The sequence below is a fragment of the Plantactinospora mayteni genome (assembly GCF_016862935.1).
In the GTDB taxonomy this organism is placed as follows: domain Bacteria; phylum Actinomycetota; class Actinomycetes; order Mycobacteriales; family Micromonosporaceae; genus Plantactinospora; species Plantactinospora mayteni.
Map to the genome: position 1 here is coordinate 288,358 of NZ_BONX01000002.1, position 57,671 is coordinate 346,028.

39 protein-coding genes and 2 pseudogenes (2 of these 41 only partly in view) are annotated in these 57,671 nt (G+C 72.1%); 14 read left to right on the forward strand and 27 right to left on the reverse strand.

Annotated features, from left to right (window positions below):
- The 4 genes in view from Pma05_RS01665 to Pma05_RS01680 are tightly spaced (at most 52 nt apart) and all read left to right on the forward strand, a layout consistent with a single transcriptional unit that may run on beyond the window.
- Nucleotides 1-928, forward strand: the 3' portion of a protein-coding gene (locus Pma05_RS01665; RefSeq protein WP_372441422.1) for a fibronectin type III domain-containing protein. Its footprint begins 1,703 nt before the window's first position; the window shows 928 of its 2,631 coding nt (coding positions 1,704-2,631); its start codon lies off the left edge, out of view; the stop codon is at nucleotides 926-928.
- A gap of 52 nt (nucleotides 929-980) precedes the next feature.
- A complete protein-coding gene (locus Pma05_RS01670; protein ID WP_203855425.1) occupies nucleotides 981-1,976 on the forward strand; it encodes an AAA family ATPase in 996 nt (331 codons plus the stop codon).
- Between the two features lie 10 nt (nucleotides 1,977-1,986).
- Entirely contained in the window at nucleotides 1,987-3,141 is a 1,155-nt protein-coding gene (locus Pma05_RS01675; RefSeq protein WP_203855426.1) for a DUF58 domain-containing protein, read from the forward strand.
- A gap of 41 nt (nucleotides 3,142-3,182) precedes the next feature.
- Nucleotides 3,183-5,501: a transglutaminase TgpA family protein gene (locus Pma05_RS01680; RefSeq protein WP_203855540.1), complete on the forward strand. Its 2,319-nt coding sequence runs from the start codon at nucleotides 3,183-3,185 to the stop codon at nucleotides 5,499-5,501.
- A gap of 207 nt (nucleotides 5,502-5,708) precedes the next feature.
- On the opposite strand, the gene Pma05_RS01685 is transcribed toward Pma05_RS01680, so the two are convergent.
- Nucleotides 5,709-6,689 carry an LLM class F420-dependent oxidoreductase gene (locus tag Pma05_RS01685; RefSeq protein ID WP_203855541.1) on the reverse strand — a complete coding sequence of 327 codons (981 nt, stop codon included), beginning with the start codon at nucleotides 6,687-6,689 and terminating at the stop codon, nucleotides 5,709-5,711.
- A gap of 99 nt (nucleotides 6,690-6,788) precedes the next feature.
- Here Pma05_RS01685 and Pma05_RS01690 point away from each other — a divergent pair.
- Nucleotides 6,789-7,064 (forward strand): annotated as a pseudogene (locus tag Pma05_RS01690) (DUF1028 domain-containing protein); the annotation flags it as partial.
- A gap of 122 nt (nucleotides 7,065-7,186) precedes the next feature.
- Here Pma05_RS01690 and Pma05_RS01695 read toward each other — a convergent pair.
- From Pma05_RS01695 to Pma05_RS01705, 3 genes are all read right to left on the reverse strand, one after another.
- Entirely contained in the window at nucleotides 7,187-7,867 is a 681-nt protein-coding gene (locus Pma05_RS01695; RefSeq protein WP_203855427.1) for a maleylpyruvate isomerase N-terminal domain-containing protein, read from the reverse strand.
- Nucleotides 7,868-8,038: 171 nt separating this feature from the next.
- Nucleotides 8,039-8,383: a DUF1801 domain-containing protein gene (locus Pma05_RS01700; protein WP_203855428.1), complete on the reverse strand. Its 345-nt coding sequence runs from the start codon at nucleotides 8,381-8,383 to the stop codon at nucleotides 8,039-8,041.
- A 50-nt stretch (nucleotides 8,384-8,433) separates the two neighbouring features.
- Nucleotides 8,434-9,012, reverse strand: a complete 579-nt coding sequence (locus Pma05_RS01705; RefSeq protein WP_203855429.1) for a dihydrofolate reductase family protein — start codon at nucleotides 9,010-9,012, stop codon at nucleotides 8,434-8,436.
- 137 nt (nucleotides 9,013-9,149) lie between these two features.
- On the opposite strand from Pma05_RS01705, the gene Pma05_RS43355 reads away from it, so the two are divergent.
- A complete protein-coding gene (locus Pma05_RS43355; protein WP_203855430.1) occupies nucleotides 9,150-11,894 on the forward strand; it encodes an ATP-binding protein in 2,745 nt (914 codons plus the stop codon).
- Between the two features lie 16 nt (nucleotides 11,895-11,910).
- Here Pma05_RS43355 and Pma05_RS01715 read toward each other — a convergent pair whose 3' ends face one another.
- Both Pma05_RS01715 and Pma05_RS01720 read right to left on the reverse strand, forming a co-directional pair.
- Nucleotides 11,911-12,816, reverse strand: coding sequence for a phosphatase PAP2 family protein (locus Pma05_RS01715; RefSeq protein WP_372441413.1), 906 nt, complete (start codon nucleotides 12,814-12,816; stop codon nucleotides 11,911-11,913).
- A 431-nt stretch (nucleotides 12,817-13,247) separates the two neighbouring features.
- Nucleotides 13,248-16,157: a glycoside hydrolase family 48 protein gene (locus Pma05_RS01720; RefSeq protein ID WP_203855431.1), complete on the reverse strand. Its 2,910-nt coding sequence runs from the start codon at nucleotides 16,155-16,157 to the stop codon at nucleotides 13,248-13,250.
- A 1,161-nt stretch (nucleotides 16,158-17,318) separates the two neighbouring features.
- On the opposite strand from Pma05_RS01720, the gene Pma05_RS01725 reads away from it, so the two are divergent.
- Nucleotides 17,319-18,815 carry a GH1 family beta-glucosidase gene (locus tag Pma05_RS01725; protein WP_239311501.1) on the forward strand — a complete coding sequence of 499 codons (1,497 nt, stop codon included), beginning with the start codon at nucleotides 17,319-17,321 and terminating at the stop codon, nucleotides 18,813-18,815.
- Nucleotides 18,816-18,959: 144 nt separating this feature from the next.
- Nucleotides 18,960-19,988 (forward strand): phosphotransferase family protein, encoded by a 1,029-nt coding sequence (locus tag Pma05_RS01730; protein WP_203855432.1) that lies wholly within the window; start codon nucleotides 18,960-18,962, stop codon nucleotides 19,986-19,988.
- A gap of 42 nt (nucleotides 19,989-20,030) precedes the next feature.
- Here the strand turns inward: Pma05_RS01730 and Pma05_RS01735 are convergent, their stop codons facing one another.
- From Pma05_RS01735 to Pma05_RS01745, 3 genes are all read right to left on the reverse strand, one after another.
- Entirely contained in the window at nucleotides 20,031-20,453 is a 423-nt protein-coding gene (locus Pma05_RS01735) for a roadblock/LC7 domain-containing protein (RefSeq protein WP_203855433.1), read from the reverse strand.
- Nucleotides 20,450-22,906 carry a sensor histidine kinase gene (locus Pma05_RS01740; protein ID WP_239311503.1) on the reverse strand — a complete coding sequence of 819 codons (2,457 nt, stop codon included), beginning with the start codon at nucleotides 22,904-22,906 and terminating at the stop codon, nucleotides 20,450-20,452. Before Pma05_RS01740 ends, Pma05_RS01735 begins: the two co-directional genes overlap by 4 nt.
- Before the next feature lie 215 nt (nucleotides 22,907-23,121).
- Nucleotides 23,122-24,534 (reverse strand): FGGY family carbohydrate kinase, encoded by a 1,413-nt coding sequence (locus Pma05_RS01745; RefSeq protein ID WP_203855435.1) that lies wholly within the window; start codon nucleotides 24,532-24,534, stop codon nucleotides 23,122-23,124.
- A gap of 318 nt (nucleotides 24,535-24,852) precedes the next feature.
- On the opposite strand from Pma05_RS01745, the gene Pma05_RS01750 reads away from it, so the two are divergent.
- Together Pma05_RS01750 and Pma05_RS01755 are read left to right on the forward strand one after the other, a co-directional pair.
- Complete coding sequence (locus tag Pma05_RS01750) at nucleotides 24,853-27,039, forward strand: anthranilate synthase family protein (protein WP_203855436.1); 2,187 nt, start codon at nucleotides 24,853-24,855, stop codon at nucleotides 27,037-27,039.
- Nucleotides 27,040-27,358: 319 nt separating this feature from the next.
- A complete protein-coding gene (locus Pma05_RS01755; protein WP_239311505.1) occupies nucleotides 27,359-28,627 on the forward strand; it encodes a sensor histidine kinase in 1,269 nt (422 codons plus the stop codon).
- Between the two features lie 99 nt (nucleotides 28,628-28,726).
- On the opposite strand, the gene Pma05_RS01760 is transcribed toward Pma05_RS01755, so the two are convergent.
- Complete coding sequence (locus Pma05_RS01760; protein WP_203855437.1) at nucleotides 28,727-29,839, reverse strand: TetR/AcrR family transcriptional regulator C-terminal domain-containing protein; 1,113 nt, start codon at nucleotides 29,837-29,839, stop codon at nucleotides 28,727-28,729.
- Between the two features lie 94 nt (nucleotides 29,840-29,933).
- On the opposite strand from Pma05_RS01760, the gene Pma05_RS01765 reads away from it, so the two are divergent.
- The gene (locus Pma05_RS01765) at nucleotides 29,934-30,608 is read left to right on the forward strand and encodes a GNAT family N-acetyltransferase (RefSeq protein WP_203855438.1); all 675 of its coding nucleotides are present in this window, start codon (nucleotides 29,934-29,936) and stop codon (nucleotides 30,606-30,608) included.
- On the opposite strand, the gene Pma05_RS01770 is transcribed toward Pma05_RS01765, so the two are convergent.
- The 6 genes from Pma05_RS01770 to Pma05_RS01795 form a co-directional block, all read right to left on the reverse strand.
- Entirely contained in the window at nucleotides 30,593-31,453 is an 861-nt protein-coding gene (locus tag Pma05_RS01770) for a DMT family transporter (protein ID WP_203855439.1), read from the reverse strand. The two genes, Pma05_RS01765 and Pma05_RS01770, sit on opposite strands and share 16 nt — an antisense overlap.
- A gap of 73 nt (nucleotides 31,454-31,526) precedes the next feature.
- Nucleotides 31,527-31,673 (reverse strand): hypothetical protein, encoded by a 147-nt coding sequence (locus Pma05_RS01775; RefSeq protein ID WP_203855440.1) that lies wholly within the window; start codon nucleotides 31,671-31,673, stop codon nucleotides 31,527-31,529.
- 94 nt (nucleotides 31,674-31,767) lie between these two features.
- Entirely contained in the window at nucleotides 31,768-32,976 is a 1,209-nt protein-coding gene (locus tag Pma05_RS01780; protein WP_203855441.1) for an ABC transporter ATP-binding protein, read from the reverse strand.
- A gap of 7 nt (nucleotides 32,977-32,983) precedes the next feature.
- Nucleotides 32,984-33,823 carry a carbohydrate ABC transporter permease gene (locus Pma05_RS01785; protein WP_203855442.1) on the reverse strand — a complete coding sequence of 280 codons (840 nt, stop codon included), beginning with the start codon at nucleotides 33,821-33,823 and terminating at the stop codon, nucleotides 32,984-32,986.
- Between the two features lie 114 nt (nucleotides 33,824-33,937).
- Nucleotides 33,938-34,918, reverse strand: coding sequence for a carbohydrate ABC transporter permease (locus Pma05_RS01790; protein WP_372441414.1), 981 nt, complete (start codon nucleotides 34,916-34,918; stop codon nucleotides 33,938-33,940).
- Nucleotides 34,915-36,201 carry an ABC transporter substrate-binding protein gene (locus Pma05_RS01795; RefSeq protein ID WP_203855443.1) on the reverse strand — a complete coding sequence of 429 codons (1,287 nt, stop codon included), beginning with the start codon at nucleotides 36,199-36,201 and terminating at the stop codon, nucleotides 34,915-34,917. The genes Pma05_RS01790 and Pma05_RS01795 overlap by 4 nt, the downstream gene beginning before the upstream one ends.
- A gap of 615 nt (nucleotides 36,202-36,816) precedes the next feature.
- On the opposite strand from Pma05_RS01795, the gene Pma05_RS01800 reads away from it, so the two are divergent.
- Together Pma05_RS01800 and Pma05_RS01805 are read left to right on the forward strand one after the other, a co-directional pair.
- A complete protein-coding gene (locus Pma05_RS01800) occupies nucleotides 36,817-37,248 on the forward strand; it encodes a hypothetical protein (protein ID WP_203855444.1) in 432 nt (143 codons plus the stop codon).
- A gap of 182 nt (nucleotides 37,249-37,430) precedes the next feature.
- Entirely contained in the window at nucleotides 37,431-39,458 is a 2,028-nt protein-coding gene (locus tag Pma05_RS01805) for a putative bifunctional diguanylate cyclase/phosphodiesterase (protein WP_203855445.1), read from the forward strand.
- Nucleotides 39,459-39,467: 9 nt separating this feature from the next.
- On the opposite strand, the gene Pma05_RS01810 is transcribed toward Pma05_RS01805, so the two are convergent.
- Entirely contained in the window at nucleotides 39,468-40,445 is a 978-nt protein-coding gene (locus tag Pma05_RS01810; protein ID WP_203855446.1) for an FAD-dependent oxidoreductase, read from the reverse strand.
- A gap of 68 nt (nucleotides 40,446-40,513) precedes the next feature.
- Nucleotides 40,514-41,239 carry an AMIN-like domain-containing (lipo)protein gene (locus Pma05_RS01815; RefSeq protein WP_203855447.1) on the reverse strand — a complete coding sequence of 242 codons (726 nt, stop codon included), beginning with the start codon at nucleotides 41,237-41,239 and terminating at the stop codon, nucleotides 40,514-40,516.
- Between the two features lie 244 nt (nucleotides 41,240-41,483).
- Here Pma05_RS01815 and Pma05_RS01820 point away from each other — a divergent pair, with 244 nt between their 5' ends.
- Nucleotides 41,484-41,819 (forward strand): hypothetical protein, encoded by a 336-nt coding sequence (locus Pma05_RS01820; protein ID WP_203855448.1) that lies wholly within the window; start codon nucleotides 41,484-41,486, stop codon nucleotides 41,817-41,819.
- Between the two features lie 72 nt (nucleotides 41,820-41,891).
- Here the strand turns inward: Pma05_RS01820 and Pma05_RS01825 are convergent, their stop codons facing one another.
- From Pma05_RS01825 to Pma05_RS01860, 9 genes and pseudogenes are all read right to left on the reverse strand, one after another.
- Nucleotides 41,892-42,647: a thioesterase II family protein gene (locus Pma05_RS01825; RefSeq protein WP_203855449.1), complete on the reverse strand. Its 756-nt coding sequence runs from the start codon at nucleotides 42,645-42,647 to the stop codon at nucleotides 41,892-41,894.
- A gap of 49 nt (nucleotides 42,648-42,696) precedes the next feature.
- On the reverse strand, nucleotides 42,697-44,649 hold the full coding sequence (locus Pma05_RS01830) for an AfsR/SARP family transcriptional regulator (protein ID WP_203855450.1): 1,953 nt from the start codon (nucleotides 44,647-44,649) through the stop codon (nucleotides 42,697-42,699).
- A 22-nt stretch (nucleotides 44,650-44,671) separates the two neighbouring features.
- Nucleotides 44,672-46,468, reverse strand: coding sequence for a fatty acyl-AMP ligase (locus tag Pma05_RS01835; protein ID WP_239311506.1), 1,797 nt, complete (start codon nucleotides 46,466-46,468; stop codon nucleotides 44,672-44,674).
- Between the two features lie 522 nt (nucleotides 46,469-46,990).
- A complete protein-coding gene (locus Pma05_RS01840) occupies nucleotides 46,991-47,911 on the reverse strand; it encodes a TauD/TfdA family dioxygenase (RefSeq protein WP_239311508.1) in 921 nt (306 codons plus the stop codon).
- 82 nt (nucleotides 47,912-47,993) lie between these two features.
- On the reverse strand, nucleotides 47,994-48,908 hold the full coding sequence (locus Pma05_RS01845) for a TauD/TfdA family dioxygenase (protein ID WP_239311510.1): 915 nt from the start codon (nucleotides 48,906-48,908) through the stop codon (nucleotides 47,994-47,996).
- Nucleotides 48,909-49,045: 137 nt separating this feature from the next.
- On the reverse strand, nucleotides 49,046-50,449 hold the full coding sequence (locus Pma05_RS01850) for an MFS transporter (protein WP_203855454.1): 1,404 nt from the start codon (nucleotides 50,447-50,449) through the stop codon (nucleotides 49,046-49,048).
- 140 nt (nucleotides 50,450-50,589) lie between these two features.
- On the reverse strand, nucleotides 50,590-51,537 hold the full coding sequence (locus tag Pma05_RS43715) for an ornithine carbamoyltransferase (RefSeq protein ID WP_307836832.1): 948 nt from the start codon (nucleotides 51,535-51,537) through the stop codon (nucleotides 50,590-50,592).
- 219 nt (nucleotides 51,538-51,756) lie between these two features.
- A pseudogene (locus tag Pma05_RS01855) lies at nucleotides 51,757-54,726 on the reverse strand (non-ribosomal peptide synthetase); the annotation flags it as partial.
- Between the two features lie 5 nt (nucleotides 54,727-54,731).
- Nucleotides 54,732-57,671 carry the 3' end of a non-ribosomal peptide synthetase gene (locus Pma05_RS01860; RefSeq protein ID WP_203855456.1) on the reverse strand. 8,109 nt of this gene lie beyond the right edge of the window, so the window shows 2,940 of its 11,049 coding nt (coding positions 8,110-11,049); the start codon falls outside the window, past its right edge; it ends in the stop codon at nucleotides 54,732-54,734.

The window sequence follows — 57,671 nt, forward strand, 5'->3', positions numbered from 1 at the left end:
CGGCAACCAGTACGCCTTCACCGTCGTCTCGATCAACGAGAAGGGCGCCGGTTCGGCCGCGTCGCCGGCCAGCAACAGTGTCGTCCCGTTCACCACCCCGGCGGCGCCGGTCGGCCTCCAGGCGAAGACGGTCGCCGGCTCGCGCGGCACCATCTCGATGACCTGGAGCCCGCCCGCCGACAACGGCCGGCCGATCACGAAATACGTGGTCGAGGCGGGCGGTCAGAAGAGCGAGGTGACCGACACCCAGGCCACCGTGGGAGGGCTGGGTGACGGGGCGAACGTCACCGTCCGGGTGCAGGCGGTCAACGAGGCCGGTCCGGGCGCCGCCGCCACCGACACTGCCCAAACGGTCGCGAAACCCCGGGTCACCATCACCGGCACCAGCGCGGACGCCACCTCGGTCACGGTCAACTTCACCGTGGACCAGGGCGGCGGTACGGCGGCCTGTTCGGTGACCCCGGACGGCCGGGCCAAGGTCAACGGCAACTGCTCCAGCATCCGGGTCACCGGGCTGGCCCCGGGCACCAACTACACCTTCACCGTGGCCGCGACCAACGCGGCCGGCACCGGCACCGACGAAGTCAGCAAGGCGACCGCCGCCGTCTACGGCGTGGCGACCTGCAACAATGGGTCCTCCGGCGACCAGCGGACCTACTGCAACTCGGACGGCCCGGGCCGCAACGGCAACGAGATCTTCTCGGTGACCCGGCAGGACGACAACCGCCAGGTCGGCTGGGCGAAGCCGGGCACCAGGTTGAAGGCGTTCTGCAAGGCGTCCGGCGAAGAGGTCTACGCCTTCGTCTACAACGACGACAAGCGCAGCACCTGGTGGGTCCGGGTGGAGTACTCGGGCCAGAACTACATCCCGTTCGCCTGGTTCAACCTCGAGGGGGGCGACAATATCAACGTCCTGCCGACCTGCTGACCGCGTCATCCGGTAACAGGGAGCACCTCCGGTAACAAGGAGCACCACGACCGTGAACAACCACGAGCCGCTTACCCCGCACCATGTGCAGGGCTTCGCCAGCCTGGCCGCCCGGGTCGCCGACAACATCAGTTCGGTGGTGCTGGGTAAGCCGCACGTGGTCCGGCTGGCGCTCACCGCGCTGTTCGCCCAGGGGCACGTCCTGCTCGAGGACGTGCCCGGGGTGGGCAAGACCACCCTGGCCCGGGCGATCGCGGCGACCGTGCACGGCCAGTGGCGACGGATCCAGTTCACCCCGGACCTGCTCCCCGCCGACGTCTCCGGCGTGACCATCTTCAACCAGGCCAGCCGGGGCTTCGAGTTCCACCCCGGCCCGGTCTTCGCCAACATCGTCATCGCCGACGAGATCAACCGGGCCTCCCCGAAGACCCAGTCGGCGCTGCTGGAGGTGATGGAGGAGCGCAACGTCACCGTGGACGGGGTACGGCACCCCGTGCCCCGACCGTTCCTGGTGGTCGCCACCCAGAACCCGGTCGAGATGGACGGCACCTACCGGCTGCCCGAGGCGCAGCTCGACCGGTTCCTGGTGAAGCTCTCCGTCGGCTATCCCGACGAGGCGGTCGAGATCGAGGTGCTCCGGGGCGCTCCGGGGCGCTCACCGGAGGCGCTGGAGCCGGTCACCGACACCGCCACCGTCGGCGAGATGGTCCGGATGGCCCAGCGGGTGCACATCGCCGACCCGCTCTACGCGTACGCGGTCCGGCTGGCCGCGGCGACCCGCAACCATCCGCAGGTCCGGGTCGGGGTCAGCCCCCGGGGCGTGATCGCGCTGACCCGGGCGGCCTGCGCGTACGCCCTGATCGACGGGCGCGGCTGGATCCTCCCCGAAGACCTCAAGACGCTCGCCGAGCCCGTCTTCGCACACCGGATCCTGCTCTCCCCCGACGCCCAGGTCCGGGGCGTCACCGCGACCGAGGTGCTCTCCCAGGCGGTCGCGTCGGTGCCGGTGCCACTGCCCTCGGGGCAGTTGGCCTCGGCGGGCACCTGACCCCGGCGTCATGACGATCACCTCTCGCGGCATCGGTCTGCTCGTCGGTGCCGCCCTCCTCCTCGTCGCCGGTTTCCGGTTCGGCTACCCCGAACTCGCCCTGCTCGGCAGCACCGCCGCCATCGCGGTGGCCTGCGCCGCCGGCAACGCCGCCTGGCGCCCCCGGCTCGACGTCACCCGGGTCGCCGACCCCGACCGGGTGGGCCGGGGCGAGCCGGCCACGATGACCCTGTCGGTGCGCAACAGCGCCCGGCTCCGCTCGGCCAACCTGATCGCCGAGGACCGCTGCGGCACCCGCCCGGTGCCGGTGCCGTTGCTCCGGCTGCGCCCCGGCCGGGACACCACGGTCAGCTATCCGGTACCCACCATCCGGCGCGGCGTGATCGCCGTCGGCCCGCTGCGGGTCACCGGGCGGGACGCGCTCGGGCTGATCACCGTCGCCCGCTCGCACGGCGGAACCGCGCAGGTCTGGGTGCACCCCCGGATCCACCCGCTGGCCGCGGTGCCGGCCGGGGTCGCCCGGAGCATGGACGGGCGGGTCGACAAGGTACCGCACGGGTCGATCACCTTCGACTCGCTCCGCGAATACGTCGTCGGCGACGAACTCCGCCGGGTGCACTGGCGGAGCAGCGCCAAGGTCGGCGAGCTGATGGTCAAGGAGCAGTTGGACACCAGCCTGCCCCGGATCGTCGTACTGCTGGACAACCGGGCCGGTGCCCATCCGGGGCGGGTCGACGGGATCGCCGAGACGTTCGAGTCGGCCTGCGAGGCGGCGGCCTCGGTGGTGGTCGCCGCCCGCCGGGAGGACCTGCCGGTGACGCTGCTGCTGGTCGCCGACTCCGACGGCTCCGGGGAGTTCCTGGACCGGCTCGCCGCCGCCGACCTGGTGCCCGGGGCGCAGGGCACCGAGGGCGACCCGCTGCGCACCACGACACTGCGGCTGCGGCAGGAGAAACTCGGCGACACCCTGGTCTTCCTCACCGGTCCGGGCGCCGCCGCCGACCTCGGCTATGTCGGCGCGCTCCGCCCCGGGTACCCGTCGGTGGTGGCCGGAGTGTTCGGAGCCGGCGGGCAGACCCCGGCAGGCAGCGCCGGACTGGTCGTGATCGACGCGGCGGACGGGGCCGAGTTCGCGGCCGAGTGGGACGGGGTCCGCCGGTGGTGAGATTGCTCCGGACGCTGCCGGTGCCGCTGGCCCTGGTGGCGATGATCGGCCTGGCCGGTGCGGTGCTCGGCGGGGTATACGCCGACCCGCTGCTCAGCCAGCTCGTGCTCGGCGCGGCGGTCGGCTCGGTCGGGGTCAGCCTGGCCGCCCGGCGACTGCCGTCCTGGCTGGTCGCCCCGCTCTCGGTAGTGGCCCTGCTCGGCTATGTCGCCGCCGCGCTCTGGTTCACCGCGCAGCGGGCCGACCTGCCCGGCTCGCTCGGCGACGTGGCGGCGGACGCCGCCCGAAACGGGATTCCCCGGCTGCTCACCGCACTGATCCCGGTCGAGCCGATGCCGGACACCGTGATCGTGCCGCTGGTCGCGGCCTGGATCGCCGGGCTGGCCGGTGCCGAGGTCGGCGTCCGGGCCGACCGGGTGCTGCTCGGCCTGACCGCCCCCGCCGCCCTCTACGCGGGCGCGCTCTACGTCGTCGGCCCGAACGCCGATTCGACCCCCTGGCTGACGGTCGCGTTCGCCGCCGCCGGGGCGATGGCGCTGGCCGCCGGCGGACGGCCGGCCCGGCCGGAGCGGAGCGGAGCGGCCGACCCGTCCGGCGAGCTGGCCCCCGGAGTCCGGGCCGCGCTGCGGGCCCGCACCCTCGCCAGCACCGCGCTGGGCCTGGTCGTGGTGCTCGGGCTCGCCGCAGTGGTCGCGCCCGTGGTGGCCCGGCAGGTCGGCACCACCCCGGTCGACCCGCGCCGCTACGTCCAGCCGCCCCAGGTGGACAGCCTCGACGAGAATCCGCTGATCCGGATCTCCGGCTGGGCGCTGAACCCTGACCAGAAGCTGCTCGACGTGGTCACCGCCGGATCGGGTGGGCCGCCGGCGGCGGATACTGTCGCGCCCACCCCGGCCGGGGACGACGCGGAGCCGGGTGCCGAGGAGGAGGACGGTCTCTCGTCCGGGCAGCGGATCCGGCTCGCCGTGCTGGGCGACTACGACGGGGTGACCTGGCGGGTCGGCGCGACCTACCGGAACGCCGGTCGGGTGCTGCCCGAGCCGGAGCCGCTGCCCGCTGCCCGGGTGCAGCAGGTGGTGCAGCAGATCACCGTCGACAGCCTGACCGGCCGGCTACTGCCGGCGGTACCCACCCCGCGCGAGGTGACCGGCGCCCGGGTGGCGTACGACCAGGAGAGCGGGACGCTGATCCGGCCGGAGGGGCTGACCGCGGGGCTGAGTTATTCGGTCACCTCCCGACGGGAGAATCCCGACTACAGCCTGCTGCCCTCGGCGAGCGTACCGGCCGGCGACGAGGTGGCCCGGTTCCTCCGGGTCGAGCCGGGCGCGCCGGAGCAGATGCAGCAGCTCGCCGCCCAGCTCGCCGAGGAGAACGGCGCCCCGTACGCCCGGGCGGACGCGATCGAGACGTTCCTCGCCGAGCACTATCGGGTGGTCGCCGACGCGCCCAGCGGACATGCTTATCCGAACCTCAACTTCTTCCTCTTCGGGCCGGGCAACGGTGGCGGGCAGCGGGGCACGTCGGAGCAGTTCGCCGCCGCGTTCGCCGTACTCGGCCGGATGACCGGGCTGCCCACCCGGGTGGTGGTCGGCTTCCAGTCGCCCACCGGCACCGGTCCGGTACGCGGCGCCGACGCCCTCGCCTGGCCGGAGGTGCTCTTCGACGACCTCGGCTGGGTGGCGTTCGACCCGCTGCCGAAGCCGAACACCCGACCCAAGCCGGTCGAGCAGGACTTCAAGCCGGAGCCGGAGGATCCGACCCCTCCGCCGGACGAGGCGACGCAGAGCCCGGCGGCCACGCCGAGCGGCACGCCGGACCCGCAGGCGGCCCCGGGCCGGGGTGCCGGCCTCGGCACCCCCGTCCTGGTCGGCGGCGGTACCGGCGGACTGCTGCTCCTGCTCGCCGGGCTGGCCACCCTGGTCGTCGGCCTACGCCGGTCCCAGCGTCGCCGCCGGCTCGTCGAGGGGCAGCCGGCGCAGCGGATCGCCGGGGCCTGGCGGGAGGTGACCGACGCGTTGCGCCTGGCCGGGCGGCCGGTACCGGACCATCTGGCGGCCACCGAGGTTGCCGCGCACGCCCGGTCCAGTCTGCACGGTGCGGCGGAGACCGGGCCGGATCCCGGGATCGGGCCGGGGCGGCCGGGCCGAGCCGGCGCGGTCCGCCCGGCGGCGCCCCCGGTCGACGACCTGGCCGCGCTGGTCAACCTGGCCGCGTTCGCGCCCGGCAACGCCACCGACGACCAGGCCCGGCGGGCCGGCGAGCTGGCGGTGGCGTACGCGGCGAAGCTCCGTGCCGACCGGCCGTGGTGGCGCCGGGTGCTGTGGTCGCTGCACCCCGGCCCGCTCCGCTGGCGGCGCTGACCAGCCCTCCGACTCGGGCCCTGCCCGGGTCAGAGTCAGCCCGAAATCGGGGACGCCGACCGGCTGCCCGGGTCAGAGTCAGCCCGAAGTCGGGGATGCCGACCGGCTGCCCGGGTCAGAGTCAGCCCGAAGTCGGAGATGCCGACCGGCTGCCCGGGTCAGAGTCAGCCCGAAGTCAGGGATGCCGACCGGCTGCCCGGGTCGGGGTCAGCCCAGGGTCGGGGATGCCGGGCCGAGCTGCGTGATCAGGGTGGTCAGCGCGGCGGCACCACCGGCGGCCACCTCCGGGGTGGGCAGCAGGGCCAGCACCGGGACGTCCACTCCGGCCGCCACATACCGCTCGACGCGGCCCCGGCAGGTCTCCGGGCTGCCGTGCACGATCAGCGCGTCGACCAGCTCGTCCGGTACCAGGTCCGCGGCACCCCGGCGGTCACCGGCCGCCCAGGCCCGCCACACCGGCCCCATCACCGGCTCCCGGCCGAGCCAGCGGTGGAACTCCGCGTACGCCGGAACGGTCAGGTAGGTGGCGATCAGCCGACGGGCGGACCTCCGGGCGTACCCGGCGTCCTCGGTCGGACAGACGAAGATCCGGGCGGCCACCTCGAAGCCGGGGCGGCGCTCCCCCAACGCGGCGAGCACCTTCGGTACGTCGTCGTCGGCCAGCCAGTTGAGGACCGTCCCGTCCGCCTCGGCACCGGCCAGCCGCAGCATCCCGGGGCGCAGCGCGGCCAACAGGATCGGCGGCGGTACGGCCGGCGGACGTTCCAACCGGAACCGCCGTACGGTGAAGGTGTCGTAGACCTCGTCGACCGTCTCGCCCCGCAGTGCCGCCCGCAGGAAACGCAGCATGTCGCGGCTGCGCCGGTACGGCTCCTCGAACCGGGTCGCGTTCCAGTCCTGCACCAGCACCGGTGACGAGGCGCCGATCCCGAGCGAGAACCGGCCGGGGGCGGCCTCGGCCAGCGCCGCCGCGCTCATCGCCAGCAGTCCCGGCCCTCGGGTGAAGACCGGGGCGACGGCGGTGCCCAGCCGCAGCGCCGGTTGCCAGGCGGCGGCGAGCGCCAGCGGGGTGAACGCGTCGCTGCCGGCCACCTCGGCGGACCACAGGTCGGTGAAACCCGCCTCGGCTAGCGCGGCGTAGATCGCGTCGTGCCCGTCGAGCGGTACGCCGCCGAGCGGCACCGTCATTCCCCAGCGTATGGTCACCGGTCGATGGTGCCCGCTCCCCCAGGCCCGGGCAACAGAGCGCGCGAGTTCTCGTGGCCGAGTTCTTGTAGCCTCTGCCGGGTGACCTTCTCCATCGTGGCGCGATCCGACGACGGCCGGCTGCACGGGGTCGCGGTCGCGAGCAAGTTCCTCGGGGTCGGTGCCCTGGTACCGGCCGCCGAGGCCGAGGTGGGTGCGCTGGCCACCCAGGCACACGCCAACCTGGCCTACCGGCCGCAGGGGCTGGCGTTCCTGCGTACCGGTCTGGCCGCGGCCGACGTACTCGCCGAGCTGGTCGCCGCCGACTCCGGCCGTACGCACCGGCAGCCGGATGCTCTTCGAGCGCCCGGACCCGGAGACGCTGCTCGACCTGACCGGTGACCTCGCCGACGAGGTGTCGCGGCTGCTCGCCGGGGTGCGGCACCGTGCCGGCTCGACACCGGGTGCGCCGGCCGGGAACTCGACCCGCTCGGCGCCGGTCAGCCGAAGGCGAGCCAGCGCACCCCGCGTCGGTCGATCTCGGCCCGCTCCGGATCGGTCAGCGGCTGTCGGCCGGTGGCCTTGGCGACCAGGGTCAGCCGGTCCCAGCGAAGCTGCTCGGCGAGCCCGACGGCTGCCGGGCCGGCCGCCCGGGTCAACAGCCCGGCGATCAGCTCGCCGGTTGGTCCGGTCAGCCACGGCTCCCGGTCCAGCGCGGCGGCCAGGTCCAGTCCGTGTACCCCCAGCTCCACCACCCGGGTCACCAGGAACTCCTCCAGGGTCATCGGGTCGCCGTGCCGGGTCCGGACCAGCCGGCCGGGCGGCGCCGCGAGGCTGGCCGCGTACGCGGCGCGCCAGGTCTGCGCGAAGTCCTCGGCGAGTTCCCGACCGCTGCCGAATCCGGCGCCCTCCTGGCGGGCCATGTCGACCCGGGCCGTGTCGGTCTCGGGAGTGAACTTCGCCGGCCCGAAGTATGCGGCGGCGTCGACCTCGGCGCGCGGCGGTGCCGGCTCGGCCAGCATCCCGACCAGCCGGCCGGCCCCGGTGCTCACGTGTGCGGCCAGCTCCCGCACGTTCCACGGTGGACAGCGCGTCGGTCGGGCGAACTCCGGCTCGGTGAGCCCGACCAGCACCTCGGCGAGCCGGACGGCCTCGCCCCGGAACACCTCGACCACCCGCACGCGGTCAGGTTACAAGAGCACATCGACGCCAGGTACGAGGGCGCCGGTACGCTCCTGCCCATTCCCGACCGGTTGGCCGAGGGATGGCGAGCGCCGCCCCTCGACCAACTCGACCAGCCCGTGCCGCTTCAGCGGTGCCAGGACCAGACCCTGCGCGGCACACTCCGCCGGCTACAGGGCGGTCGTGGTCTTTGTCAGGATGCTGGCAAGTGCGCCGTAGTCGACGTCCTGTCCTTCTTTGATGTCGACGGCTTTGCGTTCACCGTTGCCCAACGCCCGAAGGAGTCCCTTGACCTCGGGGATGTCCGTCGCGTTGAACACCATGAACGAGACCTTGGCCTTGGCCACCGCGATGACGGCCGCGTAGTGTCCGTTCTTGAGGTAGTGCGGCTTGCCGTACTGGAGCCGCTCCTCGACACCGGGAATGGTCTGGCCGACCATCGTACGCAGTTTCTCGCACACATCGATCTGCCACGGCTGTGCCTTGTTGATGCACTGGGTGACAATGTCACTCACGGTCTTCTCCTTCATCACCGTTCGCCAGAACTTGGGGTCTAGAGCTAGTACTAGACGGACTCCTGTCCCCACCCGACGAGGTCGTCCCGGCTGGGGGCATAGGTCAACACGACCACGCCCGAGTCGAACGCCTGCGCGCCGACCAGCCGAAGGACCGCCGGCTCGCCCGACTCTTCGAAGAGGCGCACGCCACCGCCCATCACGACGGGGTAGGTGACCAGGCGCAGTTCGTCGAGGAGTTCGTTGCGCAGCAACCACCTGACCAGCGCGACACTGCCGTAGACCAGGATGTCGCCATCCACCTCGGCCTTCAGCTTCGCGACCGTCTCGGCGACGTTCTCGCTGATGACGGTGGTGTTGTTCCACTCGCCCCGCTTCAGCGTCGTCGAGACGACGTACTTGGGCATGCTGTTCATCTTGTCGGCGAAACCGGCCTCGTCGGTCATGTTCGGCCAGGAGGCGGCGAACCCCTGGTAGGTGACCCGGCCGAGCAGCAACGCGTCGGCGGCCCGGAGCTGCTCCAGCCCGGTCCGCATGGAGTCCTCGCTGACGAACTGGAAGGTGAACCGCTGCGGGTCGTCGACGACCCCGTCGGCCGTCGTGAAGATGGACAGAACAATGCGTCCCATTGTGTACCTCCCGGATGCTTCGGTGACCTGAGATAGAGCCTCCGGCACGGGGACGGCACGGGCATCCGTGGCGACCACGTATTCCACCACCCAATGGGCCACCAATACATGATCCCGTGGTCAGGCATGATGGTGCGATGACCGTCGCGTATCCCGCCGGAGCGTCGAAGCGAGAGATCGAGGTACTCGTCATGCTCGGCGCGCGCCTGTCCAACGCCGACATCGCCGGCCGGCTCCACCTCTCCGTACGGACCGTGGAGAGCCACGTCTCCGCGCTGCTGCGCAAGTACGGTGTCGCCGATCGGAGGGCGCTCGCCGAGATCGCCGTACAGGCGCAGGCAGGGGCGCCGGTGCCAGGGCGGCTGGCCGGCCTGCAACCAGCGCTCACCACCTTCGTCGGCAGGAGCGCCGAACACGAGCACCTGATGGAGGCGCTGCGTGGCGCGCGGCTCGTGACCGTGGTGGGACCGGGCGGGGTGGGAAAGACGCGGCTGGCGGGCCGGATCGCCGAGGCGGCGGGGCCATCCTTCCCCTCCGGCGGCGCGTTCGTCGATCTCGTCCCGGCCCGCGGCGGGTACGTCGCGCAGGCGGTTGCCGCCGCGCTCGGCGTCAGCGAGCGCCCCCAGCAGTCGCTGGAGGACGCCGTGGTGGAGCGGCTCGGAGAGGGCCGATCGCTGCTGGTGCTGGACAACTGCGAGCACGTGATCGACGTGGTGGCGCGGTTCGCGGAGCGGGTGCTGACCGGCTGCCCTGGTACCCGCATCCTCGCCACCAGCAGGGAACGACTCGGCGTACCGGGCGAGCGTGCCGTACCGCTCGGCCCGCTGCCGCTGGAGTCCGACGCCGAGCGACTCTTCGTCGACCGCGCCACCGCCGCGGACCCCGGGTTCGCGGCGGACCCGGTGGTGGTCGCCAAGCTGTGCACGCGGCTGGACGGCATGCCGCTGGCGATCGAGCTGGCTGCGGCCCGCAGCGCCACCCTGGGCGAGAACGGGTTGCTGGCCGCGCTCGACGACCACCTACGGCTGGTGACCGGCGGCAGGGGTGTGGACGAGCGGCACCACTCGCTGCGCGCGGTCATCGGCTGGAGCCACGACCTGCTCGATGACGAGGAACGGGCACTGTTCCGGCGGCTCGCCGCCTTCGCCGGGGCGTTCGACCTCGACGCCGTCGCCGCGACGAGCCCCGCCGAGAGCACTCGTGGTGCGGTTGCCGACGTGCTTGGCAGGCTGGCGGAGAAGAGCCTGGTCACCGTGCACCGTCGGGAGGGCGTGGCCCGGTGGCGGCTGCTACAGACGGTACGCGCGTTCGCCGCTGAACAGTTGGACGCGTCGGGCGAGCGGCCGGAGATCCAGGACCGGCACCTGCGCTGGGCGGCGGACGTCGCCACCGAGCTGGAGACGAGACTGGACGGCGACGAGTGGTACGAGGAGTTCGACGCGGTCGCCGACGACCTGAGAGCCGCCCTCGCCGCCGCTCCCGCAGGCCCGGCCGCGCTGCCGCACCGGCTGGCCCGGACACTGGCCCACCTCGCCTACGCGCGGCGGTTCCTGATGGAATCGCTCGGCCACTACCGGGCCGCCGCCGAGCGGGCCCCCGCTCCGGGCGAGGCCGCGGCGGACCTGTACGCCGCCGCCGCCGTTTCCCATGCCGTCGGCGACGACGGTCAGCGGCCCTTCGACCTGCTGCTCGCCGCCGCGGAGCGGGCCCGTACGGCCGGGAACCACGGGGCCACCGCCATCGCGCTGGCGCAGGCGGTCACCACCGCCCGGAGGCATCCGGCCGGGTTCGCCACGGAGGTTCCGTACGAGCGCCTGCGGGACCTCCTCGACGAGGCGGCGTCCGTGGCTGGCGGGTCGAGCGACGCCGTGGTGGCGGCCCGCCTCGCCGAGGCAGCGGCGTGGGCCGCCACCTCCGACAGGTACGAGGCGGACCCGGCGCTCGCCGAGGCCGCTGCGGCAGCCGCCCGGGCCACCGGCGATCCGGTGCTGATCAGCGCGGCTCTGGACGCGGTGGCCACTGCCGGTGTCGTGGCGGGGCGCGGCGCGGAGGTGCGCCGGGTGACGGACGAACGGCTGGCCCTGCTGCCCGCGATGCCCCGGCACGACCCGAACGCCGCCCCGGAGATCGTCGACACCTACCGGATGGCCCACCTGGCCGCCCTCGGCGTCGGCGACCTGCCGGCCGCCCTGTCGATCGGGCAGCGGACCATGGACGACGACCTCGCCGGCAGTTCCTACCACTCGGCCGCCCTCCTGATCACCCCACTGGTGCTCAGCGGGCGCTTCGACGAGGCGCTGCGAATGGCGGGTACGGCGTGGGACGGTTGGCAGCGGGCCGGCCGGCCGCGCACCGGCACCATGTCGCCGCCGATGGCCGCCGTCGCCCTCGTCCACGGGCTGCGCGGCGACGACGAGGGGTACGCGCTGTGGCGTTCCCGCGCGATCGAGGTGATCGGGGAGCTACCCGCGCACTCCACCTTCGTGACGATGGTCGACGCGCGGCTCGCCGTACACGCGGGGCGGGTCGGGGACGCCGCCGCGCTCGTCAGTCTGGCGTTCAACGGCATCCGAAGCTGGTCTCCGCCCTACTCCCGGGCGGTCGGCGCCGAACTGGCCGTCGTCGCCGGGCTTCCCGACGCGCCGGACCTGCTGTCGGCCGCCGAGCGACACGAAAGCGCCTGGGCCGCCGCCTGCACCGCCCGCGCCCGGGGCCGCCATTACGGGGACGGCGCCGCCCTCACCGCCGCGGTGGCGGGGTGGGAGCGGATCGGCGCCCGGTTCGAACGCGCATCCACGCTCCTGCTGTTGCCGGACCGGGCCGCCGAAGGGCGGCGGGAACTCGCCGCCCTCGGTGTCGAGGTCCCGGCTGAACGAGGTTGAGGAGAACTCCTGATTCCTAGTCGGCCGGTCCGGTGACGCCTCGGCCGGTATATCGGGGCACCACCCGGTGCAGGGCGACCAGTACCAGGGCCGTCACCAGGGCGGCGGTGCCGGCGATCCCCGCCGCGCCGCCGCCGTACGCGATCAGGAGCTGGCGTCGGTCGAACTCGGAGATCGGCGTCGACCGTATGCCGTCGGTCCAGCCGAGGGCGATCGCGGCGACCAGCAGCAGGGCCAGGCCGACGACGGCGAGTACCGCGGTCGCCTGCCGGTTGCCGTCGGCGGCGGCGACCTGCGCGGTCTCCCGCTGGGTCAGCAGCAGCACCAGGCTGGCCGCCGAGGCCCAGGCGCCGACCACCAGCAGCGCCGCCACCGCGTCGCTGGGCCGGTGCCAGCCGGCCGACAGGGTGGCGACACCGGCCGCGGCGGCGTACCCGGCGCCGATCAGCGCGCCCCAGCCGCGGACCCGGGGCGGCAGCACCATGACCAGCGCGATCGCCACCGACGCGGCGACCGCGGTGTGTCCACTGGGCAGGCTGTTGCCGGCCGCAGCCCGGGCCTCGTCGACGGCGAAGTCGGGCCGCTCGATGACGTACTTCAGCGCCTGGGTGCTGAGGTTGGCGCCGACGATCAGCAGGACGGTCACCACCGCCAGGGTGATCCGGACCCGGATCAGCGCGATGAAGCCGATGACCCCGGTGGCGACCAGCAGCGAGAGCAGGGAGACCGCGTTCAGCACGCCGCCGACGACGCCCTCGATCCGGTGCTGCCCGATCGAGATGCCGGTCAGCGCGATCGTGTCCAGCACCTGGCCGTGTTCGGTGCCGACGGCGAACCGCCAGACCACGACGAACGCGAGTATCTGGAGTGCGGTCAACAGGACCAGCCAGGACGCTGTCAGGATGCCGCTTCGGCCACGCACGCCGGACACCGTATCGGACGCTCCCCGGCATAGCCGACACCGCACCGCTCGACGGGCGGAAAGGGGTGGGAAGACAAGAAGCGGGAGGGGCCGCCACGGGGGAAGCGGCCCCTCCCACTGAGGCCAGGATACTCCGACCTCGCCGTACTGGGCACCCCAGGCTGAGTGGAAACTCAGTGCCTTTGCCGGGGCGCGACCCGAAAATCTTCGCCATGACGGCCCTGCCGGAAGACGTCGGTCCGGGGCCCGGACACGAGGTCGGGCGGGCGACACCGGCTGGTGCCACCCGCCCGGAGGGCGCTGCTGGACGCCGCGGTGCGTCCTGGGTGGAACGGGAGTGGCGGGCCGGCCGGATCGCTGCGTTGGCCAATCCGGCCGGGCCCGCCACGGTTGGCCTGACCGTGGGAATCAGGCCCGTCTGGTGACCGGGATCAGCCGATCAGCCGGTCGTAGTCGTGCAGCGCCATCGCCACGTCGATCTGCGCCCAGAAGCGGTGGTAGTTGAACGTCGGCACCGGGCCGCCGTTCAGGTACGACTGCACCTTGCCCCAGTCCGGGTCGTCCTGGAGGAACGAGCGGATGCTCAGGAAGGTGGAGTTGGAGTTGATCGGGTCACCGTTCGGCATGGTGCCGCTGAAGCCGGGCGGGATGTAGAGACCCTGGCCGGTGCTGGCGTTGTAGGCGTCGTCGAAGCGGTTGTAGTCCGCCTTGGTCTCCGGCACCGAGACGCCCTTGCTGTCCTTGTGCTGGAGGACGGCGTCGAGCAGCGCCTTGGCCGTCGTCTTGGCCGCCGTGTGGTTGGCCTTGGCACCGTAGTAGATCAGCGTACGGGCGTAGGCACCCGCGACGCCGACGTCCTGGGTGTGGTCGACCACCGAGACCCGCAGGTTGCTGTTGTTCACCGAGGTGGTGCCGGCGGTCCAGTTGCCACCCGGCTGGCCGCTCCAGCTCAGCGTCGACGGGATCTGGTAGTTCGCACCGTTCACCGTGGTGTTGGCGAGCGCCCAGTTGACCCACTTGTCGAGCAGCGCCTTGGCCCGGGCGTCACCACTCTCGTGGTAGTACTCCGCGACCCGCTCCATGCTCCACGCCTGGAAGCCGAACCACTGGTTCGACGGCGGGTCGTGGTAGACCGGCTTGACGTCGTACGTCATGCCGTAGAAGGTCGGCACGCCGGCCGGGCGGGCGCTGTAGTCGCCGTTCCAGCTGTTGGTCGCGCCACCGGCGATGGCACCGTCGGCCGACTGGAGCCAGGTGTAGAAGTCGATCTGCCGGGTGAGGCTGGTGGCCCAGTCGGTCCGCGCGGTCGGCGACCGCGGGGTCAGCTCGGAGACCGTGGAGAGGGCGTACGCGGCGAACGGGTTCTGGTAGCCGCCGTGGTTGTGGCTGGAGCCGATCCGCCACGACCAGCTACTGCTGCCACCCTGCGAGCCGCCCCAGGCGTAGTACCAGGAGAGCAGGTAGGCGGAGCTGTTCTTGCCGGTACCGGCCGCGCAGGACGTCGAGGCGCACCCGGGCTGCTTGAAGTACTTGTCGTACATCGCGTAGCGCAGGTAGTCACCCATCTTGGCGGCGTTGGCGATGGTGGCCGAGATCTGCCCCTCGGCACCCTGCTCCTTGGCCCACTTCAGCGCCCAGTACGCGGCCTGGACGGCCCGCGCGTCGGCGTCGGGAGCGTTGGTGTAGCGCCACTGCTGGGCGTAGGAGGAGTCACCGATGAAGAGCGGCAGGTAGCCGTTCGGGCCACCGTCGGCGAAGGTCTCGCAGGAGGGGTGCGGAACGGTCTCGAAGACCGACTCCTGCGGGCCGCGCTGGTAGGTGTTGATGTACGCCGGCTTGGTGGTGCCGTCGCCGCAGCGGCCGTAGCCGTAGACGTTGTCCACGTCGAGCAGCCAGTGCATGCCGTACATCCGGCCACTGTTGTAGGTGGACTGGAGTTCGGCGGCGAGCGGGTCCTGACCCACCCGGACGTTCGCGTCGAGCTTGCCGCCCTGCTGCGGGTAGAGGTCCGGCCGGTTCGCCTCGGGCGCGTAGTCCGCCGGGTCGCTGGCGTTGTAGTTCGACTGGGTCTCGGACGGGATGATGTACCGGTCCATGATCTGCCAGGCGTTGTTGAACGGGCTCCAGTTGCCGGTGGTCCGGCCGTACATGGCCTCCAGGAAGAGCCAGTAGCTGAACGCCTCGGAGGTGGTCTCGTGACCGTGGTCCGGGGCCTCGACGAGTAGCGTCTCCACGGAGTGGTACGGCACGCCCTCGGGGCTGAAGTAGCCGTTCGCCGGCGCCTTGATCTTGTTGTAGAGCTCCAGGAACTCCTCGCCGTACTCGCCGGCCGGTCCGCCGCCCTCGTCGTCGGTGACGGTCACCTGGGTGGTCCCGGGGGTACGCCCGCTGGCGCTGGCGGTGATCGTCGCCGTGTCGTTGGTGGCGTCGGCGTCCTGCGCGGCGTTGACCTGGACGTTGACGCCGGTGTTCCAGTTCTGCGGGGTGATCGTCGCCGTGCTGGCGCCGAGCGTCACGTCCGCGTCGCCGGTCTTGCTCAGGTTGACGGTGACGTTGCTGGTCGGCGCGGCGCTGAGCCTGACGTTCAGCGGGGCACTGGCGCCCTCGGCGATGGTGAGCGTCGCCGGTACCACCACGCTCGGCTGGGTCGTGCCGCCGACGGTGAAGGAGACCTCGTCGACGCCGCTCAGCCCGGCACTGTCGTACGCCCGGGCCTGCGCGGTGTACTGCCCGGCCGGCAGCGCGCTGTTGGTGTAGCTGTACGGCGCGCTGGTGTCGGTGCCGACCAGCAGGCCGTTGCGGTAGAACTCGACACGCTGGACCGGCCCCTCGGCGTCGGTCGCGGTGGCCGAGACGGTGACGTTGGCCGGTGCGGTGAAGGTCGCGCCGTTGGCCGGGCTGGTGATGTCGACGGTCGGCGCGGTGTTCTGGGCGCCGTTGCAGGGGTTGCCGTTGATGGTGAACGCGGTCGGGTTGGCGTTGGTCCCCGAGTAGGAGCCGTTGAACCCGATGCTGGTCGAGGCGCCGGTGGCGAGGTTGCCGTTCCAGGCCACGTTGGTCGCGGTCACGTTCGCGCCGGACTGGGTCCAGTTCGCCGACCAGCCCTGGGTGATCCGCTGGTTGCCCGGGAAGGTGAACCCGAGGTTCCAACTGGTCAACGGGTCGCCGACGTTCCGGATGGTGATGGACGCGCTGAATCCGGAGCCCCAGCTGTTGGCGGTGTAGGTGACGTCGCAGCCGGGGGCCGCGTAGGCGGTGCCGGGGACGACGGCAACACCTCCGACCACCAATATGCCGGCGGCGGCCATCGCCAGTCGGCGTCTTCCTAACCTCAACTTCATGTCGTGACTTCTCCTCGCGGACCGGGCCGCGGTGCTGCCGCGGCTGGGGCGCCTCCTGCGCGTGGTGCGGGGGCGGTGCGCGTGGGTGGGCAGGCGCCGGAATGGTGGTGGTCAACCCGTCCCGGACCGGGGTCGGCGGACGCCGGAGGAGACGCCGGACGTGGCGGCTCCGAGCTGTGCGGGGGCGCCGTACCGAGAGACTCGGATGCCCTGGCGGCCCACGATCGCGTCAGCTATGGCTCCCGACCGCGATAGTTCGACAGTGTGGCATGGGAGCGCTCCCGCAGCAAGGGGAGTCGATCCCCGGCTCCACTGCGGACGGCCAGAGAAGCCCGCTGACCTGCACATAGAGTCGATCGAGCGGAGCACAACGGAGTTTCGTCGACGTTGGCCCGATGTTTCGATCTTATTTTGGGTCTTTCACAAACCCGTGACGCGGGCTACAGTCCAACCAACGTCGATGGGAGCGCTTCCATTGATGAGGATGTAAGTAGCTTGGATCGCACCACCACGGGTGCTGCGAGGATCCGGTCCGCCGGGTCGATCGCTCCCCGTTGGGCGAGCTACGGAATTGTTACGTAGCCGCCGACCGCTCAGCCACAGGGCTGAGGGCGGGCCAGCCCGGACTCCGCCGTCAGCCAGCTCACCACCGTCGGAAGGAGGTGGAACCAGAGCCACTCGCGTGGCCCGGCTCCCGCGCGGCACGCACGACCTGGACGCCAATTCCGCTCGTGCGTGTTTGTAACTCACGCTGGGGACGGGGGTTGCCCTCCCCGTCCCCACACTAACCCCCCGCCAACGACGGGAAAATCGGTCATCGGTACAGCGCCTCGACGCCGAACCGTCGATCGGCTGCGTCATCGGCACCTCGAACGGCGACCGACCTCGTCGCGACGCGACGAACGGTCGCCGTGGTCATGGTGCACAGTGAACCTTTCTCAACCTCCCCTTGCGCTTCGAGGGACCACAAGGTCGGACGCGGCACCTGAGCGCCGCGCGGTTCAGGTTGAAAAAGGTTCAGTGGGGACGGGCAATGGACGAGGCCCAGACCCGCCATTGCCATCCGAACAACCCATACGCAATCGCCCGGTAGATCGCTACGCTCTTGCATGGGAGCGCTCCCGGGCGTCGCGCGGAGGGCCCCACTCACGAGGAGACAGCATGTCCGTACTGACTCGGCGGCATCTGCTGCGCCGCGCCGCGTTGTCCGCCAGTGCCGTGCCGGCCGGCCGCCTGTCGACGAGCACGGCGGCAGCAGCCGTCGCCGGCGCGACGCTGGCCGGCTGCGACGCCGACCCCGAGGCCGACGACGCGCGACGTACGGCGCCGGACGCGCGGCTCGGACTCCGCTTTCCGGACGGCTTCGGGTGGGGCGCGGCCACCTCTGCGTACCAGATCGAGGGGGCAGCCAAGGACGACGGGCGGGGCGAGTCCGTCTGGGACACGTTCAGCCACACCCCGGGACGGGTCCGGGGCGGGGACACCGGCGACGTCGCCGCCGACCACTACCACCGGTACGTCGAGGACCTGGACCTGATGAAGGATCTCGGGCTGGCGACGTACCGGTTCTCCATCTCCTGGCCACGGATCCAGGCCGACGGTACCGGCGCGCCCAACCAGCGCGGACTCGACTTCTACCGGCGCCTGGTCGACGGCCTGCACGACCGGGGCATCGCCCCGATGGCCACGCTCTTCCACTGGGACCTGCCGCAGTCGCTCCAGGACATCGGCGGCTGGGAGTCCCGGGACGTCGCCTACCGCTTCGCCGACTACGCCGAGGCGATCTTCGAGGCGCTCGGCCCGAGCGTGCCGGTCTGGCTGACCATCAACGAGCCCAAGACGGTGGTGCAGAACGGCTACCTCCAGGGCCACCACGCCCCCGGCCTGCGCGAGCCGGACGCCGCCTACCTGGTCGCGCACCACCTGCAACTCGCGCACGGCCTGGCGGTACGCGCGCTGCGCGCCACCGGCAGCGCCAGCCGGATCGGCCCCGCGCTGAACCTGCACCCCTGCTACCCGGCCGACGACGCGCCCGGGGCGGCCGAGGCGACCCAGCTCTACGACGGCTACGAGAACCGGCTCTACCTGGACTCCATCTTCAAGGGCGCCTACCCGGCCGACGTACTGGCCGACCTGGGTCCGGAGAGCCGGATGGTCCGGGGCATCCGGGACGGCGACCTGGCGATCATCTCGTCCCCGGTGGACCTGCTCGCCGTGCAGTACTACACGCCGATCTACGTCACCGGCGACGGCGGTACGGTCCGCAAGTGGCCGACCTCGGAGGCGAGCTGGCAGCAGATCTTCCCCGACGGGATGTACGACATCCTGACCCGGGTGACCCGGGACTACGGCGACGTGCCGCTCACCGTCACCGAGAACGGCCTGCCCACCCCGGACCGGCTCGCCGGGGACGGCACGGTGGACGACATCGGTCGGATCGCCTTCCTCCGCGACCACATGGCGGCGGCACACCGGGCCATCTCCGACGGCGTGCCGCTGGAGAGCTACCACGTCTGGTCGCTGATGGACAACTTCGAGTGGAACGAGGGCTATGAGCAGCGATGGGGATTGATCTATATTGACTTCCCCACCCAACGCCGGATCCCCAAGCGCAGCGCGCACTGGTACCGACGGGTGATCGCCGACAACAGCGTCTGACACCGAGCCGTACCGGCCAGCGCCGGAACCTTCGTCAACCCCCTCGCGGTCCACCCGGACCGCGGGTGCGGGGTACCGCGCGATCCAGGTCGACGAGGTCCACTCGGGCAGCCACGCCGCCCGACCGTACCGCCGAGGGGTTGCATGGAGAACCAGAGCTCGACCAGGAGGCACGTCACCGAGGCCGAACTCCGGTCGCTGGTCCGGCGCGGCTTCGGTGACCGGACCGCGATCACCGACTGGCGGGAACTGACCGGCGGCACCTACAACGCCGCCTACGCCGTCACCCTCGGCGAGAGCACCGAGCTGGTACTCAAGGTCGCCCCGCCACCCGAGCTGAAGCTGCTCAGCCACGAGGTCGACCTGATGCGTACCGAGGTCGACTTCTACCGCCGGGCCGCCCGGGTGGTGACCGTGGTGCCCGAGGTCGTCCACGCCGACTTCAACCGGGACCTGATCGGCACCGACTTCGCCTTCCTCAGTCGGATCGCCGGAACGGACCTGAACCGTACCCGGGACGAGCTGACCCCGGCACAGCTCGCCACCGTACGCGGTGAGATCGCCGCGCACGCGGCCCGGCTGCACACCGTCACCGGCCCGGCGTACGGCTATCCGCTGCGCGGCAGCCGCAGTTGGCAGCCGTCCTGGCGGGGCGCCTTCGGGGCGATGGTCGACGACATCCTCGCCGACGCCCTCCGGCTGGGCAGCGCGCTACCCACCCCGCCGGACCGGATCGGGGACCTGCTGCGCCGGCACGCCGACGCCCTCGACGAGGTACGCCGACCCGCCCTGGTCCACTTCGACCTCTGGGACGGCAACATCTTCGTCGCCGCCGATCCTGCCGGCCCGGTCCGGGTGACCGGCCTGATCGACGGCGAACGGGCCTTCTTCGGCGACCCGCTGGCCGAACTGGTCTCGATGACGCTCTTCCGCGAACTCGACGACGAACCGGAGATCCTCGCCGGCTACGCCTCGGCCGGACACGGCAGCCTCGAACTGACCACGGCGGCCCGCCGCCGGCTCACCCTCTACACGATCTATCTCTATCTCGTCATGTGCGTCGAAGGCGCCACCCGGGGGTGGGACGGCCCGGAACGGGTCGAGTACGAACGGTGGCTCGCCGGGCAGCTCGACACGCAACTGGGCCGGCTGGGCCAGGCCCGGCAGGCATGAGACGACGCCACACCGCCGCCCCCGCCGACCGGACGCGACCGGTCAGCGGGGCAGTGCCTGCTGGAGCTCGGCCCGCAGCGCCGGAGTCAGCATCTCACCGGCCGCCTTGGCCAGCTTCGCCATCTCGTAACCCACCACGCCGATGTCGGCGTCGTTGCCGGCGAGGGTGGCCAGGATCGAACCGTCCCGGATCTGCATGACCAGGAAGTAACCCCGTCCCATCTCGACCACCGTCTGCTTGACGATGTCGCCGTCGAACATCTCCGCGGCCCCGGTGGTGATGCTGGACAACCCGGAGGTGACCGCGGCGAGCTTGTCGGCGTGGTCCCGGGGCAGGTGCTCGGAGACCGCCACCAGCAGTCCGTCGGCGGAGACGACGATGGCGTGCGCCACCCCGGGTACCCGCTCCGTGAACCCGCTCACCAGCCAGTTCAGATCCCGTGCCTCTTGACTGAGCGTGCTCAATACTTCTCCTCTTCGATGCGCGCGCCGGCCGGCGCCATGGGTATCACCATCGTGTCTTCCGCCTCGGCCCGCCGCAGACCACCGTAGTACCGGGACAGCATCCCGCCCACCCGCTCCGGATCCGGCGCCTCACGCTGGACCGGCGGCCTGGGCGGGGCCGGCTCCTCGGCCTTGACCCGCAACTGGGCCATCGGTACCCGGATCGGCAGCCCGTTGGCGTTGGTCCCGCCGGTCACCGGCACCGCCGGTGGGGCGTTCCCGGTGGCCAGCGCTCCGGTCGGCGCGTCCGCGGCAACGGTCGGCGTCGCCGCGCTCCCCCGGCCCTGCCGGGACCACCAGGTGCTGGCCGGCGCGGACCCGGTACCGGCGGCCATCCCGAGCACGTCCTCGGCCCGGGTCGGTGTCTCCCGGCGGCCCGTCCGGCGGAGCTGGCCACCGTCGGCGCCGCCCCCGGCCGCGTCCGGCCGGCCGGCCGACGGATGCGTACCGTTCGCGCCGGAGACCGCACCCGCGACGATCGCGAGCATCCGCCGTCCCGGGCCATCCGTCGGATCCGCCGTCGGAGCCGGGGCGAGCAGGTTCGCCGGCAGCCGGACCGCTGCCGCCAGGCCACCCTGCCCGGTGGTCCGCAACCGCACCCGGACACCCTGCCGGGCGGCCAGGTGGCTGACCACGAACAGACCCATCCGCTCCGACGCGGCGACGTCCGCGTCGGGTGGTACCGCGAGCACCTGGTTGGCCCGTTCCAACGCGGTCGGGCTCATGCCCAGACCCTGGTCGACGATCTCCACCAGGACGCTGCCGTCCGGCTGCCCGGCGGCGTTGACCTGGACCACCGTGTCCGGACGGGAGAACGACGACGCGTTCTCCAGCAGCTCGGCGAGCAGGTGCACCAGGTCGGCGACGGCGTGCCCGACGACGTACAGCTCTTCGGTGACGCTGGGCCGGATCCGCTGGTACTGCTCGATCTCGGCGACCGCGGCGAGCAGCACCGTGGGGAGCAGCACCGGGCGGTTCCACCGCCGGGTGGACTCGGTGCCGGCGAGCACCAGCAGGCTGTCGTCGTTCCGGCGCATGCGGGCGGCGAGATGGTCCAGCTTGAACAGGTTGTCGAGCTGGTCCGGATCGCTCTCGTCCTGCTCCAGCTCGTCCAGCAGCTCCAACTGCCGCTCGACCAGCACCTGGCTGCGTCGGGCCAGGTTGACGAACATGGCGTTGACGCGGCGACGCATCACCGCCTGCTCCACCGCCACCGTCACCGCGCTGCGGTGCACCGCCACGAACGCCTCGGCCACCTCGCCGATCTCGTCCATCGACCGGACGTCGGCCGGCGGCACGTCGAACTCGGAGCTGCCCGGGTCGACCGAACGCAGCCGTTCCAGGGTCTCCGGCAGCTCGACCTGGGCCACCCGCAACGCCTGACTCCGCAGCATCCGCAGCGAGCGGGCGACGGAGCGGCCGATCGCGATCGAGGTGAACAGGGCGGCCAGCAGTACGCCCAGCACGCCGCCCGCGGTGAGCAGGGTCCGGCGCAACTGCTCGGCGCTGCGGGAGTCCGCCAGCGTCACCGCGTCGTCGACCGCACCCGCCTCGACCTGCCGGAGCAGCTCCTGGCGCTGTTGGCTGATCGTCCACCAGCGGCTGGGTTCGAGCACCGCGGCGGTCCGGCCACCGGTGGAGAAGGTGGTCTCCTCCAGTCGTACCGCCGCCACGAAGTTCGGATCGGTGGAGACCTGGTCGTACCGCTCGATCTGCTGGTCGGTGGCCGAGAGCCGGAAGCCGGCGAGGCCGGTGAGCTGCTGTGCCCGCAGGTCGGTCAGCTTGACCACGTCGTTCTGGTCGTACCGGCCGGCACGGGCGGCGGCGTAGAGCTGCCCCCGGATCCGCGAATTGATCTCCTTGACCTGGGCGAACTCGACGTACCGCAGCACCGCGTCGGTCAGCTCGGCCCGGTCCGTACCGGGCGACGGCTCGGCCAGCAGCACCAGCAGTACCTCGATGGCCCGGTCGTACTCGGCCAGCACCGGGTCGGGGTTCAGGCCGGCCGCCGGCACCGAGGCCCGGATCTCCGGCAGCCGGTCGAGTGCGTCGTCGACGCGGTCGTAGGAGATCCGCCACGAAGCCTCGCCCCGGGCCAGCGGTGCCGCCGCCGTCCGGAACCGGTCGACCGCGCGGTCGGCGACCGGGTAGACCGACTCCAGCGCCGGCAGCGGCCGACCGGGCTCGACCGGCGGCGCCGATCCGGTGTTCAGGGCCGCCAGCTCGCCCGCGGTCTGGTCCCGCTCGCGCTGCAACTCGTGCACCAGCGCCGTGATCTCGCGGCCGACCGTCACCTGGTCGGCGAACTCGTCGAGCAGGTCGGACTGGCTGACCAGGGCACTGGTCTGGGCCCCGGCGAGCACCAGGAACGCCACCGACGGGACCACGAGGACGGCGCCCAGCTTGGTACGCATCCGCCAGTCCCGCAACCGGAACGGAGACCTGCGGCGATGGGGTACCACCCGGACGTCGAGACGGCGCCGGCGGTGACGCGAGACGGCGCCATGTGACGGGTCCGGGGCAATAGCCACCATGCCTCCTACCGTCCTCGATGCGGGGCGCGCCAAGGAGCGGAGCTATTTCAAATCAGGCCCGGACCTGCTGTCAATGATCAGGGGGGCGGAACAGCTCACGAAGGATACTGCGGGTGATCAGATCTTGTCGCTGTCGCCGACTCGTCCTCGTCCGTCCGGACGATGCGCTCAAGTCCGGACGCGCCGTCGAGCCGACCGATCGCCACCAGGGCCGCGCCGACCGCACCGATCTCCGGATTTCGGACGTGGTGCACCTCGCGCGGGGCCAACGCGACCGAGAAGGAGCGCCGCCACCACCCGGACGCGGCGACGGCTCCGCCACCGAGCACGACCTGCACCGACTTGCCCAGTGTGGACTCGATCGCCGCGACCCCCACCGTCACCTGGCGGGAGAGCGCCTCCATCAGTCCGGCGAGGATGTCCACCGCGGTGGTGCTGAGCCCGAGCCCGGACAGCGCGCCGGAGCCGGCCGGGGCAAGCCCGGGTGGACGGTCGCCGCCCAGCCGGGGATCGGCCGGTACGCCGTCGCCGGGCGGCACCCGGGCCAGGGCCAGGTCGAGTTCCGGCCCCTCGGGCAGCTTCATCTCCCGGCGGGCCCAGGCGTAGAGGTTTCCGCCGCCGGAGAAGGCGGTACCGGTCACCACGTGCTCGTGGTCCACCCGGTAGCGCCACAACTCCTCCGGCAACGGCGGCAGCTCGGCGCCCGCCGAGGCCGGCTGGACCAGCCGGACCGCCGCCGAGGTACCGACGGTGACCGCCGCCCGCCGGCTGTCGTAGCAGCCGGAGCCCACGTTGGAGGCGGCACCGTCGCCGCTGGGCGGCGCCCACCGGGCGGCCCGGAGCTCCGGCCAGCGCCGGGCGTACTCGGTCCGGAGCCGGCCGTGCCAGGCCCGGGGAGCCAGCGTCGGCAGCTCACCCGGGCGTACCCCGGCCAGCTCGCACGCCTCCGGGTCCCAGTCCAGGGTGCGCAGGTCGAGCATGCCCGTGCCGGATGCCTGCGAGATCGACATGACCGCCTCGTCGAGGAGCGTGCCGAAGACGTACTCGATCAGGCCGGCGAAGTGGATCGTGTCGTTGCCGCACTGCTCCCGCAGCCAGGGCAGCCGGACCGACCAGTAGAACCGGTGCCACCAGGTGCCGGTACGCCGGTGGTAGTCGTCCGGATCCACCGGCCCGGTCACCCCGGCCGGTGCGCGGGGACGGGTGTCCAACCAGGTCAGCACCGGGCCGAGCGGCTCGTTGGCGGCGTCCAGCGGCACCACCGAGTGCCACTGCGCCGAGGCGACCACGAGTTCGACGCCGTCGAGGTGGTCCGCCCCGGCCAGTTCGTCGAGGCACTCGATGAGGGCGGCGAGGTAGGCCGGCCCGTCCAGGGTGGCCCCGCCGTCGTCCCCGATCATGACCTCGGCGGGTCGCCGGGCCAGCGCGCCGGGCAGCGGCCGGGCGGCGGCGTCCAGCACCAGGCCGCGCACCGACGACGTACCCAGGTCGAGAGCGAGAATCCTCATCGACGAAAACCGTACCGTTCGCCGCTGCCGACGAGGGCAAGGTCGGGCGGTACCGGCCGGACGTGCCCGACCCGCCCCGACCCGCCCCGGATCGCCCACCTGGTGGACAGTGGTGCCGAAGGGGTGCCGGCGGGAGCGGTGCTGCCCTAGACTCGGCCCGTGCTCGCGCGACTCAACTCCTGGTGGCCCGCCATCCCGGCGGCCGACCTCCGCGCGTAGCAATCTTCCACGCGGCCGCCCCACGCGGCGGCCGCCAGGGTTCCCCCCACGCCTCTCCGGCCACCGCTCGGGACGGCCCCCGGCTGTGAGGGACGACCGATGACCCTGCTGAACCACCTGCTCCGCACCATCGCGAGCGGCGCCGACCCCGGCCCGTTCGTCCTGCTGCGCCGGGACGGCGCCACCAGCCTGGAGGTCTTCACCGGCGTACCGCAGACCGTCGCCAGGCTCGCCGACATCCCCCTGCCGGCCGGGCCGGCCGGGGCGCGCACCCTCGCGGTGGTGCCGTACCGGCAGGTCACCGAGCGCGGCTTCGCCTGTGTCGACGACGGCGCCCCGCTGGAGTGCCTGGTACTCGACGAGCCCGAGCGGGTCCCGCTGGCCGACGCGCTGGCGGCCCTGCCCGAGGTGCCGGTACCGGTCCGCGACGCCGGCTTCGACATCGCCGACCCGGAGTACGCGGAGATCGTCGGTCGGGTACTGCGCGACGAGATCGGCCGGGGCGAGGGGGCGAACTTCGTGATCCACCGCTCCTACCTCGGCACCCTGGCCGGTCCCCCGCTGCCGGCGGCGCTGGCCGCGCTGCGCCGGCTGCTCACCGGCGAGCGTGGCGCCTACTGGACCTTCCTGGTGCACACCGGCGGCCGGATCCTGGTCGGCGCCTCGCCGGAACGGCACGTCAGCGTCGAGGACGGCCTGGTCATGATGAACCCGATCAGCGGCACGCTGCGCCACCCGGGGCGGTCGGCGGACCGGGCGGAACTGCTGCGGTTCCTCGCCGATCCGAAGGAGATCGACGAGCTGTACATGGTGCTCGACGAGGAACTGAAGATGATGGCGACCGTGGCCGAGCAGGGCGGCCAGGTGATCGGGCCGTACCTGAAGGAGATGGCGCACCTGACGCACACCGAGTACCTGCTCGCCGGGCGCGGCTCGCTGGACGTCCGGGAGGTGCTCCGGGAGACGATGTTCGCGCCGACCGTCACCGGCAGTCCGATGGAGAACGCCTGCCGGGTGATCGCCCGGCACGAGCGGCGCGGCCGGGGCTACTACGCGGGCGTACTGGCGCTGCTCGGTTTCGACGAGGCCGGCCGGCAGACCCTGGACGCGCCGATCCTGATCCGTACCGCCGAGATCTCGCCGGCCGGAGAGCTACGGGTGCCGGTCGGCGCGACCCTGGTGCGACACTCCACCGCCGCCGCCGAGGTGGCCGAGACGCACGCCAAGGCGGCCGGGGTGCTGACCGCGCTGGGGTTGCGACCGGAGCCGGCACCACCCCGGTCCGGGGTCGTCGGGGTGACGGGTCCCGGCCACCGGCTCGCCGGCCCCGCCGACTCCGCTGGCTCTGCCGGCCCCGCCGACTCCGCTGGCTCCGCTGGCGCCGACGAGGCGGGCGGTGACGCGGCGGTCCCCGGCGTAGTCGGCGTCGGGCCGGAGCCGGCCGTCGAACCCGCGCCGGCCGCGGAGGTCCGGCTCGCCGACGACCCGGCGGTACGGGCGGCGCTGGCCGCCCGCAACACCAGGCTCGCCCCGTTCTGGCTGGAGCAGCGGACGCCGGGCGCCACGACCCGACCGGAGTTCGCCGGCCGGCGGGTGGTGGTGGTCGACGCGGAGGACACCTTCACCGGCATGCTCGCGCACCAGTTGCGGGCGCTCGGTCTGACCGTGGCGGTACGCCCCTGGACCGAGGTCGCCGAGCCCGGCGGGTTCGACCCGGCCACCGCCGACCTGACGGTGCTGGGCCCCGGGCCGGGTGACCCGGGGCACCCGACCGACCCGAAGATGGTCGCGCTGCGCGGCATGGTCAACCGGCTGCTCGACACCGGGTCACCGACCCTCGGCGTCTGCCTCGGCCACCAGATGCTTGCCGCCCGGCTCGGCCTGACCCTGCACCGGCGCACCGCGCCCTACCAGGGGCTGTGCCGGGACGTCACGATCTTCGACACCGTCGCGCGGGTCGGCTTCTACTCCAGCTACACCGCGCTGGCCGACGCCGACGGGCTGGACACGGCGTACGGGCCGGTGCGGCTGGCCCGGGACCTGGTCGACGGTGCGGTGCACGCGCTGCGCGGACCGACGTACGCCGGGGTGCAGTTCCATCCCGAGTCGGTACTGAGCCGGGACGGGATGGCGGTACTGACCGAGGTGGTCGGCTGGCTGCTGCCGGCCCCGGCCGGCTCGGCCCCGACCACCGGGGTCTCCCGCTCACCGGCGGCGGGGACGGCGCTGCCGCCGGGCGTGGGGCGGGACCCGTCCGGGGCGCATACTTCCCGGTATCCCGGGTAGGCATTCGCAAGCCGGTGGTCCGGGCGGGTTGAGAGCCCTCGCCCGGGCCGCCGGTCCGCGTGCGCCACCGCCCCCCGCGCGCCCCCGTTCGCATGCGCCGCCCGTTCGCGCGCCACCGGTCCGCGTGTGTCGCCCGTTCGCATGCGCCACCGGTCCCCGTGCGTCACCCGTTCGCGTGCGCTGCTGGTCGGGGCCGCCGGTCCGCGTGCGCCGCCCAGGTGGATCGGCGTGGGACCATGGGGCGGATCGGCTCGGGACGGGGCCGCCGACCCCCGGTGCACCGCCCTCCCCGGGTCCGGTGCGTTGGAGGTCTGCTGCGATGTCCGGCCACGCCTTGTCGACCCGGCCGACCGGCGGTGCCCCGGAAACCGTGCTTGACGGTCGCTCCGAGCCGGACGGCTGGGCCGTCCGTTTCCGGTTCTGGGACGTCTACTTCGGGCTGGTCACGCTCGGGGTCGCGGGTTTCCTGATGGTGCAGGGCACCGATCCGCTGCCGTGGCGGCTCGCGGTCCTGCTGCCGCTGGCCGCGCTGGCCGGCTGGTACGTCGGCTTCGGCCGTCGCCTGATGCGCGACGAGATCGAGGACTGGCGCGGGTACGGCTATCTCGCCGGTGCACTGGCGCTCTACACACCGGCCGTACTGCTCGACGGCTCGGCGTCGTTCGTACTGTTCGCGCTCTGCCCGCAGGCGTACATGGTGGCCGCCCCGGTGCCGGCCACGATCGCGGTGGTCGCGTTCAACTCGGTGCACCTCGTGGTGCTGCTGGCCAGGGGCGTCGAACCCGGGCAGGTGGCGACGGGCCCGCTACCGATCGCGGCCCTGGTCGTGGTGCTCTCCGCGGCGCTGGGCACCTGGAGCAGGCGGGTGGTCGCGCAGAGCCAGGAGCGGGCCCGGCTGATCCGCGAGCTGGACCGGTCCCGCTCCGAGGTGGCCCGACTGTCGCACGAGGCCGGCATCCTGGCCGAGCGGCAACGGCTGGCCGGCGAGATCCACGACACCATCGCACAGGGCCTGACCAGCGTCGTGCTGCTGGTGCAGGCGGCCGACGACGACGTCGACGCTGATCCGGAGCGGGCACACCGGCACCTGGCGCTCGCCGCGCGTACCGCCCGGGAGAACCTCGCCGAGACCCGCGAGTTGATCGCGGCCCTGACCCCGGCGGCGCTGACCGGCTCGTCCCTGACCGACGCGCTCGCCCGGCTGGTCGCCCGGTTCACCGCCGAGACCGGCGTCCCCGCCGACTTCCGGTGTGTGGGCAACCCCGTCCCGCTGGCCACGGCGACCGAGGTGGTGCTGCTGCGGGCCGCCCAGGAGTCGCTGACCAACGTCCGTAAGCACGCCGGGGCCGGGACCGCGTCGGTGCGGCTCGCGTTCCAGTCGGACCGGGTGGTGCTGGCGGTGACCGACGACGGCCGTGGCCTGGCCGGCGGTGGGGAGGCCGCGACCTCCGGCACCGATCCGGCCGCCGGCGGTTACGGGCTGACCGCGATGCGGGCCCGGGTGGCGCAGGTGTCCGGAATACTCACCGTCGGCGCCGGCAGCTCCGGCGGAGCCGGCACCACGGTACGGGTCGAGTTGCCCGTCTGATCCGACCAGCATCGCCGCCACCCGGGCCCGACCACGCCCACGCGGATTCCTACCCCGCCAGCGAGGCGTGCGGGGTCCACGAGGGCGTCGCTGCCCGGGTCAGGGACCGCCGACGCGGTCGTCCTGCCGAGCCCAGGCGTCGAGGCCGGTCAGCACGCCGCGCAGTCCAACGCCGCGCTCGGTGAGGGCGTAGCTGATCCGGGTGGGTGGGCCGGAGTCCACCTGGCGGCGCAGCAGCCCTTCGTCGGCGAGCTCGCGCAGCCGCTCGGTGAGCACCCGTCGGGAGAGGCCGGGCAGGGCCTCGGCGAGATCACGGAACCGTGCCTCGCCGTGGCCGAGCACGTGCAGCAGGTCGAGGGTCCAGCGCCGGCCGAGCACTTCCAGCGCCGCCGAGGTGGCGGCCGGGAGCCGCCGGTCGAGCAAAGCGGTTACGTTTTCAGTGGTTACTTTTTCAAACCTGGTTTCCCGACCCGTCGGGCGCCCGTCGGGCGCGTCGATCGGGACGGACGGGACGGACGGGACAGGCTCGTCGGCCAGGAAGACGGCGATGCCGTCGAGCACCCGGGCCAGGCCGAACTCGAAGTCCTGGCGTACGGTCGCCGGGGCGGCGCCGGCCTGCCCGATCAGCCGGGACAGCAGTGGATGCCGCCCGGTGCCGAGCAGCCGGGTCAGTGTGGCGCTCTCGGTCGCCCACCACTGCTCGGTGCTCACCCCGCTCCGCCGCTCGTCCTCGGCCTCGGTCTGCACGTACCGGGCGGCGCCCTGCACGTAGTCGCTGACCGTGAGGTAGACCTGGAGCATCGTCGCCGGGTCGAGCCCGAAGTCGTCGATGGCGCCCAGCACCCATTCCACGCTGGCCAGCACGTTCGGCCCGAGCGGAGGCCGCCAGGTGCCGGCGACGATCGGAAGCACCCACGGATGCCGCTGGTACATCGCCCGCTCCCGGCGGGCGGCGAGCTCGATCCTGGCCCGCCAGCCAGCGGGGCCCGGCTCCGGATAGTCGATCTCGCCGAAGACGGACTCCACCATCAGGTCGACCAGTTCGGCCTTGCCCGGCACGTACCGGTAGAGCGACATCGCCCCGGCGTCCAGGGCGGTGGCGACCCGCCGCATCGAGAGAGTCGCCAGGCCGTACGCGTCGGCCAGCTCGACCGCCACCCGCACGATGCGGTCCAGGCTCAGCCCCGCGCCGGCCCCGGCATCGTCACCCACGCGTTCCATCCACTCCCGCCCCACCCGTCGCTACACAGTACGCACACTCGCGTACACTGTACCCACCCAATCACGAGCGTGACGAGGTGACGATATGACCAAGACGACGACAGTACGCCGAGCCGAGCTGGACGACGCTCGAGCGATCGCCAAAACGGTGGGCCGGGCCGGGTGGGACGAGGCGGTGTTCAGCTGGGTGGTGCCGGACGAGAGCGCCCGCTGGGCGTGTGTGCAGGCGTGGGTCGAGTTCGCGGCGGACTGGGTCGGCGGAGTGCTGGAGGCCGGCGAGATCCTGCTGGCCGGCGACGACCCGGCCGAGATCGGTGGCCTGTCGGTGTGGGAGTTCCGTGACGCCGGCCGGGCCGGGTCACCGGCCATCGCCGACCAGGCCCGGGACGACCAGCAGGCCGCCTTCGTCGCCCGGACCTACGGCCCGTACGCGCCCCGGATGGCCCTGGTCGGCGAGCTGATCGCGGCCCGCCACCCCGACCGGGAACCGCACTGGTATCTCCAGCAGATGGCGGTGCTGCCCGCGCTGCGCGGCCGAGGGCTCGGCGGCGCCATGCTGCGGCACCAGCTCGTCCGGGTCGACGCCGACGGGATCGGCTGCTATCTGGAGGCGAGCACCCCACGCAACCGCGCACTCTACGAGCGGTACGGCTTCCGAGCCCAGGGCGAACCCATCCGATTGCCGGATGACGGCCCGGCACTCCAGCCGATGTGGCGGGATCCCCGGCCCGTCCCCGGTCCTGCTCAGCCGCCCTCGTAGCCTTCCCGGCCGGTGGACCGGGTACTGGCCAGCCAGATCCCGAAGCCCATGGCGAGGATGGCGGGCACCTCGATCAGGAGCCGTAGCCCGCCGAACGACAGCGTCTCGTGGAACACCGTCACCCCGATGACGATGCTGGACACCGGGTCGACCAGGGTGATCGAGGTGAGCGGCGCGGCCAGCGGACCGTTCTGGAAGGCGTTCTGGTTCAGCGCCACCGAGGTGAACCCGACCAGGGCCAGCACGTACAGGTGCCAGTCGGTCAGCGTCGAGAGCGGGTCGACGCTGACCCGGTCGGCGACGGACTTCAGCAGCGACGCGGTGGCGGCGTAGAGCAGCCCGCTGGCGATCCCGAGCAGCGTTCCCCGGGCGGCCCCGGTGGCCCGGTGGGCGAGGAGCAGGCAGATCCCGACCAGGGTGCCGCCGATCAGCGCTACTCCGAGCCAGCCCATCAGGGACGGCTGGGCCACCCCCGCCCGGGGCCGGGCCGCGCCGAGGAAGGCGGCGAGCCCGAAGACACAGGCGGCGACCGCGGTGACGTCCCGGGGATGCGGCCTCCGGTGGTCGAGGGCCGCCTCCAGCGGGATCGCCAGGAACATCCCGCTGATCAGCAGCGGCTGGATCAGGGTCAGCGGCCCGAACCGGAGGGCGAGCGCCTGTAGGGCCGTACCGGTGAAGTCGGGGATCTTGGCGAGCAGCCAGCTCTTCCGGCGCAGCAGCCGGATGAACAACCGTGGATCGGCCGTACCGTGCTGCGGTTCCCGTCGCGCGGCGCGCTGTTGCAGGGCGGCCCCGAAGGCGAAGCAGACGGCCGAGCCGAGCGCCAGCGCGACCGCCGCGATCACGCGGCGGTCCCGGCTCCGGAGGGCGGCCCATGCTTCGTACCCACACAACTACGCTACGTGTTGAGATCGCCGCTCACGGACGGATCCGGGGGCCGGTGGTCCAGCCTCCTCGCCCGTACCGTTCGAGCCGGAACGGCGACGGTGCCCGGACCGACCGGGAGAGCTTCCCGGCCCGTCCGAGCACCGTCACACCGAGCACCGTCAGACCGAGCACCGTCACGCCGAGTACCGTCACGCCGAGTACCGGGCATTGGCCACCCGCCCCGCCTCGGCCGGCGCGGCGGCGGGCCGGTAGCCGCGGTCCGCCTCCCGGGTCAGGAGGCGAGCGCTCCGGCGGCCCGCCCCTCGTGCAGGGTGAGGTTGCGGCCGTTCGACGGGTCGAACAGGTGGATCTTCTCCAGGTTGAACCAGAGCCGCCGATTCTCCCCCTCCGCGACGGTGGACTCCGCCGACAGCCGGGTCACCAGGTTCGCCGCACCGCCGCCGAACCCGTCGGCCCCCACGTCGGCGGCGAGTTCCTCCAGCTCCGCCGCGCTGGCCCGCTCACCGGAGACGGTCAGATAGACGTACTTGTCGGAGCCCATCGACTCGACGATCTCGACCGGCGCCTCGAACTCCGTCCCCCGCCCCCGGGTCTGCTCGTCGACCAGCCCGGCGTCCTCGAAATGCTCGGGACGGATGCCGAGGATCAGCTCCCGGGGAGCGTCCTCGGCCGCCAGCTCGCGCCGGAGCCGGTCGCCGAGGGGTACGTCGCCGACCGCCGTCCGCAGCCTCTCCTCCTCGACGGCGGCGTGCAGGAAGTTCATCGACGGCGAGCCGATGAACCCGGCGACGAAGAGGTTCGCCGGGTGGTCGTACAGCTCCTGGGGCGGGCCGATCTGCTGCACCGCACCGCCCCGCATGATCACCACCCGGTCGCCGAGGGTCATCGCCTCGGTCTGGTCGTGCGTGACGTACACCGTCGTGGTGCCGAGCTGCTTCTGCAACCGGGACACCACGGTACGCATCTGCACCCGCAACTTCGCGTCCAGGTTGGAGAGCGGCTCGTCCATCAGGAACGCCTTCGGGCTGCGTACGATCGCCCGCCCCATCGCCACCCGCTGGCGCTGCCCACCGGAGAGGTTCGCCGGCTTGCGGTCCAGCAGCGGGGTCAGCTCCAGCACCTTGGCCGCCTCGGCCACCTTCTGCTCGATGGTCGCCCTGTCCAGCTTGGCGAGCCGGAGCGGGAACGCCATGTTCTCCCGCACGGTCATGTTCGGATAGAGGGCGTACGACTGGAAGACCATCGCGATGTCCCGGTCCCGGGGCGCCCTGTCATTGACCCGTTCCCCGTCGATGCGCAGCTCGCCGGAGCTGATGTCCTCCAGTCCGGCGATCATGTTGAGAGTGGTCGACTTCCCGCAGCCCGACGGGCCGACCAGGATCACGAACTCGCCGTCGGCGATCTCCAGGTCGACGTCCCGGACCGCGACCGTCCCGTCCGGGAAACTCTTGCTCACCTTGTCCAGCACGATGTCAGCCACTGCGACCTCACCCCTTGACGGCGCCGGACGTCAGGCCCGACACGATGCGACGCTGGAAGAACAGCACGAACAGAATGATCGGAATCGTGATCACCACGGCGGCGGCACAGATCGCCCCGGTCGGGTCCTCGAACTGCGACTCCCCGGTGAAGAACGACAGCGCCACCGGTACCGTGCGGGACCGCTCGGTGGAGGTCAGCGAGATCGCGAAGAGGAAGTCGTTCCAGCAGAAGATGAAGACCAGGATCGCGGTGGTGAAGACCCCGGGCGCGGCCAGCGGGGCGATCACCCGGCGGAACGCCTGCCCGGAGGTGGCGCCGTCCATCTTGGCGGCCTTCTCCAGGTCCCACGGGATCTGCTTGAAGAACGCCGACAGCGTGTAGATGGCCAGCGGCAGCGAGAAGGTGATGTACGGCAGGATCAGCCCCGGCCAGGTGTCGAAGAGCCCGAGCGACCGCTCGATCTCGAACAGCGGCGAGACGAGCGAGACCTGCGGAAACATCGCGATCAGCAGGGAGACGCCGACCAGCGCCTTCTTCCCCGGAAAGTCCAGCCGGGCCACCGCGTACGCGGCCATGGTGCCGAGCACCACCGCGACGGCGGTGGCGATCAGGGCGATCCCGATCGAGTTACCCAGGGCCCGGACGAACTGGTTGGTGGAGAAGATCGTGCGGTAGTTGTCGAGGGTCCACTCCCGGGGGACGAAGTTGCCGTCGGTGAGCGTGCCGGTGGTCTTGAACGACAGCGACGCGATCCAGAGCACCGGGACCAGCGCGAAGACCACCACCACGACGTCCAGCAGTCCCCACCGCCACTTCGCCGCGACGGTGGTGTCACTGGCGGCCATCAGAGTCTCCTTTCGTTCGCGACTGCGGTACTCCGCTTCGCTGCATTCCTCGCGCTCACCAGAGCCTTCTTTCGTTCGCGACTGCGGTACTCCGCTTCGCTGCGTTCCTCGCGCTCACCGGCGGCCTCCCTCGTCGGTGCTGCCCGGGGCAGCGGTGCCGAACAGCTTCACGAAGACGAACGCGATGATCGCCACGGCCAGGAAGATCAGCACCGACATGGTCGACCCGATCCCGAGGTTGAGCCCACGGATCAGGTTGTTGTAGGCGAGCATCGACACCGACGACGTCTCGTTCGCCCCGGCCGTCAACACGAAGATGTTGTCGAAGACCCGGAACGCGTCCAGGGTGCGGAACAGCAGCGCCACCAGGATCGCCGGCTTCATCACCGGCAGCATTACCCTGGTGAACCGCTGCCACGCGGTGGCGCCGTCCATCGAGGCCGCCTTGAGCAGGTCCTCCGGTACGAGTGCCAGGCCGGCCATCAGCAGCAGCGCCATGAACGGGGTGGTCTTCCAGATCTCCGCCAGCATGATGATCGCCAGCGCGCTGGCCCGCTCGGTCAGCGGCGCCCCCTCGCCGAAGAGGGTGGCCAGGTATCCGGTGCCGGGCGTCCAGGCGTACCGCCAGGAGAAGGCCGCGACGACGGTGACGATGCCGTACGGGATCAGCGCCGAGGTGCGGACCAGTCCGCGCCCGACGATGGTCCGGTGCATCACGACGGCGAGTCCCATGCCCAGCACCAGTTCGACGGCGACCGTCACGACGGTGATCAGCATGGTCACCCCGAACGCGGTCCACCAGTAGTCGTTGGTGAGCACCGTGACGTAGTTGGCCAGCCCGACGAACTCCCGCTCGTCCGGGAACTTGAGGTCGAAGCGCTGCAACGACAGCCAGACCGAGTAGAGGATCGGATAGGCGGTCACCGCCAGCATCACCAGCGCGGCCGGGGCGCAGAGCAGCCAACCCAACCGGCGCTCGGCCCGCTTCCCCTCGCTCAGTGTCGGCCGACCAACCCGGCCGCGCCGGGGCGCCGGCACCGCGCCGGTCGGACCGGCCCGGTCCACGGCGGTCGCGGTCTCGGTCTCCGTACTCACGGCAGCACCCCCTTGGAATCGAGCGCGTCCTGCGTCGCCTTCCGCATCCGGTCCGCGGTCCGCTCCGGGTCGATCGACGACGGCGGGGAGAGCGTCGCCGACAGCACCGTCGAGATGTTCTGGTACGCCGGGCTGCGCGGCCGGGTCGCCGGATCCTTCAGCTCCTCGAGGATGGTGTCCCGCATCGGGTACGCCTCGGCCATCTCCGGCTCGGCGTAGACGCTCTCGATGGTCGGCGGCACCCCGTCGTTGATCGCGGAGAACTTCTGGTGCTCCGCGTCCCGCAGGCAGGCCGCGGCGTCGAAGGACTCGTCGGGGTGCCGGGAGTACCGGCTGATCCCCAGGTTGAACCCGCCGATCGTCACCTTGCTCGGTGAGCCCGGGTGTACGCCCGGATAGCGCGCCCACTTCACCTTCTTCGCCAGTTCCGGGTCGGCCTCCTGCATCGCCGGGTAGACGAACGGCCAGTTGAGCTGGAACGCGCCCGCCCCGGACTGGAAGTCGAGCCGGGCCTGGTCCTCGATGGTGTTCGAGAAGGAGGAGGTGGTCACCCCGGCGGTGGCGAAGTTCCGCAGCACCTCCAGCGCCCGTACGGCACCGTCGTCGAAGACCGCCCGGCTGCCGTCGTCGTTGATGATCTTGCCGCCGGCGCTGGCCACCAGGGTGTTGTAGAGGACGACCAGTCCCTCGTACTGGGCGCCCATGGTGACCACCCGGTACGGCTGGCCCCGCCCCCGAAGTTCCTGGGCCATCCGGATCATCTCGTCCCAGGTACCCGGCGGCTGTGGCACCAGGTCGGCGCGGTACCAGAGCAGTTGCACGTTGGTGTTCTTCGGCGCGGCGTAGAGCTTCCCCTCGTAGCGGGCGGTCTCCAGCGGGCCGGCCAGGGTGCCGCGCTCGGCCTCGGCCCGACGCTCGCCGGTCCACTCCAGCAGCCAGCCGGCGCTGGCGAACTCCTGGGTCCAGGTCACGTCCAGGCCCAGGATGTCCATCCCCGAGTCCTCGGCGGCGAGCCGGCGGACCAACTGCACCCGCTGCTCGTCGGCGGCCCGGGGCAGCACCCGGTACGCGATCCGGTACCGCCCGCCCGCCTTCGTGTTGCAGTCGTCGACCACCTTCTGGATGTTCTGCTCGGTGGTGTAGTAGAGGTTGATCGTCGGGATGCCGCCGTCGTCCCCGGAGCCGCAGGCGGCGAGCGGCGCCAGCAGGGTCAGCACGGTCAGCGCCGCCGCCAGCCGGAACCGGGGAGGCCGGCCCGGACCACTCCGCTCGGGCTCAGCCATGTCGCCGCCCCGCTCTCCTCCCGACCGCCCCGCCCAGGTCGGCGTCTCGCCGCCCCGCTCTCCTCCCGACCGCGCCCACGTCGGCGTCTCGGCGCGCCGGCCTCCTCCCGGCCGTCCCGCCCACGTCGGCATCCGCCGACCGTGACCGCCGGCGGCAGCCCGCCGACCGCCCGTCGCGCACCTGGTGACCGCTCATCGCGCCGACCCTCCCTCGTGACGGCCGGGGCGGAGACCGTCCCGGCACACGGCGAAAGCACCCCGCCTCCGGCCACAGGCGAACCGCCGGACCGGGCGTGGGTGTCGAACATCCCCACTGCCCAGCCGCCCACCGGCCGAAACATCGACAAACTTCAGCGCCACCGCGCCCGGACCGTGCCCCGGGAGGCGGATCCCGGTCCACTGTGGTATTCCCGGCGGCCGAGCCCTCCGCTACCGTGGGTGCTACCTCCGGCGCCAGCAGGTCGCCGTCGATGCCGACACGCTCCCGGACCGGCCCACGTCGCCCGGTCGGGCGCGTCCCGGCCCGGACCGTCCCGAGCGGCAGGTTCCGAAAGGCGAAACGCGCCCCGTCCCCGCGATCCTTCGGCAGGATCGTCTGCAAGAGGAGGTGCCGCCGTGCAAAATACCCGGACGCTCACCCTGTCCTTCGAGGTCAACGGGCCACCGCCGGTCAGGACCGAAGCACTGTCGATCTTCGCGGCCGGACACCGGCAGGCCGCCCGGGTCCGTACGCTGCTCCAGGCCGCCTGCGCCGCGGCACAGCGCAGCGGCTGGACGGCGTTGACCGAGCCGGTCGCCCTGGAGATCGTGCTGCGCAGCCCGCCGGGTCGACGGACCTCCGACGCGGCGACCCTGATCGGCGGGATCGGCGCCGTGCTCCAGGACAAGAAGCGGGCCGCCGACATCGGCCTCGCCCACCTCGGGGTACTCGCCGACGTCGCGCTCTACGTGGACGACCGCCAGGTCCAGCAGATCTCCTACCGGGAGGAGCCGGCCGAGGAGATGTCGTACGTGGTTCGGGTGACCAGCCTGCCGCCCGTGGTTTGACCCGCGCACCGACGGGACGCCTCCGGATCCCGCTGACCCGCGCCCCGACCTGCCGAAGACCGACGCATGCCGGCGTACCGGCGCTGGCCGTGGGCGTCCGGCCTCCGTACACTCAGTGCGCCGTCACGGCCGACCGTGCCCGTCGCCTGCACCGGATCCGGTCGATCTCTACGGGAGGCCCAGTGCCCGCACTGCCGTCCAGCGTGCCCGCCGCGGTGCTCGACACCACCTCCACCGCGCTGCTGACCGCCGCCGGGAACGGCGAGGTGACCTGGTACAACCGGGCGGCGCAGCGGCTCGGCCAGCTCATCGGCGCGGACATCGGCTCGCTGCCGTTCGGCGCCGCCACCCCGGACGGACCGCCGGTCGAACTGCGCTGCCCGACGGTCGACGGCGCGGTCCGGCACCTGCGGGTGACGTGTCGGCGGCTTCCGCCGCTGCCGCGCACCGACCCGGAGCCGGACGGCCAGTTGGTCTACGAGCTGACCGACGTCACCGAGCAGCGCGCCGACCGGCGCCGCGCCGACGACTACGCCTGGCGGCTGTCCCACATCGAGCAGTTGGCCCGGGTCGGCACCTGGGAGTGGCACCTCCCCACCGACCAGGTGGTCTGGTCACCCACCCTGAAGGCGATGATCGGGCTGGCCCCGGAGACCGCGCTCGACTACCCGACCTACCGGAAGATGATCCACCCGGACGACCTCGGGATGATCGAGGCAACCCTGGACCGGGCGATCCGGGAGGCCAACTCGTTCACCTACACCCACCGGATGTACCTGGCGAACAGCCGGCAGATCCGCGTCCTGGAGTGCTACGGCGAGGTCTTCACCGACGAGTCCGGCCGGCCGCTGCGGATGCTCGGCACGGCACACGACATCACCGAGATCCGGCAGGTCCAGGACGAGCTGGCCTACCTGGCCGAGCACGATCCGCTGACCGGGCTGCCGAACCGGCGGGCGCTGACCGCCCGGATGAGCGAGCTGACCGGCGCCGGTGGCCCGGCGGCGGCCGCACTGCTCCTGATCGACATCGACAACTTCAAGGACATCAACGACCTGCGCGGGCACGCCATCGGCGACGAGGTGCTCCGGCTGCTGGCCCGGCTGCTCCCCGACCACCTGCCCACCGAGGCGGTGCTCGGCCGGCTCGGCGGGGACGAGTTCGCCGTCCTGCTGCCCTCCTGCGACGCCGATCGGGCACTCGCGATCGGGGCCGGGCTCTGTGACCTGGTCGCCCGTACCCCGCTCGCGGTGCGCGGCGAGCCGCTGCGGGTGACGCTGAGCATCGGCGCCGCCCCGCTCGACACCGCCGACGACGACACCCTGCTGCTCGCTCACGCCGACCTGGCGCTCTACCAGGCCAAGGGCGAGGGCCGCAACCGGGCCCGCCTCTTCGCGCCGGAGCAGCACCGGCAGGCCGCCCAGCGGGTCGATCTGGTCTCCCGGGTACGCCGGGCGCTGGACACCGGTCAGTTGCAGCTCGACGCCCAGCCGATCATCGACCTCGGCGACGACCAGGTACGCAGCTACGAACTGCTGATGCGGGTACGCGACGACCAGCACCGGCAGATCGGTCCCGGCGACTTCCTGCCGGCGCTGGAGCGCGGCGACATGATCTACGAACTGGACCGCTGGGTGGTGGAGACCGCCACCGGAGCACTCGCGGCGGCCCGGGCGGCCGGGGTGGAGCTGCGGCTGGACGTCAACATCTCCAGCCGCTCGCTGGAGGATCCGAGCTTCGGTGACTGGGTGGTCGGCACGCTGGCCGCGTCGGGCGTACCCGCGACCCAGCTCGGCCTGGAGATCACCGAGACCACCGCCATCGCCAACCTGGCCGCGGCCCGCCGGCTCGCCTCCACGCTCACCTCGGCCGGCTGCCGGTTCAGCCTGGACGACTTCGGCGCCGGATACGGCTCCTTCGTCTACCTCAAACACCTGCCGTTCAGCGCGGTCAAGATCGCGGGTGAGTTCGTCCGGCAGGCCGACCACGGCGGCTCCGACCCGATCCTGATCGACGCGGTGGTCCGGGCCGCGCACGGGCTCGGGATGCGGACCGTCGCCGAGCACATCGACCGGCCCGAGCTCGTGCCGGTGCTGCGTGGACTCGGCGTCGACCGGGGTCAGGGATACCACCTGGGCCGGCCCGAGCCGCTGCACGAACTGATGGCCCGGACCATCGCCCGGAGCGGCGTCTCCGCGACCAGCCGGTAGCTACGCGCACTACTCGGCGGCCAGCGTCACCACCTCGTCGGCGCAGCCCCAGCCCAGGGTGACGCCGGCACCGCCGTGCCCGTAGTTGTGGACCAGCCGGGCCGGTCCGGCCAGCCCGGAGGCGTCCTCGGCCAGCCGGGCCCCGCCGAGCCGGCCGGGCCGCAGCCCGGCGAGCTGCCCGCGCACCGGCGCTGCGGCCAACTCCGGGACCAGCGCGACACACCGGGCCAGGATCGCCGCGCCGGCTTCGTCGTCCGGCCCGGTCTCCGTCCGGTACGGCTCGAAGGTGCCGCCCAGCACCACGTCCCGGCTGCGCGGGTGTACGTAGGTGATGCCGGCCGGGTTCCCCTCGTCGCGTACCGAGGTGGTCAGGCCGGGGTTGCCGACCAGCACGATCCGGCCCCGGATCGGGTGCACGGCCGGATCGTCGGCGAGCTTGCCGGCGGCCAGCCCGGTCGCGTTGACCACCAACGGCGGGCGCTGCGCCGACGGCCACAGTTCGGCCGCGATCCCGGGCACGTCGGCGAGCCGCTCCACCCGGTACCGACGCACCGGCACGTCCAGCCCGGCGAGCCGCTCGACCAGCCACTCCAGGTACGGGCCCATCTCGACCGTCGGCACGGTGAACCGCCACTGCCCGGCGTACCCGTCGGGGGGCGGGACGGCCCGGAAGTCGGGTACCGCCGGGGCCCACCACGGGTCCTCGGTCACCGGCTCGCGCAGCAGCATCCGGGTCGGCCGCATCACCACCCCCGGCACCTGCTGCCGGGCCTGCTCGGCGAGCACCTCGAAGGTGCGCCGGGCCCAGCCCAGCACCCGAGGGTCACCACTGGTCCGGGTCGGGTACCAGACCGCGGCGGCGACCCGGGAGACCGTGTCGGCCGGCTCGTCGGCGGTCAGCACCGTCACCCGGGCTCCCACCTCGGCCAGCCGTACCGCGGTGGTCAGGCCGACCACCCCCGCGCCGAGCACCACGACGTTCCGCATCCGACCAGCCTGCCGGTCAACCCCGCCGGACGTCCACCGCGACGTGGCCCGTCCGACCGGTCCGCCGGTCAACCACGCCGGACGTCCACCGCGACCACGTAGCGGCCGTCGGTCCGGGTCAGTTCCAGGGCCCGTACCGGCAGTGCCTGGTCGCTGCCGGGCGCGACCCGCAGGCCCAGCCCGTAGGTGAGGTAGCCCTCGAAGTCGCCGCCGAAGGCGTATCCGCGCAGGGTGGGATAGCCGAGTTCCGGGGCGGGCGAGGTGGTGACCGAGGAGCGACCGCGCTCGTCGTGCGCCTGGGCCTGGACGAACCGGATCCGCAGGAAGGCGTTGCCCGGCAGCCGGATCGGCTCGCCGGTCCCCTCGGCCGGGATCCGGCCCAGGTAGGCCAGTTCGTAGGAGGGGAAGCCGCCCCGGAAGGAGAACGAGATCCGGGTGTACCCGGGGCGCTGCTCCGGGTGGTCGGCCGCCCGGATCTCCACCAGGTACGGCAGCGGCGGTGCGGGTGGCGGTGCCACCGGTGGGCGTACCGGGTGCCGGACCAGTGCCGGTTCGGCGGGCACGGCCCAGCCGTACGCGGTCCGGAACGAGGTCACCTCCTCGTCGGGTACGGGGCGGGTCGGGGTGCCCGGGGCGGTGGTGCCGTCGCCCGGGGGTGCGGTGGGGCGGGCGGGATCCGCCGAGGTCGAGGCCGACGGCGGATCGGGCGGGGTACCGGGGCGGGGTGCCGGATCGCAACCGGCCAGCCCGACGAGCAGTACGACGAGAAGTGGCGGTAGGCGGTGTCGTCTCATGCCGCTGTGACGCGCGACCGGGGCGCCCGGTTTACCGGGCCCGGGTCAGCGGTTAGCGGCGACCCGGGGGACGTCTCCGAGCCTCGACGCGAGAAAACACCTCCCGCAGGGTAGCGGCAATCTCACTCCAGGTCCATACAGGAAGACCCCTAAACCGTGCCGGAACCCCGTAAGTAAATAAACTTGCTTGACGAGGGATCAATGAGGGTTTCTACGCATGAAAGGTACGACTATGCTCAGGACCGTGAAGGAAGACATGGACCGCGAGCTCAGCGCTTCCACCCGGACCCAGCGCTACGTGGTGGTGTCCGAGGTCGTCGTCGAGGTCGAGAACGACTACCGACTCCGCGCGGCGGCACTGGCCAAGTTGGACGCCGTGGCGTCCAGTACCCCCGAGGGGCTGGAGCGGATGCGCAGCCGCATCGAGGGCGACACCGCGGTCGCGCTCGACTTCCTCACCGATCCCGTCGCGGCCATCGCCGCCGCGGACGGCATCCGCGCACACGGCCACGGCATCCGGGTACGCCGCTATCTCCCCCGGGACGACGGCGACGGCGTCCCGGGAGGCGAGGAGCGGTAACCATTCCGCCGACCGGACCGCCCCCGGCGCAGCGGGGCGGATCCGGCCGGCGGCGGCGCCGGTCGGGCGGCGTTACCGGGGCACGATCCGCTCGACCAGCAGCGGCACCAGCCGGTCCGCCTGGTCGTCGAGATAGAAGTGACCACCGGGCAGCGAGTGCACGTCGAGTCCGGCGGTGGTGTGCACCACCCAGCGACGCGCGTCGGCGGTGGTGAAGGTGTGGTCCCGGTCCCCGACGATCGCGGTGACCGGGCAGTTCAGCGGCTCACCGGCCGCATACCGGTAGGTCTCGATCAACCGCAGGTCGCCCCGGACCATCGGCAGCGTCAACTGCCGGATCTCGTCGAGTTCCAGCAGCTCCGCGCCGTCCCCGCCGAGTTCCCGGAGGTACGCGACCACCCCGTCGTCGTCGCGCAGGTGCACCCCGAGCGAGCGTCGGGCCGACGGCGCCGGACCGGCCGACGCGAAGAGCCGGCGCACCGTCAGGGAGTCGCTGCCCCGCAACCGGCGGGCCACCTCGAAGGCGACCACCGCACCCATGCTGTGCCCGAAGAACACCACCGGTCCGGTCAGTTCCCGCTCGACCGCCGCGACGATCTCGTCGACGAGTACGGTCATGTCGTCGACGATCGGCTCGCCGTACCGGTTCTGCCGGCCGGGGTACTGCACCGCGATCACCTCGATCGAGTCCGGGACGAGACTCGCCCAGCCCCGGTAGCCCGCCGCCCCGCCACCGGCGTGCGGAAAGCAGACCAGCCGGACCGTGGCCCGGGGCGCGGCTCCGAAGCGGAGGAACCAGTCGTTCGTGACCCTGCCGTACGTGCTCACCGGTGCAGCCCTTTCCCTCGATGGAACGCCCCCACACGGGGCCGGGCGGTCACCCGTTCTCCTTGGCAGCCGGGCCGGAGCGGCTGCCGAACGTACGGTCCAGTGCCGCGTACCGCTCGTCGGCCGTCTCCTCGTCGGCGGCCTGTTCCAGGGCGAGCGCCCGGACCAGGTCGTGGAAGAAGTACCGGGCCTGGTTGGAACCGTCGACCTGGGCGACGTCCAGCAGTCGAGCGTCGACCAGTTGCTCCAGCAGTTCCCGCGCGGTGGCGAGGGTGACGTCGAGCAGCACGGCGGCGGTCCAGATGGCGAACCGGGGCGCGTCCAGCAGGGCCAGCAGCCGGAAGGCACGCCGGGCGGGCTCGCCCAGCCCCTGGAGGCTCAGCGCCACGCTGGCCCGGACCTCCAGGTCGCCGATCCGGAGTTCGTCCAGCCGACGACGCTGGCTGGAGAGCCGGTCGGCGAGCCGGGCCAGCCGCCAGTGCGGCTTCGCGGTGAGCCGGGCGCCCGCGATGCGTACGCCGAGCGGCAGGTGGCCGCAGAGTTCGACGATGCGTACCGCCGACTCCGGCTCGGCGGCCACCCGGGCGGCACCGACGATCTTGGAGAGCAGCTCCAACGCCTGCTGGTGTTCGAGGACGTCCAGGTCGATCAGGGGTACGCCCTCCAGCGCCGCCAGCCGGGCCCGGCTGGTCACCATCGCCGCGCAGGTCGGGCTCTCCGGCAGCAGCGGGCGTACCTGCTGCTCGCTGGCGGCGTTGTCGAGGAGCACGAGCACCCGCCGTCCGGCCAGCCTGCTCTGGTAGAGCTGGATCCGCTCCGCCATCGACGGCGGGATCTCCGACGCGTCCATCCCGAGCGCCCGCAGGATGGTGCCGAGCAGGTCGACGGGATCCGCCGGCTGCGGTCCGGCACCGCGCAGGTCGAGATAGATCTGCCCGTCCGGGTACGACGAGCGCAGCAGGTGCCCGACGTGGATCGCCAGGGCCGTCTTGCCGAGCCCGGCCATCCCGCCGATCACGCAGGCGAGCCGCCGCCCGCCGTTGTCCGCCCGGGTACGCAGCAGCGCGACCACCTGGGCGGCCTCCCGGTCCCGGCCGGTGAAGTCCGCCACGTCCGGTGGCAGCCTCGCCGGCAGCGGTTCGGCCAGGATACGCCGGACGGTGACCCGGGCCTCCGGTGCCGGCAGGCTGAGCGACGCCTCGGCGGCCAGGACGGACTTGTGCAGGTCCTGTAGCTCGCGCCCCGGGTCGATGCCGAGTTCCTCGGCGAGCAGGTGCCGGTAGTCCTGGTAGCTGGCCAGCGCGTCCGCCTGCCGGCCGCAGCGGTAGAGCGTCAGCATGAGCTGGCCGCGCAACTGCTCGCGGAGCGGATCCGCGGCGACCAGTCCGGTCAGCTCGACGACCAGCCGGCCGTGCTGGCCGAGCGCCAGTTCGGCGTCGATCCGGTCGCCGAGCGCGGCCAGCCGCGCCTCCTCGAGGCGGGGCCGCTCCGCGTCGCTGAGGAACTCGGTCACCCCGGCGAGGGCGGGACCGCGCCACAGCGCGAGGGCACCCCGCAGCGCCTCGGCGGCGTCGGCCGGCCGGCCCTCCGCGAGGGCGTCCCGGCCGCGCGCCGCGAGCTGCTCGAAGCGCACCAGGTCGAACCGCTCGGGCGCGACCCGCAACACGTATCCGGGGCGCTGCCGGACGATCTCGGCGTCCGGAGCGAGCTTGGCGCGCAGCCGGGAGACGTACGTCTGGATCTGCGCCGCCGCGGTGACCGGCGGATCGTCGCCCCAGAGTACGACGGCGAGCCGCGAGTCGGAGACCACCCGTCCCCGCGCGAGCAGCAGTACGGCGAGCACGGTGCGTACCTTGGACGCGCTCAGCTCGACCACACCGGTCGAGTCGACCACCTCGACCGAGCCGAGGATCCGGAATTCCATCTCTCTCCACCGGGGGTGGCCGGTCACGCCCGCGTCGCTGGCGTCGGCCGGCGCCGGAGTCCCCTGGGTGCCGAGCATCAGGACCACCTCCCGCCGCGCGTCATCGGAAGTCCTTACCGTGGCTCACCGCGAGCGGCGGGCCGACGGCTCGGTAGCGGCGCCGTGTCTCGTTGTCCAGGTCCTCGTAGACCGGGTCGAGGGCGTCGGCCATGAACAGCTCCCGCATCAGCGCTCGCTGCACCTTGCCACCGGGCGACTTGCGCACCTTGCCGGGGCGCAGGAAGGCCACGTTGGCGACCCGTACCCCGAAGCACCGGCTGAGCCAGTCCTTGACGCTGCGGGACAGCGACGACAGCGCGGCCGGGTCGGCCGGCTCCGCCTGGACCTCGTGCAGGACGACGATCTCCTGCCGGGGCGACGGCACCGCGAAGACCGTGCCGGTCAGGTCGGCGAAGCGGGTGTCGGAGGTGCGTACCGCCTTCTCCATGTCGTGCGGATAGAGGCTCCGCCCGCCGATGACCAGCATCTCCCGCATCCGGCCCAGCACGTACAGTTCGGCGTCGGACCTGACACCGAGGTCACCGGTACGCAGGTAGCCGCCCTCCCCGTCGGCGGTGGCCATCTCGAAGACCCGGTCGCTCTCCACCACGCGCCGCCAGTAGCCGGAGGCCACGCTCCGGCCCCGGATCCAGATCTCGCCGAGCCGTCCGTCCGGCAATACCGCTGTGGTTTCCGGGTCGACAATCTTGACGTCAAGACCATTTACCGTGCCGCTGCTGACAAGTGATCTCGCCGCCGCCGCGTCGGCCGCCGCCGGCAGCAGGATGTTCTGTTCCAACCGGCTCGGATCGAACCGTTCAACGGCGAGCGGCCGACCGGGCCGGGTGCCGGAGACGAACAATGTCGACTCGGTGATGTGATAGCCGACCCGCACCGCCTCCCGACGGAAGCCGGCCGGCGCGAATCGGTCGGCGAATTCGATCAGCGGCTCGGGCTCGATCGGGTCCGCGCCGCCGACGCAGGCGTGCTCCCACCGGGCCAGGTCCAAGCCCCTGACCTGCTCGTCGGCCACCTCCCGCGCACACAACCGGTACGCGAAACCGGGCGCCGAACTGAGCCGCGCATCGTATTTGTCGATGGCTTTCAACCACCGGACCGGATCAGTAAAGAAATCATCGGCTGTCATGAGTACGGTGGTGGCGCCGCGATAGAGCGGTTCGAGCAGCATCTCGATCAGACCGGCGCCGTCATGCAATGGCAACCAGCCGAGGGAGCGGTCCCGCGACGAAAGTGAAAAAGCGTCGCGAAATATCTCGAAGTTGTGCGCCAGGTTCTCATGACTGATCATTACGCCTTTGGGATCACTCGTGGATCCCGTCGTATAGCGCAACAATGCGAGCGCACCCGGACTAATATGCGTCGGGCCGTCCCACGCACCCGGCACAGCCGGCCCGGCAAGGTCGGTGGCGGTGCAGAGCAGCCGGTCCAGTCCGTCCTGACTCATCCAGTCGGAGACCGTGACCAGGCTCCCGCTGTCGGTCAGCACGATGCGCGGATCGGAGTCCAACGCGATCCCGGTGGCCCGCATGAGGTGGTGCTTGTCCCCGTCGGGCAGCGGGGCGGGCACCGGAACGACGCCGGCATACATACAGCCCAGGATGCTTTTGACGAACTCGAGCCCGGTCGGATAGAGCAGTAGAGCCCGATCACCGGGACGACAGCGGTCCCGCAGTCGGCCGGCCAACTCCCGGGCAGCCCGGTCCAGCTCGCCGTAACGCAACGATTCCGAACGTTCTTCACGTTCGCTCCAGCGGAGGAGGACAACAGCCTCCCGGTCCGGATCCCGGCCAGCGTGTCGGGCGACCCGCTCCACCAAACCCACGATTCCCACCCGCATTTCCCCCCAAAATGTTGGCTACGGGAAGCGTGGCCAACCACGGCGGGCCCCCGAATGAGCGACAGGCTCCCAGCGGCCACGACCGCGGACGCCAGAACTCCCCAAACGCTCACGGACGGTTCCGCCTACAATATCCGTGCACGGATATTCAATCAAGTCAGGTTGGAGACAGCGATAAGAACTTCGAGCGAAACATCAGGAAAACGCCCCGTCGCTTATCGGGGCCGGGCCTTCACTACCGAAAGGTAACCTCGTCTGCATTGCCACAATGTCCCGTCCACCAGGACAATTGGCCCGGCCGGCCGGGATACTTCCCGTTTCTTTGCCGACGCAAACAACATAGTCGGGCGTACGTCTGGATACGGCCGCGTATCCAGAAGACAAGACAGTTTCACATACTCGCCGCCAGCCGGGCGGCCCGCCGCCAGAGCAGGCCGGGCAGACTCGGAAATAGCGGACGACACGCGAGAAGCCCACCCGGGCGGCCGAGGGGGCTGCCAGGGCGGGCTTCCGCTCGCGGGGTCAGGCGTTCGAGGGCTCCGCCATCGCCACCGCGATCTGTCGAGGGCCGGTGAACGGCTCGCGGCCGTGCGCCGCGAGCATGTTGTCGACCACCAGCACGTCGTCGTACTGCCAGTCGAAGCGTACGGTCGCGGCCCGGTAGCAGTCGCGCAGGTGGGAGATGACGTCGTCCGGGATCCGGGACCCGTCGCCGTAGTACGTGTTCGTCGGCAGGTCCTCCTCGTCGAACATCTCCAGGACCCCCTCCCGGACGTCCTTCGGCAGCGTCGTCACGTGGAAGAACGTCGCGTGGTTGAACCACACCGTCTCGCCGCTGACCGGGTGGGTGTGCACCGGCTTGCGGATCGCCCGGGTCCGCAACCCGCCGCCGTCCCGCCATTCGGTCTCGATCCCGTTGGCCGCGCAGTACTCGGTGACGGCCGCCTGGTCGTCGGTGTTGAAGATCTGCTGCCAGGTGGTGCCGAACGAGCCGTGGAAGTTGCGCACCACCATCCAGCCCCGCCGGACGAACTCCTCGCGGATGGTCGGGTCGATCGCCCGGTACACCTTCCGGATGTCGGCCAGCGGGGTCGCACCCCGGGTGGCCGGCGCCTGCCGGCAGTAGAAGTAGAGGGTGAGCGGCCACACCGCCTGGTAGGAGTTCTCGTTGTGCAGGAAGATCTCCTCTTCCGGCGGGTAGTCGGTCGAGGTGTAGACCTGCCCCTTGATGGTGCTGCGCGGCGAGGAGCGCTCCGAGTAGGTCAGCGGCGGGCCGGAGAGCGCGCGTACCACCGCGTCGAAGCCGTCGACCCCGCCGACGGAGAAGCCGCGCAGCAGCAGCGCACCCCGCTCGTTGAGGATCTTCCGCAGGTCGGCGCGCTCGGCCCGGATCAGCTCCCCGATCTCGGCCCCGGCCGACTCGCGGGTGACCAGGTGCGGCATTGTTCCGATGTCAGTAGTGGAGTGAGTCATGGGTCCGGCCCTTCGGTCTGGACAACTCCGCGCGGTGTGGGGCGGAAAGGGTTCAGTCGGACATGGCCACCAGGACCCGACGCCGTCCGGTGAACGGACGCCGGCCGTGGCCGACCAGTACGTTGTCGATCAGCAGCACGTCGCCCTGCCGCCAGTCGACGTCGACGGCGTTCTCCAGACCACGGTCGCGCACCTGGATGACGTACTCGTCCGGGATCGGGGTGCCGTCGGCGAAGGTGACCAACTGCGGCAGCTCGTCCGGCGGCAGCACCTCGGCCAGCGACTTCGCGGTGTCGTCACCCAGCGCCGCCGGGTGCCACTGGTCCGACTGGTTGAACCACACCTCGACCCCGGTGACCGGGTGCCGGGTGGTGGAGGGGCGGTCCTGGGTGACCCGCAGCCCACCGTCGGACTTCCACTCCCAGCTCGCCTCGGTGCTGCTCAGGAACGCCTCGACCTCGTCCCGGTCGGCGGTCTCGAACGTGTCCTGCCAGCTCTTGCCGAGGCCGAAGCCGTCGTGCAGGTTCTGGGTGTAGCGGACCCCGCCGGCGTACGCGGCGCGCACCTCCGGGTCCAGCGACTCCAGCCACCGGACGGCGTCGACCACCGGAGTGGCGCCACCGGTCTCCGCCGCCGTGTGGCAGAAGAACATCAGCCGGGACGGCCACTGGTGGGCGTACGACAGCTCGTTGTGCATCGAGATGGTGAACTCGGGCGGGTACTCGGTGGAGGTGTAGACGTTCTTCCCCACCTTGGTACGCGGCGAGTTGCCGTGCACGTACGCCAGCCGGTTCGGCAGCAGCCGGTCCATGACCGGGTCGAGCGTCTCCTCGGTCACCTGGAAGCCCCGGAAGACCAGCGCCTTCTCCGCGGTCAGCAGCTTCTCCAGGTCCGGCGTCGTCGAGAGGTAGTCGACCAGCCCCTGCGGGCTCCCCTCGACTCCGGCGCCCGCCGGGTCGATTTCCATCGGTCTCCAGGTCTGGTGACCTTCCATCGGACTCTCCCTTCGAGGGGACTCCCGCGAAGGTGGAGACCGGTAGCGGGAATCGGAAGGTAATACGTCGGTGACACAGCCGTCATCCAGTCCAAGGATGCCGGCAAGATCTATACTTTCTCGATACTGCGGCCATCAGGCCGCTCGGCACCCGTCCCGGCACCGCCGCCAGCACCGCCAGCGGCGCCGCCGTTCGCGGCCCGGCCACCGGCCATCCGGGTGATGTCGTTTCGGCCAGGAGCGGCGTGCCGGCCCAGCCGGCGGACGAGCCGGGCGTTGTCCGGACTCCTGGCGATGCTCCGCACCGACGGGCTGAGCAGGGCGAGCAGCACCAGCGAGGCCATCACCGCGCTGAGCAGCAGCACGGTCGCCCGGACTCCGGCACCGCCCAGCAGCACCCCGCCGGCCAGCGCGCCGAGGAAGTTCGATCCCGAGGCGAGCAGCGTGGCGACGGCGCCGATCCGGCCCATCATCGGGTCCGGAGTGATCCGTACCATGTAGACCCCGCCGACCACGTTGAACAGTCCGCCGACGTAGCTGTTGGCGGCGAAGATCACCGCCAGGCTGACCGGATCGGTGGTGAACGCCATCAGCGGCACCGTCAGCGCCCAGGCGGCGAGCCCGCCCACCACCAGGGCCCGCAGCGTGGCCCGGCGCATCCACCACATGCCGCTCAGCGCGCCGAGCATCCCGCCCACCCCGCTGGCCCCGATCACCGCGCCGACCACCGCGGCCGAACCGCCGCCGTTGCGGATGGTGACCATCAGGGCCAGGGTCAGCGCCTGGAAGACCGCGTTGCTGATCGCGACGTAACCCAGCACGGTACGCAGGAACCGCTGCTGCCACAGCCAGGCCACGCCCTCGGCGATGTCGGCGCGCAGCGTACTCGGCTTGGCCGCCCGGGGCTGCTGGAAGGGCTTGCGGATGAACAGCAACGCGAGCAGCGAGCCGAGGTGGGCGACGGTGGTGAACAGGAACGGCGCCCACCGGGCCACGGTGAACATGACGCCGCCCAGCGGCTGGCCGATCAGCACCGCGGCCCGGCCACGGGTCTCGTTCTGGGTCAGCGCCGCCGGCAACTGTTCGGCCGGGACCAGGTGCCGGACGGCGGCCCGCTCGCCGAGTTGGTAGAAGACGCTCAGGCTGGTCTGCACGAACGCCACGACCATGAGCTGGGGTACCCAGACATGGCCGAGCAGCACCGCCACCGCCACACTGCCGGTGGCGACGAGGCAGCCCACGTCGCAGATGATCATCATCCGGCGCCGGTCCCAGCGGTCGACGAACGCGCCCGCCGGCAACTGCACCAGCAGGTGCGGCAGCAGCGCGGCAGCGCCGACCAGGCCCGCGTTGCCGGCCGACCCGGTGTACCAGAGCACCAGCATCGGGTACGCGATCGAGGTGATCCGAGCCCCGATCAGGGTGCCGGCCGCTCCGACCCAGAGCAGCAGGAAGTCCCGGTTTCGGTGCAGTGGGGTGGTCGGCGCGGGCGGACCGCCCGGGTCGGACGGCACCGCCGCACCGGACGGTGTCGACGACGGACCAGGCGGTGTCGACGACGGCCCTGGCGATGTCGACGGACCGGGCGATGTCGACGACCCACCGCGCGGCGCCGCCCCGCCGGATGACGGCGGGGCGGGCTCCTCCACGATGCTCACGATGCGGTCCCCGGCGGCCCGGCGACCGGACCGCGACGGCACCACTCCAGTACCGCCATCGCGCTGTGCAGCTTGTTCTCCGCCTGCTCGAAGGCGATGCTCGCCGGGCCGTCCAGCACCTCGGCGGTGACCTCCTCGCCCCGGTGCGCCGGCAGGTCGTGCATGAAGACCGCGTCCGGGCTGCCGGTCCACAGTGCACTGTTGACCTGGAACGGTGCGAAGATCTCCCGCCAGTTCGCGTCCGGCTTGCTGGTGCCGGTCGTCTGCCACCGGGTGGTGTAGATGACGTCGAAGCCGCCGGGCAGCTCGGACATGTCGTGCCGTTCGCAGATCGTCGCCGTACCCCGGGCCGCCTGCGCGGCGGCGGTCGCGGTGATCTCCTCGGTCAGCCCGTAGCCGGGTGGCGTACGCAGCTCCAGGTGGGTACCGGCGTAGCGGGTCAGGGCCAGGGCGAGCGCGGCGGCGCTGTTGTTGCCCTCGCCGACGTAGAGCACCCGCAGCCCGTCGATCCGGCCGAAGTGGTCGAGCAGGGTGGTCAGGTCGGTCAGCGCCTGTGTCGGGTGCTCGTCGGCGGTCATCGCGTTGACCACCGACATCCGGTCCTGGTCCGCCATCTGGCGCAGCTCCGCCGGATCACCCGAGGTCCGGGCAACCAGCACGTCGAGCATCCGGGACATCACCCTGCCGGTGTCGGCGTGCGTCTCGCCGGTGTTGAGCTGGAGGTCGTCCGGCCCGTACGCGACGATCTGCGCGCCCAGCCGCAGCGCACCGCTGGAGAACGCGGTCCGGGTCCGGGTCGAGGTCTTCTTGAAGTAGACGCCGACCACCTCGCCGTCGAGCGGCCGTTCCCGCCGGAGCTGCCCGGACCGGAACCGTACCGCCCGGGCGACGATGGACCGCAGGTCCTCGTCGGTCAGGTCGTTGATCGAGATCAGATGCCGCACCGCCCGCGTCTCCTCCTCCTTCGCCGTGCCACCGACCGGCGGCGCGTCCCGGGCCCAGTCGGCCGCGAATCCGGCGCGGCCGGCCGGCTCCCCGAGCCGGATGGTCTCGCCGTCGTCGGCGGTGGCGTACCCCGCCGGCTCCGCCCCGCCGCCGGACCGCTCGGCCCAGCCGGCCAGCTCGGTGGCGACGAACGCCTGCACCGCCTTGCCGGACTCCGAGTTGGTCAGCACCACGAAGCCGTCACCGGACCGGAGCCGGCCCAGGGTCATCGCGCGGTAGCCGGTCGTCTCGCCCGGATGCCCGAACTCCAGATCCGGCGCGGTGTCGTCGACGACCGTGCCGAGACCGTAGAAGCTGCCCGGCGAGGCGACCGCCACCAGTTCGGCGGCGAGTTCCGGGGTGAGCAGTTCGCCGCCGCCCAGGTGCGCGCGGTGGATCTCTGCCAGCACCCGGGCCAGGTCCGCGGCGGTCGTCCAGAGACCCCCGGCCGCCAGCGCCGGCCGGTTTCGCCAGCCACCGGGTACGGGTACCCCGTGCTCGTCGTGGCCGAGCGCGACCGGGCGGGCCGGGTCGGCCGGGAACGCCGGGTCGAAGCTGCTGCCGGTCATGCCCAGCGGTACGAAGACGAGCCGGCGGATCAGCTCCGGGAACGCTTCCCCGGTCAGGTCGACCAGCACCTGTTGCAGTACCGCGTAGTGGCTGTTGGTCTTCCGGAACGACTCCCCCGGCACCAGCTCGGGCCGGACCGGCGCGGAGCTCGCGGGCGGGCGGCCGTACAGCACGTCGAGTAGGGACGGGGCCGGCTCGGTCGGGGCGTACCCGGTGTTCGGGCTGGTGGAGAGGCCGGAGAGGTTGGCCAGCAGGTGTCGTACGGTGACCGGGGCCGGGCCGTCCGGCAGCCGCCACGAGGTCAGGTACCGGTTCACGTCGGCGTCCAGCTCCAGCCGCCCCTGCCGGACCAGCCGGAGTACCCCGAGCGCGGTGACGTGCTTGCTGATCGAGGCGACCTGGAACGGGGTCTCCGGGGTGACCGGCTCGGCTCCGCCGGCGACCAGTACGCCGTAGCCGCGTACCGCGACGACCTGGCCGGCCCGGACCAGCGCGACGCTCGCCCCGGGCACGCGGTGTTCGGCCATGGTGGGCAGCGGCGACGGCCCGGCGGCGAGCCGACCGGCCGGACCCGCCTCGACCCGGCTGACCGGGACCGGGGTACCGGCGACCGTCACCGGCTCGGCCGCGACGACGGCGACCGGGGCTGGCGCGCCCGACCCGGCGACGGCGACGGGCCCCGGTTCCGCGACGACGACGGCGGGGACGGCGATGGCAGGCTCCGGTTCCGCGACGACGACTGCGGCGGCGGCAGGTTCCGGAGCCACGGCGCCGGCCTTGGCCGGCCGGATGACCGGGAGGAGCTGGGTCGGTTCGACGAGGACACTGGCCGGGGGCGGCGCGCCGAGCGCGATGGCCAGTTCGGCGACGGTGCCGTGCTGGTAGAGCATCCGCAGCGACACCTCCAGCCCGGCCTTGCGGGCGGCGGTGACGAGCTGCACGATCCGCATCGAGTCGGCGCCCAGGTCGAAGAACTTGTCGTGCACACCCACCCGGTCGATGCCGAGCACCTCCACGCAGATCTTGGCGATCCGCCGCTCGGTCTCGTTGCGCGGCGCCACGAAGTCGCGCTCACCGCCGAACGAGGTCCGCTCCGGCGCCGGCAGCGCCCGCCGGTCCACCTTGCCGGCCGAGTTCAGCGGCAGCGCGTCCAGGGTGACGAACGCGGCCGGCACCATGTAGCCGGGCAGCGCCGCGGCCAGGAAGTCCCGCAGCTCGGCCGGCTCGACCGGCCGACCGTCCACCGGTACGACGTAGCCGGCGAGCCACTTCTCGCCGCCCACGTCCTCCCGGGCCACCACCACACCGTTGCGGACCTGCGGATGGGCGAGCAGCCGCTCCTCGATCTCCGGCAGCTCGATCCGGTGCCCCCGGATCTTCACCTGGTGGTCCGCCCGACCCAGGAACTCCAGGTTGCCGTCCGGCAGGTACCGGACCAGGTCACCGGTGCGGTACATCCTGGTCCCGGCGGCCTTGCCGAACGGCTCCGGCAGGAACTTCTCGGCGGTCAGCTCGGGACGGTTGACGTACCCGCGGGCGACGCCGTCACCGGCGATGTAGAGCTCGCCGACCACGCCGACCGCGACCGGCTGGAAGTCCCGGTCCAGCACGTAGGTCCGGGTGTTCGCGATCGGTCGGCCGATCGGCACCACCTCGACGTCGCCGGGCACGTCCCAACTGGTGGACCAGATGGCGGTCTCGGTCGGGCCGTACACGTTGACCAGTCGCTTCACCCGGCCGCTCAGGTCACCCGCCAACGCCGGGGGCAGCGCCTCGCCGCCGACCAGCGCGACCACCGGCCGCTCGCCGAAACCCGCGTCCAGCAGCAGCTTCCAGCCCGACGGGGTCGCCTGGACGTGCGTCACCGGAAAGCGGTCGAGCAGGCTGAGCAGTTCCGGGCTGTCCCCCACCTCGTCGTCGTCGGCCAGCACCAGCCGGCCGCCGGTGACCAGCGGGAGATACAGCTCCAGGCCGGAGATGTCGAAGGAGAGCGAGGTCGCGGCGAGCCAGACGTCCTCGGTGCCGGCGTCCAGCAGCCGGCGCATCGAGAAGAGCAGGTTCAGCAGCGCCCGGTGCGAGATCTGCACGCCCTTCGGCCGGCCGGTCGAGCCGGAGGTGAAGATGATGTACGCGAGCTGGTGCTGGTCGTCGCGGCCGGGCACCGGCTCCGCCGGCCGGGACTCGATGACCTTCTCGTCCCGGTCGGCGAGGACGTGCCGGCCGGAGTAGACGCCCTCCAGCCGGCCGATCACGTTCGACTCGCTGACCACCAGTTCCGCCCCGGCGGTCTCCAGCATGTAGCCAAGCCGTTCCGGCGGCAGGTCCGGATCCAGCGGTACGTAGGCCGCGCCGGCCTTCCAGACCGCCAGCAGCCAGGCCACCAGGGACGGTTCCCGCCCCAGCAGCACCCCGACCACCGTCTCCGGTCCGACCCCGACCGCCCGCAGGTGCTGGGCGTATCGGTTCGCCAGCGCGTCGAGTTCGGCGTACCGGACCCGCTCGCCGCCCTGGACCACCGCCACCGCCTTCGGGGTGGCCGCGGCCTGTGCCTCGACAACGTGGTGCACTGATCGACTCATGCTGCTCACCAATCCACGGCTGTGTCGTTCCAGTCGGTCAGAACCGCGTCCCGTTCCCCCGCCGGCATGTACGTCCCCCGGGCGTCACCGTCGGCACCGGAAGCCATCGACTCCAGCACCGCCCGGTACATCGCCACCACCCGCTCGGCGTTCTCCGAGGTCAGCGCGGAGCGCCGGACCCGCAGCATCAGGTGCCCGGGGCCGGTCGAGACCGCGAGCGCGAACTCGTTGGCGGCGTCACCCGCACCGGCCCGCACGTCGACGAGATCCGTGTCGACCTGGTGGAAGTCCTGGTAGCTGAACATCACCTCGATGAGCTGCCGCCCACCGACCTGACGCTGGATCGCCGGCATCGGATAGCGCCGGTGCGGCCAGAGTTCGACCTCGCGGTCGAAGACCTGCCGGACCAGTTCGCCCCAGGTGCCGGCCGTCCGGTCGTGCGCGAACGGCAGGGTGTTGAGGTACATCCCGTACACCTTGTCGGCGCCGTCGACCTCGGGCCGGGCGCTGCACACCAGGCCGGTGAAGAACGCCGGCTCGTCGGTGAGCTGGCTCATCACCTTCAGGTGCGCCGCGTGCAGCACCGCCTTCAACGAGGTACGGGTCGACGTCGCCAGCGCCCGCAGCCCCGGCTCCAGGTCCGGGAACCCGACCGGGATCCGGAAGCTGCCGGCCTCGTCGGCGGCGCCTCCCCAGCCGGCCGGCAGGGTGAACCGGGTGTGCCGGGTGACGGTCCCCTGCCAGTAGTCGCGGTCCGCCGCCGATCCCAGCGAGTCGAGTTCGGCGGCGATGAAGTCCGCGTACCGGACCTTGGGTGCGGTGACCGGCTCGGGGGTGTTGCCGGCGGCGAGCTGCCGGTAGAGGTCGAGCACCTCCATCAGCAGCGACTGCTGGCTCCAGCCCTCGGTGATCGCGTGGCACTGGGTGAAGCCGAGCCGCCAGGCGTCGTCGCCCTCCACGAAGCCGGCCATCCGGAGCAGCGGCGGGCTGGCCAGGTCGAACAGGCTCGCCCGCTCCCTGGCGATCAGGTCGCGCAGGGCCCCCTCCTTGGCCGTCTCGTCCAGGTGCCGTACGTCGGACACCTCGACCGGCATCTCGGCCGTGCCGTGCACGATCTGCATCGGCACCGAGTACGTGGTCAGGTCGAACGAGGTCCGCAGCAGTTCGTGCCGCTCGACCACGATCCGGGCCGCCTCGCGCAGCGCCGCCGGTTGGAAGGGCTGCTCGTCGCGGATCCGGTAGAAGCTGGTGTTGTGGTAGCGGTTGCCACCCACCCCGCCGAGCATCTCCACCACCATGCCGAGCTGGACCTGCGACAGCGGGTACGCGTCGACCACCCCGGCCGGCAGCGCGGCCCGGTCCTCGTCGGAGAGCAGGGCGAACGGCGTCACCGTACCGGCCTCGGCCGGCTGGTCGGCGACCGTCTGGCCGGAGAGCGTCTCGGCGAGTTCGCCGACGGTGCGGTACTGGAACACGTCCCGGACCGCCACCTCGAACCCGGCCGCCCGCAACTTCCCGACCAACGCCACCGCCCGGATCGAATGCCCACCCAGATCGAAGAAACTCTCCGTCACCCCAACCCGGTCAAGCCCAAGCACCTCCCGCCACACCGCCGCAATCCGCTCCTCCACCGGCGTACGCGGACCCACAAAAACAGGCCCCGCATCCACCGCAGCGGTATCCGGATCCGGCAGCGCCCGACGATCCACCTTCCCGTTCGCGTTCAACGGCAGCGCATCCAGCGACACGAACGCCGCCGGCACCATGTACTCCGGCAACCGGGTCGAGACATGCGCGGTCAACCCCGCCACGTCCAGCACACCGTCGACCGGCACGCAGTAGGCGACCAGGCGCTTGTCCGACGCCGCACCCACCGCGACCACCACCACATCGCGAACCGCATCATGCTCCAGCAACACCGACCGGATCTCACCCAACTCGATCCGATACCCGTGCACCTTCACCTGGTCATCGACCCGACCGACGAACTCGACGTCACCGCTGGGCAGCATCCGCACCTGGTCACCGGTCCGGTAGAGCCGAGCACCCGCCGAACCGAACGGGTCCGGCACGAACCGCTCCGCCGTCAACTCCGGCCGGTTCACATAACCCCGAGCCACCCCGACCCCACCGACATACAACTCACCCAACACACCCACCGGGACCGGCGACAGGTCGGCGTCCAGGACGTACATCGACATGCCCGGCAGCGGGCGGCCGATCGGCAGCACGTCGGCGGTCTGCGCGCCCTGCACCGGGTAGATGCAGGTGCCGACGGACGCCTCGGTGGGGCCGTACTCGTTGACCAGGCGGCCGTCGCCGAGGATCCGGCGCCAGTTCTCGGCGACCGGGCCGGGCAGGGCCTCGCCGGCCACCACCACGACCTCGGCCAGCGCGGCGAGCTGGGCGTCCTCGGCCTGCTGGCCGATGATCTCCAGGTGCCCCGGGGTCAGCTTCAGGAAGCTGAACGGACCGGCCGCCACCAACTCCCGACCCAGATCCGCCATGTCCAGATCCGGACCCGCCAACCACACCCGCTGACCCGACACCAACGGCGCCCACACATTCGGCACCACCAGATCGAACGCCACCGACGAGAACAACGCCGAACCACCCACACCACGACCAGCCAACTCCCGCGCCGCCCACGACACATGGTTGACCAACCCACGATGCGACACCGCCACACCCTTGGGCCGACCCGTCGACCCCGACGTGAAGATCACGTACGCCAACCGGTCGAGGTCGGCGGGTTCGGCGATCGGGGTCGACGGACGGTTGCCGATCTCCAGGCGCTCGGTGTCGACCAGGACGCAGTCCAGCGCCGGGTCGAACCGGTCCGCGTGCCGGGACCGGGTGACCACCACCCGGGCACCGGCGTCGGCGAGCATCGTGTTCACCCGGTCGGCCGGGAACGAGGGGTCCAGCGGCACGTACGCGCCACC

Coding starts and splice junctions, on each gene's coding strand:
- Pma05_RS01765 (WP_203855438.1), top strand. CDS start 29,934: ATGACCAAGACGACGACAGTACGCCGAGCCGAGCTGGACGACGCTCGA.
- Pma05_RS01725 (WP_239311501.1), top strand. CDS start 17,319: ATGTCCGTACTGACTCGGCGGCATCTGCTGCGCCGCGCCGCGTTGTCC.
- Pma05_RS01720 (WP_203855431.1), bottom strand. CDS start 16,157: ATGAAGTTGAGGTTAGGAAGACGCCGACTGGCGATGGCCGCCGCCGGC.
- Pma05_RS01795 (WP_203855443.1), bottom strand. CDS start 36,201: ATGGCTGAGCCCGAGCGGAGTGGTCCGGGCCGGCCTCCCCGGTTCCGG.
- Pma05_RS01785 (WP_203855442.1), bottom strand. CDS start 33,823: ATGGCCGCCAGTGACACCACCGTCGCGGCGAAGTGGCGGTGGGGACTG.
- Pma05_RS01740 (WP_239311503.1), bottom strand. CDS start 22,906: ATGCGTACCAAGCTGGGCGCCGTCCTCGTGGTCCCGTCGGTGGCGTTC.
- Pma05_RS01815 (WP_203855447.1), bottom strand. CDS start 41,239: ATGAGACGACACCGCCTACCGCCACTTCTCGTCGTACTGCTCGTCGGG.
- Pma05_RS01810 (WP_203855446.1), bottom strand. CDS start 40,445: ATGCGGAACGTCGTGGTGCTCGGCGCGGGGGTGGTCGGCCTGACCACC.
- Pma05_RS01840 (WP_239311508.1), bottom strand. CDS start 47,911: ATGCCGCACCTGGTCACCCGCGAGTCGGCCGGGGCCGAGATCGGGGAG.
- Pma05_RS01685 (WP_203855541.1), bottom strand. CDS start 6,689: ATGACGGTGCCGCTCGGCGGCGTACCGCTCGACGGGCACGACGCGATC.
- Pma05_RS01730 (WP_203855432.1), top strand. CDS start 18,960: ATGGAGAACCAGAGCTCGACCAGGAGGCACGTCACCGAGGCCGAACTC.
- Pma05_RS01755 (WP_239311505.1), top strand. CDS start 27,359: ATGTCCGGCCACGCCTTGTCGACCCGGCCGACCGGCGGTGCCCCGGAA.
- Pma05_RS01705 (WP_203855429.1), bottom strand. CDS start 9,012: ATGGGACGCATTGTTCTGTCCATCTTCACGACGGCCGACGGGGTCGTC.
- Pma05_RS43355 (WP_203855430.1), top strand. CDS start 9,150: ATGACCGTCGCGTATCCCGCCGGAGCGTCGAAGCGAGAGATCGAGGTA.
- Pma05_RS01830 (WP_203855450.1), bottom strand. CDS start 44,649: ATGCTCGGCACCCAGGGGACTCCGGCGCCGGCCGACGCCAGCGACGCG.
- Pma05_RS01680 (WP_203855540.1), top strand. CDS start 3,183: ATGATCGGCCTGGCCGGTGCGGTGCTCGGCGGGGTATACGCCGACCCG.
- Pma05_RS01845 (WP_239311510.1), bottom strand. CDS start 48,908: ATGGAAATCGACCCGGCGGGCGCCGGAGTCGAGGGGAGCCCGCAGGGG.
- Pma05_RS01745 (WP_203855435.1), bottom strand. CDS start 24,534: ATGAGGATTCTCGCTCTCGACCTGGGTACGTCGTCGGTGCGCGGCCTG.
- Pma05_RS01835 (WP_239311506.1), bottom strand. CDS start 46,468: ATGCGGGTGGGAATCGTGGGTTTGGTGGAGCGGGTCGCCCGACACGCT.
- Pma05_RS01750 (WP_203855436.1), top strand. CDS start 24,853: ATGACCCTGCTGAACCACCTGCTCCGCACCATCGCGAGCGGCGCCGAC.
- Pma05_RS01675 (WP_203855426.1), top strand. CDS start 1,987: ATGACGATCACCTCTCGCGGCATCGGTCTGCTCGTCGGTGCCGCCCTC.